The sequence below is a fragment of the Mycobacterium sp. NTMscope_Eco_3 genome (genome assembly GCF_976985685.1).
Map to the genome: position 1 here is coordinate 4283791 of NZ_CDRJYZ010000001.1, position 56687 is coordinate 4340477.

Sequence of the window (56687 nt, forward strand, 5' to 3'; positions counted from 1 at the left end):
GTACATCGATGCCTGCTACCTGCGGTCGGTTACCTCCCAGTTCGACCGCAAGCCGCTAGGACACCCTATACCCCCAGCTACGCGCTCCTCTCCCCATTTATTGACCGGCGAACCTCGCCCCGCCGTTCAAGGGGCCGTTCAAGGGGCCGTTCAAGGGGCCGTTCAAGGGCGGGGCCCCTCTTTCAGACGGTGACCGAGGCGCCGCGGTTCACGGTGACGACGCGGTCGCCCAGCCCGCGACGCCGCATTTCCCGGGTGAAGTCGGCCAGGGGCGACGCAAACACCGCGTAGTCGTCGAAGTGCACCGGGATGACCTTCGGCAGGCTCAGCAGCGCGACGAGTTCGGCCCCCTGGCGGCCGTCCATGGTTACGGTCAGCCCGAACGGAAGCCGCCGGCCGGCCGGCAGCCGCGTGCCGCCGAGGTGCAGCATCCCCACGTCGATCGGATCGAACCGCGCCGGAACCTCTTTCAGCTCCTCGACCAGCAGGGTGTCCCCGGAGATGTAGAGCCGGCGCCGGGGCGAGCCGTCGGCGGCGACCTCGAGCATGGTGCCCATCACCGGCGGCAGCAGGCGCCGGCTCCACCCCGGCGCGTGGCGCCCGGGCAGCGACGTGAGGGTCAGCGTGGTCTCGCCCTTGGTGATCGTGTGCTGTTGCCAGGTCCGCAGGCCGCGTGCGTGCGCGAAGCCGCGGCGGTGCAGGCGCTGGGCGGCGTGCGGGGTGGTGACGATGGGAAGGGCGTGGTCGAGACCCCGCTGCGACACCCGGTCCCAGTGGTCGCCGTGCATGTGGGAGAGCACGATCGCGTCGACGGGCGGGAGTTCGTCGATGCTCAACGCCGGCTCCTTCAGGCGCTTGGACACCAGGCCGTGGCCGAGGTAGGCGCGTTGCCCGCGGTGCAGGAAATTCGGGTCGGTCAGCAGCGTCAGCCCGCCGACGGAAATCAGCGTGGTGGCGTTGCCGACGAACGTGACGGTGATGTCCATACGCGCGGGCTACCCGATCCCGGGCGGCCCATGCCGCGGGCTGTCCGCTCAGTCGATGTGCGTCGGGGGGTCGGCGAACGCGAAATCCGGCGGGCGCTGGTCGGGGCCCATCACGTCGCAGTTCTGCTCGGGCACGAGGTAGGAACTGGCTCCGTGGGGAATCAGGCGGGTGACGGCGACGCAACGTTGCCAGGTGCCGTCGGGCTGGACGGGCCCGTCGCACTTGCTGAGAACGCCTCCCCCGTACTGGCAGCCGGCGACGGCCGGCGGTGCAAAGGCGATCAGCCCGGCGGCCATGAGCAGGGCCGCCACTCCTGAACCGATGCCGCGCTTCATGGTTGCCTCCCGACGACCCAACCAGCAAACATGACGCTACCGCGTGGTGGGTGTTTTGCGCAGGAATCAGGGCAGGGTGGCAATCAGACGCTACGGCTCTACTCGGCGGCTGACGAACTCGCGGCGCTCGCCGGTGCGCGGGTCGGTGAACTCGATGCGCTGTGCCAGCAATCGCAGCGGCGTGCTGAAGTCGTCGGCCGCAACGTCAATCACGTTGGGGTACAACGGGTCCCCCTCGATCGGTATCCCGAGCGAGGCCATGTGCACGCGCAGCTGGTGGGTGCGTCCGGTGCGTGGGGTCAGCCGGTAGAGGCCGTCCGCGGACAGCAACTCCACCAGGGTCTCGGCGTTCGGCGCACCCGGCTCGCTGACCGCCTGCAGCCGGCCCCGGCGCTTGACGATGCGGCTTTCCACCACACGGGGCAGCCGCAACGCCGGGTCGACGGCGGCCCGGGCCAGATACGTCTTGCGCACCAACCCCCGCGAGAACAGCGTCTGGAACGCGCCGCGCACCTCGCGGCGCGCGGTGAACACCAGCACCCCGGCGGTCAGCCGGTCCAACCGGTGCGCGGGGCTCAGCTCGGGTAGCCCCAGCTCGCATCGCAGCCGCACCAGCGCGGTCTGCGCGACGTGCCGTCCCCGCGGCATGGTGGCCAGAAAGGGCGGCTTGTCGACGACCACGATGTCGTCGTCGCGATGCAGCACCGGGATCCCGAACGGCACCGGCACCTCGTCGGGCAGCTCGCGGTAGAGGTAGACGCTCGCCCCGGCGGGCAGCACGGTGGCGGCATCGACCACCGCGCCGTCGGCGCCCACCACCTCCCCGGCCAGCACCTTCGCGCGGGCCCGCGCGCCGAACCGGGCGCTCAGCTCGGCCAGCACCGGTCCGCCCCGCAGCCTCACCCGCGCCGGGCCGAGCCCGTCGCGCACGGGAAGCGGGGCGGGTCTCAAGTGAGGGGGACCGGCTCGAGGATCTCGGCGCGCGCCTCGGGCGCGCTGGCCCGCAACTCGTCCGCCGACACGTCGTCGGGCTGGGCCTGGGACAGCACCTCGGCCTCGACCCGGGCGGCGTAGTTGGCGACCTCACGGTCGATGTCCGCCGCGGACCAACCCAGCACCGGCGCAACCACATCCGCGACCTCTCGCGCGCAGTCGACTCCGCGGTGGGAGTATTCGATGGAGATGCGCATCCGGCGGGCCAGGATGTCCTCCAGGTGCAGGGCCCCCTCGGCGGTCACGGCATACAGCGCCTCGACCCGCAGATAGCCCGGCGCCTCCTTGATCGGGTTGAGCAGGTCGGGGTTTTCGTCCGCCAGCGCCAGCACGTCACCGATCAGCGACCCGTAACGGTCCAGCAGGTGGCGCACCCGGTAGGGGTGCAACCCCTGCAGCTCGGCGACGTGCTCGGCCTGGTTGATCAGCGCGAAGTAACCGTCGGCACCCAGCAGGCTGACCTTCTCGGTGATCGACGGCGCAACCCGGGCCGGAATGAATTGCGCCGCAGCATCAATCGCGTCCGCGGCCATCACCCGGTAGGTGGTGTACTTGCCGCCGGCGATGGCCACCAGCCCCGCGGCGGGCACCGCCACGGCGTGCTCGCGGGACAGCTTCGAGGTTTCCTCGCTCTCCCCCGCCAGCAGCGGCCGCAGCCCCGCGTACACGCCGTCGATGTCGGCGTGGGTCAGCGGGATGGCCAGCACCGTGTTGACGGTCTGCAGGATGTAGTCGATGTCGACCTTGGTGGCCGCGGGGTGGGCCAGGTCGAGATTCCAGTCGGTGTCGGTGGTTCCGATGATCCAGTGGCTGCCCCACGGGATGACGAACATCACCGACTTCTCGGTGCGCAGGATGATCGCGACGTCGCTGACGATGCGGTCGCGCGGCACCACGACGTGCACACCCTTGGAGGCCCGCACCTGAAATCGCCCGCGCTGCTTGGACAATGCCTGGATCTCGTCGGTCCACACCCCGGTCGCGTTGACCACGACGTGGCCGCGGACCTCGGTGATCGAGCCGTCCTCGGAGTCGCGGACCCGCACCCCGGTCACCCGATCGCCCTCGCGCAGCAGGGCGACGACCTGGGTGGACGTGCGGACCACCGCGCCGTAGTGCGCGGCGGTGCGCCCGACGGTCATGGTGTGCCGGGCGTCGTCGACAACCGTGTCGTAGTAACGGATTCCGCCGATCAACGAGCTGCGCTTGAGGCCCGGGCTCAGCCGCAATGCGCCCGCGCGGGTCAAATGCTTTTGCGCCGGAACGGATTTCGCCCCACCCATCCGGTCGTAGAGAAAGATGCCGGCGGCGATATAGGGACGCTCCCACACGCGATTGGTCAGCGGGAACAGGAACGGCATCGGCTTGACCAGGTGCGGTGCCAGCGTGGTCAGCGACAGCTCGCGCTCGTAGAGCGCCTCACGCACCAGACCGAACTCCAGCTGCTCGAGGTAGCGCAGGCCGCCGTGGAACATCTTCGACGAGCGGCTCGAGGTGCCCGACGCGAAATCGCGCGCTTCCACCAGCGCCACCTTGAGCCCCCGGGTCGCGGCGTCCAGCGCGCAACCCGAACCGACCACGCCGCCGCCGATCACCACCACGTCGAACTGCTCGGCGCCCAGCCGTTCCCAGGCCGCGCGCCGATGCTCCGGACCCAGCACGGACACCGGCGAGCTTCGCTGGGTGGACGCGTGGATCGGATCAGCCACGACCTGGACTCCTCACTGAAGAAACTCCCGTCGGTTACTCGCCAGTAGGGACGTGCTGCACCAAGGCTAACGGTTCAACGCCCGACGCGTCGGTCCACCGGTCGCCACTAGTCCAGGTCGTCGTGCGCCATCAGCCGCCGCGCCGCCTCGGTGATCGAGCCGGACAGCGACGGGTACACGGCGAGCGTCTGCGCCAGCTCGTTGACCGTGATGCGGTTCTGCACGGCCACGGCGATCGGCAGGATCAGCTCGGAGGCGATCGGCGCCACCACCACCCCGCCGATGACCACACCGGTGGACTTGCGGCAGAACACCTTGACGAAACCCTGCCGCAGCCCGGACATCTTCGCGCGCGCGTTGGTGCGCAGCGGCAGCATGATCGTGCGCGCCGACACCGAACCGTCGTCGATCATCGTTTGGGGCACACCGACGGCTGCGATCTCGGGCCTGGTGAACACCGTCGCCGCCACCGTGCGCAACCGGATGGGGCTGACGCCCTCGCCCAGCGCGTGATACATCGCGATGCGGCCCTGCATGGCGGCGACCGAGGCCAGCGGCAGCAGGCCGGTGCAGTCCCCGGCGGCGTAGATGCCGGTGACCGAGGTCCGCGAAACCCGGTCCACGGTCAGGTAGCCGCCGCGGCCCAGCTCGATGCCGACCCGCTCGAGGCCCAGCCCGTCGGTGTTGGGCACCGAACCGATGGTCATCAGCGCGTGGCTGCCTTCCACGGTGCGCCCGTCGGCAAGCGTAACCAGCACGCCGTCCTCGGTGCGGGTGACCGACGCGGCGCGGGCGTTCTTCACCAACTTCACGCCACGCTCGGAGAACGCCGCCTCCAGAACCCGCGCGGCGTCGGCGTCCTCGTAGGGCAGCACCCGGTCGCGGCTGGCGACCACCGTCACCGGCACACCCAATTCGGTGTAGGCGTGCACGAACTCCGCGCCGGTGACCCCCGACCCGACCACGATGAGGTGCTCGGGCAGCGCTTTCAGGTCGTAGAGCTGGCGCCAGGTCAGGATGCGCTCGCCGTCGGGCTGGGCCGACGGCAGCACCCGCGGGCTGGCGCCGGTGGCGATCAGCACCACGTCGGCCTCGTACTCGCTGGTGGCGCCGTCAACGGCGGTCGCCTTGATGTTGTGGCGGGCCAGCCCGGGTGTGGGGTCGACGAGCTCGCCGCGGCCGGCCACCACGTGCACCCCGACGCCGAGCAGCTGGTCGGTGATGTCGGCCGACTGGTCGGTGGCGAGTTGCTTGACGCGGGCGTGGATCTGCGGCAGCGAGATCTTGGCGTCGTCGATGTCGATCTCGAAACCCAGCCGCGGCGCCCGGCGCAGCTCGGTGCGCAGCCAGGTCGACGCGATGAACGTCTTGGACGGCACGCAGTCATCCAGGACGGCGGCCCCGCCGATGCCCTCGGAGTCGATCACCGTCACGTGGGTGGTGTCGGGGTGTGAGGTGGCGGCGACCAGCGCGGCTTCGTAACCGGCCGGGCCGCCACCGAGGATCACGATGCGGGTCACCACAGCCCTAACCTAACGAAGCCGGCCGCACCCCGCCCAACGCTCGGGGGCAGACCGGGCCAGCTCGGACGTCTAAGCTTTCCCCGTGCCGCTCTACGCCGCGTACGGGTCGAACATGGACCCCGAGCAGATGCTGAAGCGCGCACCCCATTCGCCGATGGCCGGAACGGGCTGGCTGCACGGGTGGCGATTGACGTTCGGCGGCGAGGACATCGGCTGGGAGGGCGCGCTGGCCACCGTCGTCGAGGACCCGGGCTCCAAGGTGTTCGTCGTCCTCTACGACATGACACCGGCCGACGAGGTCAACCTGGACCGCTGGGAGGGCTCGGAGTTCGGCGTCCACCAGAAGATCCGGTGCCGGGTCGAGCGCATCTCGTCGGACACCACCACCGACCCGGTCCTGGCCTGGCTGTACGTGCTGGACGCGTGGGAGGGCGGATTGCCGTCGGCCCGATATCTCGGAGTCATGGCGGATGCCGCCGAAATCGCCGGGGCGCCAAGCGATTACGTGCACAGCCTGCGCACTCGCCCGGCGCGCAACATCGGCCCGGGGACCAGCGCCTAAGTGTCGATCCTGTCCACACCACCGGTCGCGGACGCGCTGGCGCGTGCGTTCGCCGCCGCGGTCAACCCGGCCCCCAAGGCCGCCGTGCGCTTCCCCGAGATTCCGGGCCGCACCAGCGAAGTCACCATCCCCACCCGGCACGGCCCCACCCGCGCGACCGTCTATCACCCGCCGGCGGAAACGACCGACCCGCCGGTCTATGTCAACGTGCACGGCGGCGGGTTCGTGGTCGGGCACCCCGAACAGGACGATCCCTGGTGCCGGTACCTTGCCGCCAACGCGGGCGTGCTGGTGATCAACCCCGACTACGTCCTGGCGCCGCGGCACCGGTTTCCCGCCGCGGTACACCAGATCTACGACGTGGTGCGCTGGGCCGCCGGCCCGCAGCACGACTGGGACGGCGCGCGGCTGTGCGTCGGCGGCCAAAGCGCGGGCGGCAACCTGTCCGCCGCGGCGGCCCGGCTCGCGAGGGAGGACGGCGGCCCGCACATCGCGTTGCAGGTGCTGCACTACGCGCCCCTCGACCTGGTCACGCCCACCCGCGACAAGCCGTCCACGCTCGGCCGTCGGGCGATCATGAAGCCGTGGATGGGTGAGGTCTTCGACACGGCCTACATACCCGAGCGGGCGCAGCGGCGCGATCGCCTGGCCTCGCCCGCCTGGGGCGACAACGCCGACGACATCGCCGGCATCGCGCCCGCACTGGTCGTGACGGCCGAGCACGATCGGCTCCGCGGCGAAGCCCGCAGGTACGCGGAGAAGCTGGACGCGGCCGGCGCGTTGGCGGAGTACTACGAGGTGGCCGACGTCGACCACGGATACAACATCATGAGCCAGGCCGGCGACGTCACGCGCCGAACGTACGCGCACATCGCCCAACACGTCGCGCGCGCCACGAACCGCGGCGCCGCCCGCTAAGACCGCCCGAGCACCGCCGACTGCTCGACGATGTTGGCCAGCACCCGCACCCCGATCGCCAGGGCCCGCTCGTCGAGATTGAACGTCGGCTGGTGCAGGTCCAGCTGCGGGCCCGCGCCCGGCCACACCCCCAACCGCGCCATCGCGCCGGGAATCTCCTCCAGGTACCAGGAGAAGTCCTCGCCGCCGCCGGACTGGCGGGTGTCGGCGAGCGCGTCGGGGCCGATGGCTTCGATCGCGTGGGTGAGGATGCGCGTCGAGACGTCCTCGTTGACCACCGGCGGGACGCCGCGCCGGTATTGCAACGTGTGCTCGATGGCCAGCGGCGCGAGCAGGCCGGACACGGTCTCGCGGATGATCTCCTCGAGCCCCACCCAGGTCTGCCGGCTCGCGGTGCGCACGGTGCCGGCCAGCACGCCGGTCTGCGGGATCGCGTTGGCCGCCACCCCCGCGTTGACCGCGCCCCACACCAGCACGGTGCCGTTGCGCGGGTCGATGCGCCGCGACAACACCCCCGGCAGCCCGGTGATCAGCGTGCCCAGCCCGTACACCAGGTCGGCGGTCAGATGCGGGCGCGAGGTGTGGCCGCCGGGCGAGTACAGCGTGATCTCGATCTGGTCGGCCGCCGAGGTGATGGGGCCGTGCCGGACCGCGATCTTGCCGACCTCCAGCCGGGGGTCGCAGTGCAGCGCGAAGATCCGCGACACCCCGCTGATGGCGCCGGCCGCGATGGCGTCGATCGCCCCGCCGGGCATCAGTTCCTCGGCGGCCTGGAAGAGCAACCGCACCCCGACCGGCAGTTCGGGCACCGACGCCAGGACCAGGGCGGTGCCCAGCAGGATGGCGGTGTGCGCGTCATGCCCGCAAGCGTGCGCGACGTTGGGCATGGTCGACGCGTAGGGGGCGCCGGTGCGTTCGGCCATCGGCAGCGCGTCCATGTCGGCCCGCAGCGCGATCCGGGGCTCGTGCTCGGGGCCGATGTCGCAGACCAGCCCGGTGCCTCCGGGCAACACCTTCGGGTTGAGCCCCGCTTCGGCTAGCCGCTCGGCGACGAACTGGGTGGTGGCGTACTCCTGCCGGCCCAACTCGGGGTAGCGGTGGATGTGCCGGCGCCATTCGACCAGGTCTGCGTGGTGTGCGGCCAGCCAGGATTCGGCGGCGTCGGCGAGGTTCATGCGCGCTCCCCGCCGCGTCTGCGTTCGTGCGCCGCCATCACCCGGTCGCGTTCGGCGGGCGTCTGGGCCAGGTGGACCACGGTGCGCGCCAGCATGATCGCGCCCTCGATCACGGCGCGGTCGGCGCTGGCGTTGGTGGCGGCCTCGGCGAAGCCGCGCTGGTGAACCATGGCCCCGTTCGAGTCGAGCCCGATCACCGGGTGGATCCCCGGCAGCGCCTGGGTCACGTTGCCCATGTCTGTGCTGCCCATGGGCAGCGCCGCCTCGTACTCGCGGGCAACCGGCTCGCGGCCGAGCCGGCGCATCTCGTCGCGGAAGACGTCGGCGAGCCACGGGTCGGGGGTGAGTTCGTCGTAGGCGGGTGCCGGGTTGTCGATGTCGTATTCGCAGCCGGCGGCCAGCGCGCCCGCGGCGAAGCAGGCGTACATCCTGCCCTCCAGCTCCCTGAGCGAATCGGCTTCGACCGCGCGCATCGCGTACTGCAGCGCCGCGCGCCCGGGGATGACGTTGACCGCCTGCCCGCCGTCGGTGACGATCCCGTGCACCAGCTGCCCGGGCGCCAGCTGCTGGCGCAGCAGCCCGACGGCCACCTGCGCGACGGTCACGGCGTCGGCGGCGTTGATCCCCAGGTGCGGCGCGACGGCCGCGTGGGATTCCTTGCCGCGGTACGTGACGGTCGCCTCGGACAGGGCCAGCGAGCGGGCGGCGGCGATGTCGGTCGGCCCGGGATGGAGCATCACCGCGGCGGCGATGTCGTCGAATACCCCGGCCCGCAACAACAGTGCCTTGCCGCCGCCGGCCTCCTCGGCGGGAGTCCCCAGCAGCGCCACCCGCAAGCCGAGCTCGTCGGCCACCTCGGCCAGGGCCAGCGCGGTGCCCACCGCCGATGCCGCGATGATGTTGTGGCCGCAGGCGTGCCCGATCTCGGGCAGCGCGTCGTATTCGGCGCACACCCCGACGGTCAGCGGCCCGCTGCCGTAGTCGGCGCGAAAGGCGGTGTCCAGACCGCCGGCGGCCGCGGTGATCTCGAAGCCACGCTCGGCGACCAGCGCCTGCGCTTTGGCGCAGCTGCGGTGCTCGGCGAACGCCAGCTCGGGCTCGGCGTGAATGGCGTGCGACAACTCGACGAGCTCGCCACCGCGCCGCCGCACGACAGCTTCGACGCTGTCCAGTGGGCTGTCTAACGGGGCGGTGGGCACTCTCGCAGTATGTCACTCACCGGCCTACGGCCCGGAGGCCCTGAGGGCTACACCAGCCCGGCGATAAATCCCGCCGCCTGGCCCGGGTAGGGCGGGGCGGAGTAGTCGTGGTGCGCATCCCGGTCGCGACCCCCGACGACGCAGACGGGATCACCCTCGCTGCACAAGTCGATGGTGCGGCCGGCGAACGCGCCCGTCGACGACAGGGGTGTGTCGAAGCGGTTGCCGGGATTGCCGAACACCGCCACGGCCCTGATCTTGTTGGCCAGGGCGGGATCCAGCGCGGGCGCCGATCCGAAGTTGCCGATGCGCTGGCCGACGGGCGGCACCCCGGCGAGCATCGAGATCGCGGCGGCGCCCTGCGAGAAGCCGCCGAGCACCAGCCGCGTGGACGGGCACTGGTCGACCATCTCCGCGATGTGGTCGCGTGCGTCGTTGGCGGCGTCGGCGGTAGTCAGGAAGTTGTAGCTGGCCGGGTAATTCACCGCATAGGAATCGACGGTGCGCGAACCCAGGGCGGGCTGCAGGGCGGCAAACAGCGCGTCGCCGACCACGCCCAGGCCGGGCGGCTCGGCGGTGCCCCGGGCGAAGATCAGTTGCACGTTCGGACAGTCCGCCTTGGCCGACGGCGCCGGTCCGAATGTGATCGAAACCACTGACAGCGCAACGGCAACCGCAGTTCCCATGACCGGGCCAACCACCGGCCACTTACGAAGACTCATACGCCAGATCTTGACACATACCGGCGACACGGTCGCCGGGCTAGGTTCGATTGCCCGGCTCCTCACTCGCGCCCCGCGGGCGCTCGCCGTCGCCGGGCTAGGCTGCCGCTGTGACCCAAACCTCGTCCGACCGAGGCGACCTCGCGCGCCGGGCCGCGGCGGTCATCGCCGAGCGCACCGGAATCGCCGAGCATGACGTCGCCATCGTCCTCGGCTCGGGATGGTCGCCCGCGGTCGCGGCGCTCGGCAGTGGGGCGATCGGGAAGACCGCCGTTTTGCCCCAGGCCGACCTACCCGGTTTCCGGCCGCCCACCGCGATCGGGCACACCGGTGAGCTGTTGTCGATGCGCATCGGCGAACACCGGGTGCTCGTGCTCGTCGGCCGGATCCACGCCTACGAGGGCCACGACCTGTGCCACATCGTTCATCCGGTGCGGGCGGCGTGCGCGGCCGGCGTGCGCGCGGTCGTGCTCACCAATGCGGCGGGCGGACTGCGCCCGGACATGACCGTCGGCGAACCGGTGTTGATCAGCGACCACCTGAACCTGACCGCGCGTTCCCCGCTGGTCGGTCCGCAATTCGTGGACCTGACCGACGCCTACTCCCCCCGGCTGCGCGAATTCGCCCGCCAGGCCGACCCAACGCTGACCGAAGGCGTCTACGCCGGCCTGCCCGGCCCGCATTATGAGACCCCCGCGGAAATCCGGATGCTGCGGACGCTGGGCGCCGACCTGGTCGGCATGTCGACGGTGCACGAGACCATCGCGGCGCGGGCGGCCGGCGCCGAGGTGCTCGGGCTGTCGCTGGTGACCAACCTGGCCGCCGGCATCGGCGGCGAGCCGCTGAGCCACGTCGAGGTGCTCTCGGCCGGTGCCGCGTCCGCCAGCCGGATGGGCGCCCTGCTGGCCCTGATCCTCGAGCGGCTGCCCCGGTTTTAGGGCCATGACGCCCGAGGAGTGGATCGCCCATGACCCCGACCCACGGACGGCCGCCGAACTCGCCGCGTGCGACGCGGCAAAACTCGCCACGCGCTTCGCCCACCCCCTGACGTTCGGCACCGCGGGCCTGCGCGGCCCGGTGCGCGGCGGGCCCGACGCCATGAACGTCGCGGTGGTGTCGCGGGCCACCTGGGCGGTGGCACAGGTGCTCAAGCGGCGCGGACCGGCAGGCGCGCAGGTGGTCGTGGGGCGCGACGCCCGGCACGGCTCAGCGGTATTCGCCACGGTGACCGCCGAAGTGCTTGCCGATCAAGGGTTTTCGGTGCTGCTGCTCGGCCCGGTGCCCACTCCGGTGGTGGCGTTCGCGGTGCGGCACACCGGCGCGCTCGCCGGGATCCAGATCACGGCGTCGCACAACCCGCCGGCCGACAACGGCTACAAGGTGTACGTCGACGGCGGCATCCAGCTCGTCTCCCCCACCGACCGCGAGATCGAAGCCGCGATGGCCGGCGCACCGCCGGCCGACCAGATCGGCCGGGCCCCCGTCGAACCCGCGCAGCTCGATCTGGTCGAACGCTACATCGAGCGTGCGTCAGGGCTGCGGCGCGGCGGCGGTTCGGCGCGGGTCGCGCTGACGGCGCTGCACGGGGTGGGCGGTGCGGTGGCCCTGGAGACGCTGCACCGCGCCGGGTTCACCCAAGTGCACACCGTCGCAGCGCAATTCGCGCCGGACCCGAACTTTCCGACCGTCGCGTTCCCCAACCCCGAGGAGCCCGGCGCCGCCGACGCGCTGCTGGCCCTGGCCGCGGACACCGGCGCCGACGTGGCGATCGCGCTGGACCCCGACGCCGACCGGTGCGCCGTCGGCATCCCCGACAGGTCGGGCTGGCGGATGCTGTCCGGTGACGAAACAGGTTGGCTGCTAGGCGATTACATTCTTTCCCAGCCACACCAGGCCGAGACACCGGTGGTGGCCAGCACGGTGGTGTCCTCGCGGATGCTGTCGGCCATCGCCGCGCGCCGCGGCGCCGTCCACGTCGAAACCCTCACCGGCTTCAAATGGCTGGCGCGCGCCGATGCCGAGGTTCCCGGCGGCACCCTGGTGTACGCCTACGAGGAGGCGATCGGGCACTGCGTCGACCCGGCCGCCGTGCGCGACAAGGACGGCATCAGCGCCGCGGTGCTGGTGTGCGATCTGGTGGCCACGCTGCTGCGCCAAGGCCGTTCGGTTGCCGATCTCCTCGACGAGTTGGCCCGGCGGTACGGGGTGCACGACGTCGCCGCGGTGTCGCGCCGGGTCGCCGACCCCGCCGAGGCGGCCGAGCTGATGCGCAGGCTGCGGACCGCCCCGCCGGCGACGCTGGCCGGGTTCCCCGCCGAGCTCACCGACATCACCGATGCGCTGATCTTCGCCGGCGGCGACAACGACACGTCGGTCAGGGTTGTGGTGCGGCCCTCCGGGACCGAGCCGAAACTGAAGTGCTACTTGGAGATTCGCTGTGCGCCTAGCGAGGATCTGGATTCTTCGCGGCGGCGCGCCGGCGCCCTGCGCGCCGAGCTGGTCGCTGCGATGCAGGACTGGTGAACAGGTTCGGCCCGAATTGGCGGTCCCCCGCGTCGCCGAGGCCCGGCACGATATAGGCCGACTTGTTGAGCCCCTTGTCGACCGCGGCGGTGAACACCCGCGCGCTCGGCGCCGCTTTCCCCACGGCCGCAAGGCCTTCCGGCGCCGCCACCACGCACAGCACGGTGATCTCGGTGGCGCCCCGGCGTTGCAGCAGCCCGATGGTGTGCGCCATCGACCCGCCGGTGGCCAGCATGGGGTCGAGGACAAACACCGGTCTGCGCGCAAGTTTGTCGGGCAGCGCCTCGAGATAAGGGACCGGCAGGAGGGTTTCCTCGTCGCGGGCGACACCGACCAAGCCCACCTCCGCCTCGGGTATCGCGGCCTGGGCGGCCTCGACCATGCCCAACCCGGCGCGCAGCACCGGAACCAGCAGCGGCGCGTTGACCAGTCGTGTCCCGGTCGTCGCGGCCACCGGCGTGCGGATCCTGATCGACTTGCGCGGTGCCTCCCGGCTGGCTTCGTAGACCAGCATCAGCGTGAGTTCGCGCAGCGCGGCCCGAAACCCGGAGTTGTCGGTGCGTTCGTCGCGCAGCACGGTCAGCCGGGCCGCGGCCAGCGGGTGGTCGAGCACGCACACGTCCATCCCATGAAGGGTATATAACGATCGGGCAAAGCCCTTCTGACACGCTTGCGCTCGTCCCGGCCAGGGCGTACGCGCGTTCGTATACTCCCTGGGTGTCACGCGAAAATCGAAGTCCGAGAACGCTGCTCGGTAGGGCGCATCGCCTCCTGCTGACGCTCGGCGCGGTGGCATCGGTGGGACTCGCGGCAAGCCCGCTGACCCCGCGCATAGGCCTTGCGGCAGCGGCCATTCCGCAGCCGGCGCACATCGTGATCGTGGTGGAGGAAAACCGTTCCGAGAACGGCATCATCGGCAACCAGTCGGCGCCCTTCATCACCTCCCTGGCCGCCAACGGCGCGAACATGACGCAGTCGTACGCCGAAACACACCCCAGCGAACCGAATTACCTGGCGCTGTTCGCCGGCAACACCTTCGGGGTGACCAAGGACCTGTGCCCGATCAACGCCGGCGCGGCCCCCAACCTCGGATCCGAATTGCTGGCCGCGGGCCACACCTTCGTCGGCTTCGCCGAAGGCCTGCCCGCGGTCGGCTCGCCCGTGTGCACCGCGGGCAAGTACGCGCGCAAGCACGTGCCGTGGGCCAACTTCACCAACGTGCCGGCGGCGAACTCGCTGCCGTTCTCCGCGTTCCCGATGGGCAACTACGCCAGCCTGCCGACCGTGTCGTTCGTCATCCCCAACAACGACAACAACATGCACGACGGCTCGATCGCGCAGGCCGACACCTGGCTCAACCGCCAGCTGTCCGGTTACGCCAACTGGGCGGTGGCCAACAACAGCCTGCTGATCGTGACGTTCGACGAGGACGATAACGGCAGCCGCAACCAGATCCCCACAGTGTTCTACGGCGCCCACGTCCGCCCCGGGAACTACGGCGAGCAGATCAACCACTACAACGTGCTTTCCACGGTGGAGCAGATGTACGGGCTACCCAAGACGGGATATGCCGCCAGCGCGCCGCCCATCACCGACATCTGGGGCTAACCCGCTGTGCTGATGGCGGCGACCCGCTTCACCCGGCTCCGCCGCGCTCGCGATCGCCCGTGCTGATGGCGGCGGCTTCGCCGGCCGTCGCTATTCTGTGCCGCATGGCTGCTGACCTCGTGCCCATTCGCCTGAGCTTGTCCGCCGGTGACCGCTACACCGTGTGGGCGCCCCGCTGGCGTGACTCCGGCGACGAGTGGGAGGCGTTCCTGGGCAAGGACGAAGACCTGTTCGTCTTCTCCTCCGTCGCCGACCTGGTGGCGTTCGTGCGGTCCGACACCGACAACGACCTGACCGACCACCCGGCGTGGAAGGACCTGACGTCGGCGCACGCGCATGACTTCGAGCCCGCCGAGGACAAGCAGTTCGATCTGGTCGCCGTCGAGGAGTTGGTCGCGGAGAAGCCCACCGAGGAATCGGTGGCCGCGCTGGCGGGCACGCTGGCCATCGTGTCGTCCATCGGATCGGTGTGCGAGCTGGCGGCGGTGTCGAAGTTCTTCAACGGCAACCCCAGCCTGGGCACCGTGTCGGGCGGGCTCGAGTACTTCACCGGCAAGGCCGGCGCCAAACGCTGGCATGCGATCGCCGAGGTCATCGGGCGCAGCTGGGACGACGTGCTGGGCGCGATCGACGACATCGCCACCACCCCCGAGGTCGACGACGCGCTGTCGGCCAAGGCCGCCGACGAACTGGCCGAGGAGCGCGAAGAGGACGAAACCGAAGACGCCGTCGAGGAGAACGCCCTCGAGGAATCCGCCGCCGACGAGGCCGACGACGACACCGCGGAAGAAGACGCCGACACCGAGGACGACGACGACACCGACGATCGGGCGGCCGGCGACACCGCGGTGCTGGGCGGCGACAAGGACTTCTGGCTGCAGGTGGGCATCGATCCGATCCGGATCATGACGAGCTCGGGCACCTTCTTCACGCTGCGCTGCTACCTCGACGACGAACCGATCTTCCTGGGCCGCAACGGGCGCATCAGCGTGTTCCCGTCCGAGCGCGCGCTGGCCCGCTACCTGGCCGACGAGCACGACCACGACCTGTCCGACCTGAGCACCTACGACGACATCCGCACCGCCGCCACCGACGGCTCGCTGGCGGTCGAGGTCACCGACGACAACATCTATGTGCTCAGCGGTCTGGCCGACGACCTCGCCGACGGGCCGGACGCCGTGGACCGCGAGCAACTGGAACTGGCCGTCGAGGTGCTCCGCGACATCGGCGACTACTCCGAGGATCCCGCGGTGGACAAGGCGCTCGAAACCACCCGGCCGCTGGGCAAATTGGTGGCCGCCGTGCTCGAGCCCGGCTCGGTCACCAAGCCGTCGCCGCCCTACGCCGCGGCGGTGCGCGAGTGGGAAAAGCTGGAGCAGTTCGTCGAGGGCCGGCTCCGTCGCGAATAGCCGCGAGCTACCGAACGTTTGACGGGTCCCCGAGTCTCCTCTTTACTGGCGGCAGCATCAGGAGACGGGAAGGTTGAGTGACGTGTCGCTTCCCGGAATCGGCCCGCTGCCGCTCTACGGGTTCCAACGCCCGGGCATGTTGCTGTTCGGTTTGGTGCCCCTGGCCCTGCTGGCCATCTACGTCATGGTCCAGGCTCGTCGCAACCGACGGCTGCACCGCTACACCGACGCCCCCGTGGCGCAGTCGCCGTGGCGGCACCTGCCGATCGCCGCGTCGCTGCTCTGCCTGGCGTTGTTGACCATCGCGCTGGCCACCCCCACCCACGACATGCGCATCCCGCGCAACCGCGCCGTCATCATGCTCGTCATCGACATGTCGCAGTCCATGCGGGCGACCGACGTCGAACCCAACCGGCTCAAGGCAGCCGAACAGGCGGCCAGCCAGTTCGCCAGCCAGCTGACGCCGGGCATCAACCTCGGGCTGGTCGGCTTCGCCGGCACACCCTATTTGCTGGTGCCGCCCACCCCGCAACACCAGGCGACCATCGACGCGCTGAAGAAGCTGGACTTCGCCGACAGCACGGCCACCGGCCAAGCCATCTTCACCGCCCTGCACGCGATCGGCGCCACGGCGGTCACCGGCGGCGACAATCCGCCGCCGGCCCGTATCGTGCTGCTCTCCGACGGCCGCGAGAACAAGCCTTCCAACCCCAGCGATCCGCACGACGGCGTCTACACCGCGGCGCGCCTGGCCAAGGACGAGGGCGTGCCCATCTCGACGATCTCATTCGGCACCAAGGGCGGCGAGATCGAGATGGACGGGCAGCGCGTCGCGGTCCCGGTGTCGACCGACCAGATGAAGACGATCGCCCGGCTTTCGGGCGGGCAGCCCTACACCGCCACCAACATCGGCGAGCTCAACAAGAGCTACAACGCGATCGAGAACGAGATCGGCTACCGCACGGTGCCGGGGCCGGGCAGCTCCGGCTGGCTGCGCCTCGGGGTGCTGACGGCCCTCATCGCGACGGCGCTGGCGCTGCTGATCAACCGGCGCCTGCCCACCTAGCGCCCAGGACGTGGTTACTACCCGCGACCGCCGCCGTACCGGCGCTGGCCAAGGCATGGCTCGCCGACCCGCAGGCCCCCAGGTGTCACCGGCCTAGTTGTACTGACCTGAGAGGTTAGGTATGCGGGTGGCGGGCGGTTGGCCGCCGAGTGCTGTGTGGCTGCGGTGGTGATTGTAGGTGTGTAGCCATCGGAGGAATTCCTCGCAACGTTCTGTGTCGCTGATATAGAGCCGGGCGTAGGCCCTTCGTCGGCCAGGGTCCGGTGAAAACGCTCCACCTTGCCGTTGGTCTGGGGCCGGTATGGCCGGGTCCGGCGATGCTCGATGCCAGCGAGTGCCTCACGAAATGTGTGGGAGCGATAGCAGGACCCGTTGTCGGTCAACACTTTTCGAACCGTGATGCCGCACATTTGGAACCAGGCGTTGGCTCGCGACCAGAACTCAGCCGCAGTCTGCTTTCCTTCATCGGCGAGTAGTTCGCTGTAGGCCAGTCGCGAGTGCGCGTCGATGGCGGTGTGCACGAAGTGGTAACCCCGCCGTCCGTCGCGGTCCTTAGCTGATCTCCCGCTGCTTTTGTCGGCGCGCGAATGGCGTCTGCCTGTGCTTCGCCCCAGCAAGCGCCAGCCACCGCCGGCAGGGATCTTGCCCAACTTTTTGACATCGACATGGACCAGGTCGCCGGGTCGGGCCGATTCCATACGGCGCACGACCCGCCCGGTGGGACGGTCCAGCCAACGCAGTTTGGCCAGCCCGTAGCGGGCGAGCACCCGATGCACCGTGGAGGGGTGCAAACCCAGTAGGTAGCCGATGCGGGCCGGGCCCCAGCGGCGGATGACCCGGACTTTGATGATGCGCCGCTCAGTCCGCTTAGGCGTCCGATGTGGACTGCAATGCGGTCGTGAACTGCGGTCGACCATCCCCGCATCACCAAGCTCGCGGTAGCGGCCCGCCCAGTGCGCCGCTGTGGTCACCGAGACCTGGAAGCGTTCGGCAGCTCGCCGCAGCGGCCAACCATCATCGACTACACAACGAGCCAGGCGCAGACGGCCGGTTTCAGACAAAGGGGCATTACGGTGGGACACGAAGACCTCCGACGTGACGAGTGCGTTCCTAGACAGCTCGCACTTCACTCGGAGGTCTTCGTTATGTCACCACGCCACGCCGTCACCAACGTCCGTGGTCAGTACACCTAGTCCCACCGCTTGGGCGGCCATCCTGGCCGGGCCCGCGCGCCACGGCTGGCCACCGCGCGATGTGAAGCAACTCATCAGCGACTGGCTCGGCGTGGGCCACTGGATCCCGACACCCCACACAAGCCGATCAGGCTACTGAGCGCGATCTTGGCCTGGCACGGCACCGACCGCCTCGAAAGCGTCCCGCCGCCGACGACATCGCCCGCGAAGCCGAACACCTCGCCGCCGTTCGCGCCTACCGCGTGGAGCGTGCCGTCGACCGTAGTGAGCATGCCCGCGCACGTGCCGAGGCGAGAGCCGCCCTGGAGGGTTCCGGGCATGCCTGGCCCGCCTGGGAATTCGCGCGCCTGGCCCAACACAGCGCGCGGCGGCGCACTGCACCCGCGGCCGCCGAAACCGCCGCCCTCGACACCGCCATCGACGGCGCCCGGACCCCGCGCCGCTAGCCATCCAACGCACGCACCCATGGATGTCCGCCACCACACGCCAGCCGTGCGCCACGACCACCCCGGCGCTACCCATCGGAGGCCGGTCAAGCCGGAACACTCGACCGCATCTGTGGTGGTTGCGACCCGGCGTGCCGCGCAGCGCCACCTGCTCGCCACACGCCATCCGTTTCCTCAGCGCTTTTCAAAGCTCGCCATTCCATACCGATGCGCTCGGCGATACCCTCGATCAGATACCGCGGAGGGATCGCGTTTCCGTCGATCTTGGACGCGGCGCCTTCAATCGACGGCGGCATCCGGGCGCCGATCGCTTCCACCAGATCGGCGCGCGTAAACGCAGCTTTGTCGATGCCGGTGGCGGCGTCGCGGACCAAGGCGTGCACGTCGAACCCGCGTCGATGTGCGGACTCGCCGCGCCGCCAGCTGGGCTGCGTCCTCGACGACAAAACCCCGTTGGTCGTTGGCCCACAACTGTTTTAACTCGCCCGCGACAGGTGCTCGGGCTTGGGCGGCCGTATCGCTTGCTGCGGGGCCGCCAACTGCGCCGCCGTCGCGCCAGCCTCGTCGTCGACGACCAGATTCTGCTCTTGCCCACTCCCGTAGTTGGGTGGCGCGTTGCGACCAGGCCGTGATTGTGTTGCGGTGCACGCCGGCGACTTCCGCCATCCCGGTATGGGGGTCGATCGGACCCCACTCCAACCCCACCGACTGCAGCAGATGGTGGCGCAGGCATGAAATACCGTCCACCGCTGGCGGGCGCGTACCGGACTCGCGCGGTCCGAAACGTTCTTATGCGGCGATCTTCTCGGTTTGGCTGCCGGGCGCCCGGTGGGGGTGTGTCTGGTGGGGGGTCCACGGGGCGACGGGGTTTCCCTGCCAGCGGGTCGATGATGGCAGGTAGTCGCCGCGCATGACCAGCGATGCCGGTCCAACGGTGACGGCGGCACCCAGCCGGGCCGCTGGCAGCGCCACACTGTATCGGCCCAGCGTGGCTCCCGGTTCCAGGACGACGGTGCCGGTGCGCATGATCCTGTCGTGGAACAGATGGGTCTGTACTACAGAGCCGCGGTTGACGGTGGCGCCTGCGCCCAGTGTCACCAGGTCGGCCTCGGGCAGCCAGTGCGTTTCGCACCAGACGCCCCGGCCGATGGAGGCGCCCAGCGCACGTAACCAAAGGTTGAGCATCGGCGTGCCGCGGGCGGTTCGCGTGAACCAGGGTGCGGCCACGGTTTCGATGAAGACCTCGGCCACCTCGTTGCGCCACACGAACGACGACCACAGCGGGCGCTCGATCACCCGGATGCGGCCGACCAACAGCCATTTGGCTGCCACCGCGGCGATACCGGCAATTGCGCCGGCCGCCAGCAGTACGACACCGCTGCCCAGTGCCGCCCACCCGTAGCCGAATTCGCTTGCCAGCCACTGCAATGCGTCCACGACGGCGACTCCGATGGCGAAGGTCACCATCAAGGGAATCAGCCGACAGGTTTCGACGACGGCCCGCATCGATATCAGCTGCCGCGACGGGTGGTAGGTGCGGCCCGCATCCGCCTCGGTGGCCCGACGGCGCAGCGCCACCGGCGGGCTACCCAGCCACGACGACCCGGTCGTGGCCTTATCCGGGGCCAGCGACAGCACCGCGACCAGCGCGTCGTCGGGCACCCGGCGGCCCGGCTGAGTGATGCTGGAGTTGCCGAGGAACGCGCGGTTGCCGATGGTGGCGGTGGCCGCCTGGATCCATCCGCCGCCCAGTTCATAGGACGCCACCATGACGTCGTCGGCCAGGAAGGCGCCGTCGGCGACGACGGTGAACTTTGGTATGAGCAGGGCCGTGGAGATTTCGGTGCCGCGCCCCACCTGGGTACCGAGCAGCCGTAACCACCAGGGCGTGAGCAGGCTGGCATACAGCGGGAACAGGTGAGTGCGCGCGGCGGCCATTAATCGCCCGGTGGTCCATAGCTGCCACCCGTCCCGGCTGTGCACGGGGTGGTAGCTCTCACGCAACCCCAGCGACAGCATCCGCACGCTTAACACTGTCAGCGCCGCATACACCGTCAGCGTCGCGGACACGGCCACCGGCGTCCAGGCCACGGTCGGGGCGACCGCGTCGAGCAGCGTGCGGCTGCTACGCACCCCCCAGGTCAGCACCGCCAGCCCCGTGAAGTCAGCCAGCAGCGGCAATGCGCCGAGCAGCGCCGGCGTCAGCGCGAACACCGCCACCCACAGCGGCGCGCGTGGCGGGCGGTGCGGCGGCCACTGGCGGGCCGCACCGGACATCACCGCCGGTGAGCCCTTCCAATACTGGCCGTTGTTCACTGTGCCGACGACGCTGGAACCGGGGGCAATCTGGGCGTTGTCGCCCACTGAGGCGCCGGGCAGCAAGGAGGTCCGCGCGCCGACGATCGCGTCGTTGCCGATCGAGATCGGGCCGATGTGGAACAGGTCGCCGTCGACCCAATGCCCGCACAGATCGACCTCGGGCTCGATGGCACTGTGGTGGCCCAGGGTCAGCATCCCGCTCACCGGCGGCATGGCGTGCAGGTCCACGCCCTTGCCGACCTTGTTGCCCAGCGCGCGGGCGTAGTACGTCAACCATGGCGTGCCGACCAAGTTTTCCACCATGTTGGCCTCCACGAGGCGTTCGACGAACCACACCCGCAGGTGTTCAGATCCCCCGCGCCGGTAGGTGCCCGGCTGCACACGGGATAGCAGCAGCCGGGCGGCAAGGACCGCGATGGCTATGCGCCCCGGTGGGGTAATGAACACCAGAAATCCGGCGATGATCCACCACCAGTCGACTGTCACCAGCCATGGCAGCAGACGCAGCTGCGCGGCAACATTGCTGGCCAGCGCCAGCCACGTCACCCATTGCATGCCGGTCAGTGTCGCCAGCGGTAGCGACAGCAAGACCTGCGTGGCCTGTGTTAATCGCGGTGTCGGGCGCACCACCCGCGGCGCGACGCGCACCGGCGGATCGAGCTCGTCGAGAAAACCGGCCAAAGACGACAGCCGGGGATGGTCGTAGAGCTGGGCTATTGTGACTTGCGGATATCGCTGACGCAGCGCATCCACCAGTTGAGCCGCCGACAGTGATTCACCACCAAGGGCGAAGAAGTCGGTGTCCGGGCCGTCGACGGCAGCGCCCAAGACGTGATGCCACAGGCCGGCCAGCCAGCCCATCGTGCCGCCCAGGTTCGGCGATGGGCCCGCTGTTTCGGCAACCGGCCACGGCAACGCGTCCCGGTCGAGCTTGCCCGAGGCGCGGGTGGGTAACTGGTCGACCAGCACCAGTCGCGGCACCAATGCGGCGGGCAGCTTTTGGCGCAGCGCTGTGCGTGCGGCCGCTAGATCAAACGATGCGTCGGTGCTCACGAGGTAGCCGACCAGCAGTGGTGCGCCGCTGGCTGTGCGGCGCACCGCGGCCGCTGCAACGCTGACGCCCGGCAGATTTACCAGCGCGGAATCCACCTCGCCCAGCTCGATGCGCCGACCCCCGACCTTGACCTGGTTATCGGCACGGCCGACGAAGATCAGCCCCTCGGGCTCTCGCCGCACCAGGTCGCCGCTGCGGTAGGCGCGGCGCCAGCCCAGACTGGGCAGCGGTGCGTATCTGTTGGCGTCCATCTGCGGATCGAGGTAGCGCCCTAACCCGACGCCTGCGATCACCAGTTCACCGACCTGACCGTCCGGCACCGGTTGGCCCTGGCGGTCGATGACCGCCAGGTCCCAGCCGGGCAGCGGCAGCCCGATGCGCACCGGACCGCTGCCGGTCAGCCTGGCCGCACACGACACCACCGTGGCTTCGGTAGGGCCGTAGGTGTTCCAAACTTCTCTGCCCTCTACCGCCAGCCGTTCGGCCAGCTCGGGCGGACAGGCCTCGCCGCCCACAATCAGCAGCCGGACCGCCGCCAAAGTTTCGGTCGACCACAGCGCGGCCAGTGTCGGCACCGTAGACACCACGGTGATGCCGCGGGCTATCAGCCAGGGCCCCAAATCCCTGCCGCTGCGCACCAGCGATCGTGGCGCCGGCACCAGGCACGCGCCGTTTCGCCACGCCAGCCACATCTCTTCACAAGAGGCGTCGAACGCCACCGACAATCCCGCCAGCACCCGGTCGCCGGGGCCAATTGGGTTGTGCTGCACATATATTTGCGCTTCTGCGTCAACGAATGCCGCTGCGCTGCGATGAGTGACGGCAACACCTTTTGGGGTCCCGGTCGAGCCGGAGGTGAAGATGATCCAGGCATCGTCGCCGGCCCGTGGCGCGGACGGCTGTCGTCCTAGCGAAGAGCCGGGACCACCCAGCAGCCCCTGCTCAGTGATCACCGCCGTTACCTGCGCCTCATGAAAAACCAGGTCGGCTCGCTGGTCGGGATCCTCGGCATCCACCGGCACATATGTCGCGCCGGCGGCCATCGTCGCCAAAATCGCGACATATACAGCGTTGCTGCCCGAGGGCATGCGTATTCCGATGCGGTCGCCGCGACCGATCCCGGCGGCTGCTAGCTCGGCCATCTTGTCGTCTATATCGGCGATCAGCTCGCGGTAGGTCAGCGTGACCGTGCCGTCGTCGAGGGCGTGTGCGTCGGGATAGCGGGCCGCGGTTTCTTCGAGGATCTCCACGAGGGTGCGCGGCTCGGGAGCAAACGATGACAGGTTTAGCCGGGGGTTCGCCCGGCTTACAGCATCCGTCGTCGTTACCGCGACCCGATCATCGCCACAGCACGGTTCACCGCGGCGGCAAGGTTCCACTGCGCATGCCCGAGCGGGCCAGCCAGGTACCCGGCCAGGTACGTGATCATCATTGAGGAGACGGGGTTGACACTGGTTGAACAAGGACATTTTTGAGCTCGGGTGATCGAGGCTGTGGAATTGCGCAAGCAATCCCATTACTGCCCATGGACAAGGGTCAACGGCCGCGAATACCGCGGCCCACTGCTCGTCAAAGACGTCAAAGGCCAGATGGGGTTGTTCATGGAATCGTCGCTTTCTAGCGTGTGGCCGCACGGCGCGGCCATCGACAGGAACAGCGGCCACCGGCCGTTCCGTGACACCGCACAAACGGCCTGGCGCTGACCAATCAGCGACGAGAAAGACAGAACCGCGTCAAGAGATCTTGACCGGTCAACGCAGCAGGAAGCCCACGTGGCGGGCCGCGCCCCGCCACCATGGCTTGCTGCCACAACAAACTCACAACGGCCACCGCCGCCGCCACAACACCTAAAGCAGCCACCGCAGCGCCGGGCCCGTCCGCCAACACCCCAGCGACGAACGCCTCATAGTGGTGTACCGCCGGTGGTGACGCGTTGAACAGGTGCAAATGATCGGCGGTGACCGTGAATTCACTGCCCAGCGAGCTAACCATGGTGTGCGCTGGGAGAGAGGCAGGAAGCTGCGACCGCAAATGGGAGTGCCCACCGAAAACGAGCACCCACACCGCAACCGCCGCCGCAATGGCCCCCATCGCGGCGACAAAACGCCACCGCGGCCGCCCGACGGCGGCGACGCGTGCGGCTTTCACTCGCCTCCGCATAGGCCCCATACCCCTATAGGGTACCGTATCCTTCGGTCTGCTGCGATGAGCGGGCATTTGCGCCTACATCGCCTACATAGGTTGAATGTCTGCAACCAGGGCGCGCAGCCGCGGCTCTTCGGGGCTACCGGCGTATTGGTGCAGCCAGTTAGTGAGCATATCCAGTAGCGCTGCCGGCAGCGGTAAGCGGTTTTGTACTACAACGGCGAGGATGCGTTCAATTGCACGATGATTCTCGCCGCAACCCAATTCGATGAAAACCATGCTGCGTTCATCTTCGGTGAGACAGGGGTTTGCCACATCGGCAAGCAGCCACGCCACACTCGAGTCTGAGTCCATTAATCAGTTCTGAAGCCGTCGCGATAGAGGAGTCGTGTGCCTGAAGTTCCCACGTTCCTGCGGGCCGCCCCAGCCACAGCCTCGCTGGGCGCGGATACGCGAAATAGCCGAGGCGCTGACTGCCGACTCTGTCCAACTCGTAACTCCAACTCGTGGCCCCCAGCCAGCGCATGATGGCCAGTCACCAAGCGCCCCGCGGAAAGCGACGCAGAACCTGGAAAACAGACACAGAGGTAACATACCCTGGGCCGGTATACGCTAACCCTCGGTGTCGCCCCGGCTTAATGCTCTAGTCGCGGCTTCAATGCACGCCCAGGGCTCGATGAGATCAGCCCTGAATTTTGGCTCCTAGTAGTACCCGCATTGCTGGCCAGTAGGGTGGGAAGAATGAGGCCCCGGAGGTGGTCAATGGTGGGGCGGATGTTGGCTGCAGCGCGCGGCGATGTCCCCGTCGAAGAGGTGCGTACCCTGTTACAGGGCGGTGGCGGAGCCTACGAGGACATCCTTGCCGCCGACCGGTTGCGGACCGAACTCATCAGCGCCGGTTTGACCCCCACGACAATGTCACCCGCGGAGAGCGGCCAGCTGTTGTGCGCCTGGGTGGCTTACGCTCTGCAGTCGTTGGCCGAGGCGTTCGTCGAGGCCGAGGAACAGCCCGGGTCGCTTCATAGGGCCGGGTTTATCACGCAGGTGACAAGTGAGCAGATCCGGTTGCTGGCTAACGAAGTGCCGACGTGGATTGGCCGGGCACGCCGGGCGAGCACCGACCCGGGCTACGACGTCGCCGCCGAGACACCGCTACCAGCCGACTTCCCTGGGTGGGTGCGGGTGGAACCCTGCCCGACCTCGCATCTGGTCGCAATGCACAGTGCCGCCTCGACCATGTTCGACCGCTTGCAGCTGGCCGCCGCCGACTTCGAGCGGTCCGTGGCCGGCGCCGACACGCTGCTAAATCAGCTACGCGGCCTGGTCGCACAACTGCAGGTGCAGCTGGACGCGACGCCCGTGACCGCCATGGGATCGTTGGGCGCTCGCGACCACGAAGCTACCGAGGCGGTGCTTCGGGACACCGTCACCCGATGCTTCACTCTGGGCCAACTGATGAGCCGGCCGCGGCTGTTGCGCGGCGGGACCCGCCCGCCCGGCTGGCAACACGCACCGCGGCCCGCCGGCTGGGGTGCTGGCAACCCATACTCGCCGCGCTTCGAACACCACGGAAGTCGGGGGTACGGGCATTACAGACAGCACTAGTGGTCGGCAGCTATATCGGGAACAACGCGAACGCGAAGGAAGTCTTATGAGCGACACGATATTGGTTTGCCCGCGCTGTGGGTCGGAGATGACCACCTACAGCCGGTCGGGGATTGAAATCGACCGCTGTACCGGGTGTCGGGGGGTCTTCCTCGATCGTGGTGAGTTGGAGCAACTCATCGACGCTGAGACCGCCTACTACCAGCAACAACAGTCGGCGACGCCACCGGCTGCCGCATACCCGTCACCCAACTACGCCCCACAGGCGCCCTACCCTGCCCCCGACCCCTACTACGGCCGATACGGAGAAGGCCACCACGGTGAAGGCCACCACGGTGAAGGCCACCACGGCAGCTACCACGGCGACGATCATTATGGTCGGCACGGCTTCCTTGGCCGCATCTTCGACTGAATTCATACAGGCCAGCCCAGCCGGCCCGAACCGGTCGCCTAGTGATAACTAGGCGCCGTCCGCGGTGTACGGCCTCATGTGCTGCCTGGTTGCGGTGACTTGGCGGCATGTGACGCGACGCTTGTTGGTCTAGAACGAAAAGGGCAGCCGCTAAATTTGCGCTGCTTATTACCCGAGGGTCGCCGAGGGCGGTACCACTTTGAGGCGGGGCATGAAGCGAAGGTCAATTTGGCCGACGTTGCCAGCGGCGCGCCGAGCATGCTTACGGGAGCTCCCGCTGTGGCTCCTGGAGCGGCGGCCAGGGTGGTGCTGGGCAGCGCCGCGGCGGCCGCGCTCATTGCCGGGGCCGCGGAGGCCCAGGTTTGGGGCACCGACAGCGTCCCGACCGTGGCCGCCCGGCCCATACCCGCCGACAGGGCCGCTCCGCCGAGTCCTGCTGAGCCGGGTGTTCGCAGCGCGCCGGAAGCGAGCGCGCCCGCTAGCCCCCATTTCAAGGTTGTGGTGCTGGCGGCGTTGATGGCCGGCATCAGAGATTTCAGCTGGTTGGCGTTGGAGAGCAGCGCACTGGAGATCCAGCCGACCGAACTTGTCATGGATAACGCCGGATTGACCGAACTTAGGGTCGAACTCAGCGACGACAGCGACCCCGTGGACGACTCGGACGTGGACGACAGCGGCGATGCGAGCTGCTGCAGAGCCGTGGGCACCGTGGAGGTCACCTGTGACAGGACCGCCTGCGCGTCGGTGCTGGCCGAGGTGGCGGTGGCTTGGGAGACAGCAGCCCCTTGCCCGGCTAGGCCGGCCGGGTTGGTGGTGGGTTGCGGCGGGGTGAACGGGGTCAAGAGCGACGCGGTCGCTGAGGCGGCGGCGTAGCCGTACATGGCGGCGGCGTCCTGGGCCCACATCATGGCGTACTGTGCTTCGGTGGCCGCGATCGCGGGCGTGTTTTGCCCGAGGATGTTGGTCGCGATCAGCGACAGCAACAGGCTGCGGTTGGCCGCAATGACCGGTGGCGGCACCGTCATCGCAAACGCCGCCTCATAGGCGGCCGCGGCCGCCATGGCCTGCGAAGCCGTCTGCTGTGCCGTGGCGGCAGTGGTGTCCATCCACGCCACGAAGGGGCGCTCGCGGCGGCCATCGCCGCCGACGCCGGACCCAGCCACGGTCCGCTCGTCAGCCCTGAAACCACCGAGGAATACGAAGCAGCCTCCGAATATAGCTGCTCGGCGAGTCCCGCCCAGGCCGCCGCTGCGGCCAGCATCGGCCCCGGGCCCGGACCGGCATAGATCCTTGCCGAGTTGATTTCGGGTGGCAAAGCTGCGAAATCCATCACTTCGCCTCGGAGTGTTTAGCCGGCTGCGACCGCGTTGGCGGCTTCGGTGACCGAATACGAATCAGCGCTGACGCCAAGGGTTTTCGCGACCAATTCGTGGATCACCGCAGCTTGGGCGCTGACAGCTTGGTACATCTGCGCGTGCGCGGCAAACTGCAGCGCCGTCAACGCCGACACCTCATCGGCGGCGGCAGGCACCACCCCGGTCGTCGGGGCGGCCCCGGCGGCGTTTTCGGCGCGCATCGCCGAGCCGATGCCCTGCAGGTTGCCAGCCGCCGCCGTCAAAGCCGTCGGCTGGGTAGTCACAAACGTCATGGTCTGCTCCCCACTGTTTCCGCCTGGACTTCTTCTGATGGACAAGACCCAACCCACGCATCGGAGAACGCGGGTCCGGCGCGGCGGGCGGGATCGAGGTGGTGCAAGGTGAGTGCGGCGATGCCGCCGATGAGCGCCAGGCCGGCCCACACCAGCCCGCCGGCGCCGAGCCGGTGTGCGGCACCGAAAGCGGCCCCGGTGGCAAGGTTGCCGATGAGGATGCCGGCTCCGACGATGGTGTTGTAAAACCCGTAGTGGGTGCCGATGAGCCAGTTTCCGGCCAGGGTGACCACGGTGTCCATTTCGAAGGGGAACACCGCGGCGGAGCCGATCGCGAGCAGGCCCGCTGATAGCAGCAGCGCAGCTACTGCAACCGGTGTCCCGAACCGCTGGCCATCGGGGACAACAGTCAAGGGCAGGAAGGAGGCCGCGATGATGATCAGTCCGACGACCACGCTGCGCCGGGGGCCCCACCTGCTGGCGAACCAACCGGTGATGCGTAGCTGGCCCGCGACGGCGATCAGGCCAGAAACTGCGAATATCGCTGCGACTAGCCATGTTTGGTACCGCGGGGTAAGCATCGATGCTTGTAACGGCAGCGCCAGGTAGACCTGGAAGGTCAGCACGTAGCAGCCGATCATCGCCGCCGCGAACAACACGAACGGCCGGTTACCCACGACGATCCGCCAGTCGTGCAGGACCGAGGTTTTCTGCGGAGCCAGTTGGTGATGGTCTTGGGGCAGCGCCATCAGCTGTGCCGCTGTGAGCACGGCGAACACCGCCGCCGCAGCCGCCGCGGTGACCCGAAAGTCGAGGGCCATCAATGTCAGTCCGACCAGCGGGCCCAGCAAGATTCCGGCTTGGTAGAAGATGTTGAACATGGCGAAGGCGTCCACCCGGCGATCTCCGGCGTCAGCGGCCAGATAGGCGCGTACCGCCGGGTTGAACAAGGCGCCGGCGAAACCGGTTGCCGCGGCGGCGATCAGCACGGCCGGCAACGAGTGAGCCACCACCAGCAGCGCGAATCCGCCGGTGCGTAGCACGCATCCGGCCACGATCAATGGCTTGTAGCCCAGCCGGTCGGCCAGGGTGCCGCCCACGATGAACATGCCTTGCTGGGAGAAGTTACGCACTCCTAGCACCAGCCCGACGGCCCAGGCGGCCAGCCCGAGCGGGCCAGCCAGGTACCCGGCCAGGTACGGCATCAGCATGTAGAAACCCATGTTGATGCCGAACTGGTTGAGCATCAGGACCTGGCTGGGCCATGTTGATGCCGAACTGGTTGAGCATCAGGAGCCTCGAAACCGGGTGAGGATATTCCTCATGCGGCTGCGATTAGTGCGGGGTTGACGACGGTGCTGGTTCGAGTCCAGGAGGTCACCACCTGCTGGGTGGGGTCGGTGATGACGGTGGGCTCGGCGACGGGTTGCCAGTCCAGCAGCTGGTGTTGGTGGCAGTAGTCGTCGTTGTAGATGGTGTCGAAGTAGCGTTGGGGTCCGTCGGGAAACACCGCGGCGATGCGGGTGTCCTGCGGGAAGGTGCCGAACTGATTGCGCCACCGGTGATAGGTAGCCTCGGAGACCCCCGAGCTCGCGGCAGACCGCCGCGGTGTCCTTACCCTCGGCCAACAGCCGGTCAGCGGCCATCAGCTTGCGCACAACCTGTTCTGGACTGTGCCGTTTCCTCGTCGCCATGATCTTGTCGAGCCTTCCTGCCCACAACCTGGGCCGCAAGACTCTCATAAGCTACGGATCAACCGATCGGGGTCAGGCCAGGTGGCCTGGTACAACCAGGAACGCCTGCACGAAGCCCTCGGCTACGTTCCACCCGCCGAGTACGAGGCCGCCCTCACCGGCACCGGCACCTCACACCTCTGCGAGCCAGCCGACCCCGGCCCTCGCAACCGAGTAGGAACTAAACCTGGGGTAGTTCAACGCCCACACCACCGGCGAGCGGCACCACTGCCGAACGGTTCACCGAACAACACGATGTCCGCTCCGTCAAGGGCCGCCTAAGCAAAGCCGCTGCTCACCTGCGTTGTCCACAAGATCCAGACGGTGCTGTCACCCCATCCACGAAGTGGTCCCGCAAGGATCAACACGTCCGTCCGCCCGGGGTGTCAGGCGGGCAGCCTGCGGTTCAGCAGCAGGCCGGCCAACACGGCGCCGGCCATCACGACGGCGCCGAGCAGCATCCACGCCAGGCTCGCGTCGCCCTTGACGGTTTCGTAGCCGATTTGGCGCTGCAGCGTCGTGTACACGTTCCTCAGCGAGTCCAGGCTGTCGGCGTGGAACGCCTGACCGTCGGTGATCTCGCAGATCTTCTGCAGGGTCTGATCGTCCACCGGAACGGGAATGGTGGCGCCCTCGTAATCGACGGTGCCGTACGGGGTGCCGAACGAGATCGTCGATATCTGCACGCCTTGGCCCTTGGCGGCCCGGGCCGCGGTGAACGCCCCCTGCGGGGCGTTGGGGTCCAGCGGCACGTTCTCGGCGCCGTCGGACTCCAGCACGATCCGCGCCGGCGGCGGGCCTTCGCCACCGCCCATCACCGAACCGACCGTCGCGATCGCCTGCAACGCGGTGAAAATGCCTTCTCCCGTAGCGGTTTTCGGGGCCGGCTGCAGGCTGTCGATGCCCGACTTCACCGCGCCGCGGTTAGTCGTCGGGGGGACCAGCAGCGTGGCGTTCGCCGCGAATTCCACCAGCCCCAGGTTGATCGCGGGCGTCAGCTGATCGGCGAACTGCTTGCCGGCCTCCTTCGCCGCGGCCAGGCGGTTGGGCGGAACGTCGTTGGAGGCCATCGATTCCGAGACGTCGATGACGAGCATCACGACCGCGCGGTTGAGCGGGATCCGGACGTCAGACGTCGGCCCGGCCATCGCCGTGGTCAGCAGGACCAGCGACGCGGCCAGCAGGATGGTCGGCAGGTGCCGCCACCGGCTCGGGCGCGACGGGGCGACGCGCTCGAGGACCTCCATGTTGGCGAACCGCAGCACCCGGCGACGGCGCGCGAATTGCTGCACGACGTAGAGGCCGATCACCAGCAGCACCGCCAGCAGCGCCAGGAAGAACCAGGGGTTCTGGAATCCAGTCAGCGACACCGGGCCCAGCAGCGGCACCTTCATGTCGAGCCACACTATGCGTCAAATCTGGGCGCCGCATCGCGCCCCGGCTCACCCTGCGGCGAGATCGCGGCGCTGGGTGAACTTGATGTCGAGGCTGCGCAGGTGGGTCTGCAGCCCGGCGTCCTGGACGGGGATCAGGTGGGCGGGCTCGTCGGTCTCGTTGTAGTGGGCGTGCCACATGCCGGGCGGGGTGGTGAAGGCGCAGCCGGCCTGCCAGTCCACCCGGATGGGATCGACGATGTCGCCGCGCTCGTCGAGACGCGTGCCCAGCATCGTGTAGCAGCCGGCCGGGGGCGCATCCAGGATGAGGTCCAGCGCGACCGACTGGTGCCGGTGCGGGCGCTGCACCTGGTGGGGCGGAAGCACGCCGAACATGGCCCACAACACGTGCGTGATGGTCAGGGTCTGCTCCTGCTCGGCGTTGGCCAGTAGGACGCTGACGCGGCTCTTCTCGTTGGCGCCGGAGCGCGACGCGATCTCGGTCAGCTTGGCCACGGCGTCGGCGCGGCGGAACTTGGTCGCGCGGAACCGGGGCCGGATCGCGTCGGCGCCGAGGTAGCGCATCAGGGGCTCGTCGTGCACCCAGTAGATGGCCGTGTCGGTGCCGGCGTAGAACACCGAGCGCGCGCCGGCGGGCAGCGTCACGAAGTCGCCCTTCTCCCACTCGATCAGGCGGCCGTTGACCGCCGCGAAGCCCCGCCCGTAGAGCACGTAATACAGCTGCGAGGTGGCGTTGGGGTGGGTGTCGATCTGTTCGTTCGCGCGGATGCGCACGAAGTTGGCCAGCAGCGCGGGGCTGGTCGCCGCGCCGGCCGGGCCGCCCAGCTCGGCGGACAGGTCCAGCGGGATCACGCCGGTCGGCGCGTCGAGGTAGAGCTCGGGACCGAAGCGCCTGATCGGCACCCGCGGGGTCAACCCCGAGCCGATCGGGTTGGCGGCCCGGGAGTACTCGAAGTATTCGGCCTGCTCGGCCCACTTTTCGAACCGGCCTTCGAACCCGTACTCGGCGACGTTGACCATCGGCGCGGGCACCGTCGGGTCCAGGTTGGGCGTCGCCAGCTGTTGCATGTCCGTCTCCCTTGGTGCTCAACTACGTCTGGTATCGGAATAGTATTTATCTTGTATCTAAGCGTCAAACACAGCAGGTAGACGCCTTGGGTGTACGGTCATGCGGACGGTTGAGACACGACTTAGCTACCAAAGGGGCGACGGCGTGGCAGCAAGGAACAAGCGGACGGGGACGGCCAAGGACCGCGCGCTGGACTACGTCAAGACGCGGGTGCTCACCGGCGAGTACCCCGGCGGCGAGCTGATCAGCGAGGGCGACGTGGCCACCGCGCTGGGAATGTCGCGCACCCCCGTGCGCGAGGCCTTTTTGCGGCTGGAGGCCGAGGGGTTGCTGCGCCTGTATCCCCAGCGGGGGGCCCTGGTGGTTCCGGTGTCGCCCGACGAGGTGCGCGCCGTGATGGAGGCGCGGCTGGTGCTGGAGCGGTTCGCCGCCGCCAAGGTGATCGGGCGCGGCGCCGCCGCGTGCGCCTCCATGTTCGGGCGCCTGTCCGGCGAGCTCGCCCGGCAACGCGACGCGGCCGCCGCCGCGGACTGGCGGGAGTTTGTGGAGGCCGACCGCGCCTTCCACGCCATCACGCTGCAGGAGTCGGGCAACGCCATCGTCTCCGGCTTCTACGCGTCCCTGCGCGACCGCCAGATGCGGATGATCGGCGAATCGACGCTGCGCGACCCCGATCGGGTGGCCACGATCCTGCAAGAACACCGGGGTATCGCCGAAGCCCTGCGCGACGGCGATCTGGCCCGAGCGGCGCGGGCGGTCCAGACCCACCTGGCCGGCACCGTGCGTGCCATCGGCCTGTCCGTCGAGCCGGATCCCTTATGGGCTACCGGATTTGGCCGCGGTGGAGCAGACTGATCGAACAACTCGGGGACCGTCCCGGGTCCGCAAATATCGGGGGGAACGATGACCTGGTTGACGGCTTCGAGGTTTCGCGGCGCAATGACGAAAACGCTTGTGGCCGTAGCGGTTATGGGGACAGCCGCGACGGGCGCGACCATCCCGGCGAACGCGGCGCCCGGCTTCGCGCGCACGCCCGCCGCGCCGCTCGACGATCCCGATCCCGGCTTTCCCACCAATCCGTCGGACCCCCGGTGTGCGGGGATGCCGGGGCTGGCGCAGTGCCAGGGCGGCCCCTACGCCATGGGCGGCGCTCCCACCGGCCCCGCGGACTTGAGCTGCATCAGCATGCCCAGCGACCCGGTGTGCGCGGGCGGCCCGTACGCCCCGCCGCCCCCGGCGCCGCCCATCGCCCCGCCGCCCCCGGCGCCGCCCATCGCCCCGCCGCCCCCGGAGCCCATGGCCGCGGCGCCGATAGAACCGCCGCCCATGGCCCCGCCGCCGATGGTGGAGCCACCGCCGATGGCGCCGGCGGCCGAGCCGTCGATGGGATGCCCGGGCACATCTGAGAACGCCGCGCCGGCGGCTCAGCCGATCAGCACCGCGTACCGCGGCTTGATCACCTCGTCGATGATGGCCAGCCGCTCGTCGAACGGGATGAAGGCGGACTTCATCGCGTTGATGGTGAACCGCTCGAGGTCGCTCCAGCCGTAGCCGAACGCCTCCACCAGGCGGAGCATCTCGCGGCTCATGAAGGTATCGCTCATCAACCGGTTGTCGGTGTTGACGGTCACCCGGAATCGGGCGCGGGCCAGCAGGTCGAACGGATGCTCGGCGATGCTCTTGACGGCGCCGGTCTGCACGTTCGAGCTCGGACACAGTTCCAGCGGAATTCGCTTGTCCCGCAGGATCGCCGCCTGCTGACCCAGGCGCACCCGTCCGTCGGGCAGCACGTCGATGTCGTCGACGATCCGCACCCCGTGGCCCAGCCGGTCGGCGCCGCAGAACGCGATCGCCTCGTGGATGGACGGCAGGCCGAAGGCCTCGCCGGCGTGAATGGTGAAGCGCGCGTTGTGGTCTCGCATGTACTCGAAGGCGTCGAGGTGCCGCGTCGGCGGGTTGCCGGCCTCGGCGCCGGCGATGTCGAAGCCGACAACGCCCTTGTCCCGGAACCGGATTGCCAGCTCGGCGATCTCGCGGGACACCGCCGCGTGCCGCATGGCGGTGACCAGCAGGCGCACCACGATCGGACGGCCGGCGCCGGCACAGGCCTTCTCGCCGTCGGCGAATCCGGCCAGCACGGCGTCGACGATCGCGTCGAAGGACATGCCGCGGTCGATGTGCAGCTCGGGCGCGAACCGGACCTCGGCGTAGACCACCGAGTCGGCGGCCAGGTCTTCGACGCATTCGTAGGCGACGCGGTGCAGTGCCTCGGGTGTCTGCATCACCGCGACGGTGTGTGAGAACGGCTCCAGGTAGCGCTCCAGCGAGCCGCTGTGCGAACGCGTGCGAAACCACGTCGCCAGCTCGTCGACGTCGGTGGCGGGCAGCTCGTCGTAGCCGGTCTGCCCGGCGATCTCGAGCACGGTCGACGGGCGCAGCCCGCCGTCGAGGTGGTCGTGCAGCAGGGCCTTGGGTGCCTTGCGGATCTGCTCGAGGCCCAGCGGCGCGGTCATGCGACGACCCGATCGATGATCAGCGGCCGGGAAGCCGGGGCCGTGTCGCCGACGCTGAAGCCGCCGTCCAGCTCGGCGAGCGCCGCGCCGAAGCGCTCCGGGGTGTCGGTGTACAGGGTGAACAGCGGCTCGCCGGCCGTGACCGGTTCGCCGGGGCGGCGGTGCACCCGGATCCCGGCGCCCAACTGCACGCGCTCGCCCGGACGGGATCTGCCCGCGCCGAGCCGCCAAGCCGCCAGCCCCACTGCCATCGCGTCGATATCGCCCATTGTGCCGCCCCGGGCGGCGGTCACGGTCTCGGCATGCCGACCGATCGGCAGCGGCACCGACAAATCACCGCCCTGGGCGGCGATGAGCCGGCGAAACCGGTCCATCGCGGTGCCGTCGCGCAGCGTCTCGGCGGGATCGCGGCCGTCGATCCCGGCCAGCTCGAGCATCTCGCAGGCCAACCGCACCGTCAGCTCGACCACGTCGGGCGGGCCGCCCCCGGCCAGCACCTCGAGTGCCTCGGCGACCTCGAGGGCGTTGCCGACGGTCGCGCCGAGCGGGCGGTTCATGTCCGTCAGCAGCGCGCGGGTGGGCACCCCGTGCGCGGCGCCCAGCTCGACCATGGTGCGCGCCAGCTCGCGGGACTGCGCCTCCGAGTCGGTGAACGCCCCCGAACCGACCTTCACGTCGAGCACCAGCGCGCCGGCGCCCTCGGCCAGCTTCTTGCTCATCACCGAGCTGGCGATCAGCGGCAGTGACTCGACGGTGGCGGTGATGTCGCGCAGCGCGTACAGCTTGGCGTCGGCCGGGGCGAGGTCACCGGCGGCGAAGATGGCCGCGCCGACGACGGGCAGTTGGTCGCGCACCTGCCGGTTGGACAGCGCGGCGGTGAACCCGGCGATGGATTCCAGCTTGTCCAGGGTGCCGCCGGTGTGGCCGAGCCCGCGGCCCGACGCCTGCGGCACCGCCGCGCGGCACGCGGCGACGACGGGCACCAGGGGCAGGGTGATCTTGTCCCCCACCCCGCCGGTCGAGTGCTTGTCGACCGTGGGCACGCCGAGGTCGCTGAAGTCGAGCCGCTCGCCCGAGGCCAGCATCGCCGACGTCCACCGGGCCGTCTCGCCGCGATCCATGCCCCGCAACAGGATCGCCATCAGCAGGGCCGCCATCTGTTCCTCGGCCACCCGGCCGGCGGTGTAGGCGTCGACGATCCAGTCGATGGCGGCGTCGGACAACCGGCCGCCGTCGCGCTTGGTCCTGATCACCGTGGGCGCGTCGAAGGCGGGCGGCATCAGCCGCGCCCCGCGGCCAGGTCGTCGGGGCCGAAGGCGTCGGGCAGCAGGTCGCCGAGCCGGCGCGGTCCGCCCGGATGGTCGATCAGCAACTCGGGACCCCCGTGTTCCAGCAGCACCTGGCGGCATCTCCCACACGGCATGAGCGCCGATCCCCGCTGATCCACGCACGCCAGCGCGACTAGCCGGCCGCCGCCGGTCGAATGCAGGGCGCACACCACGGCGCACTCGGCACAGAGACCAAGGCCATATGAGATGTTCTCCACATTGCACCCGGTGACCACCCGGTGATCGTCGACCAGCGCGGCCGCACCGACCCGGAATCGCGAGTACGGCGCGTAGGCCCCTTCCGATGCCTGGATTGCCTTGTCCCGCAACGTTTTCCAGTCGATCTCCGGCATCGCGCCACTCCGCTCATCCATGGCCGTTTCCGACAGTCACCCTAGCCGCAAAACGGCATTTCGCTTGACGGACATTGGCGCAACCCACACCGTGTGCGAGCTAAGCTCAAGTGCCCGGCGTGACTGTCGCGCTATGCCGCAAGAGGGTCGCATGAAGGTCGCAAGAAGGCTGGTGAGGACTGGGGTGACTACACAACCGACAACCGCGGATCCGGCGGCACCCGTACCGGCTACCTCGCGCAAACGCAGGCCGCCGCGGACCCTGTACCGGGGCGATCCCGGCATGTGGTCGTGGGTTTTGCATCGCATCAGCGGCGCGACGATCTTCTTTTTCCTGTTCGTGCACGTCCTGGACGCCGCGATGCTGCGGGTGAGCCCGCAGACCTACAACGCGGTGATCCACGACTATCAGATGCCGATCGTCGGCCTGATGGAATACGGCCTGATCGCCGCCGTGCTCTTCCACGGCCTGAACGGCATCCGGGTGATCCTGATCGACTTCTGGTCCGAGGGGCCGCGTTACCAGCGGCTGATGTTCTGGATCGTCGGCGTCGTGTTCCTGCTGCTGATGGTCCCGGCCGGCGTCGTGACCGTCATCCACATGATGGAGCACTTCCGATGAGCAGCCCCGACCTTCAGCTGACGCGCGGCCAGACCGCGCCCGTCAAACAGCGCTTCTACGACCGGCCCGCCAGCTTGGACAATCCCCGCTCGCCGCGGCGCCGGGCCGGCATCCCCAACTTCGAGAAGTTCGCCTGGCTGTTCATGCGGTTCTCGGGCATCGCGCTGTTCGTGCTGGCGATCGGCCACCTGTTCATCATGCTGATGTGGGACAACGGCGTGTACCGCATCGACTTCAACTACGTGGCGCAGCGCTGGGCGTCGCCGTTCTGGCAGTTCTGGGACCTGGCGCTGCTGTGGCTGGCGCAGCTGCACGGCGGCAACGGCCTGCGCACCATCATCGACGACTACAGCCGCAAGGACAGCACCCGGTTCTGGCTCAACAGCCTGCTGTTGCTGTCGATGGGGTTCACGCTGGTGCTGGGCACCTACGTGCTGCTGACATTCGACCCGAATATCGGAGGCTGACCGATGATCCAGCAACACCGATACGACGTGGTGATCGTCGGTGCGGGGGGTGCGGGCATGCGCGCCGCGGTCGAGGCGGGTCCGCGGGTGCGCACCGCGGTGCTGACCAAGCTCTACCCGACCCGCAGCCACACCGGCGCCGCCCAGGGCGGCATGTGCGCGGCGCTGGCCAACGTCGAAGAGGACAACTGGGAATGGCACACCTTCGACACCGTCAAGGGCGGCGACTACCTGGCCGACCAGGACGCGGTGGAGATCATGTGCAAGGAAGCCATCGACGCGGTGCTCGACCTGGAAAAGATGGGGATGCCGTTCAACCGCACCCCCGAGGGCCGCATCGACCAGCGGCGCTTCGGCGGGCACACCCGCGACCACGGCAAGGCCCCGGTGCGCCGGTCCTGTTACGCCGCCGACCGCACCGGCCACATGATCCTGCAGACGCTGTATCAGAACTGCGTCCGCCACGACGTGCAGTTCTTCAACGAGTTCTACGCGCTGGACCTGGTGCTCACCCAAACGCCGAGCGGGCCGGTGGCCACCGGTGTGGTCGCCTACGAGCTTGCCACCGGCGAGATCCACGTCTTCCACGCCAAGGCGATCGTCCTCGCGACCGGCGGGTCGGGCCGGATGTACAAGACCACCTCCAACGCGCACACCCTGACCGGTGACGGCATCGGCATCGTCTTCCGCAAGGGGCTTCCGTTGGAGGACATGGAGTTTCACCAGTTCCATCCGACCGGATTGGCCGGTTTGGGCATCCTGATCTCCGAGGCCGTGCGCGGCGAGGGTGGCCGGCTGCTCAACGGCGAGGGTGAGCGGTTCATGGAACGCTACGCCCCGACGATCGTCGACCTGGCACCGCGCGACATCGTCGCCCGCTCAATGGTTTTGGAGGTCCTGGAGGGCCGCGGCGCCGGCCCGCACAAGGACTACGTCTACATCGACGTCCGCCACCTCGGTGAGGATGTGCTCGCGGCGAAGCTGCCCGACATCACCGAGTTCGCCCGCACCTATCTGGGTGTGGACCCGGTGCACGAGCTGGTCCCGGTGTACCCGACGTGTCACTACGTGATGGGCGGCATCCCCACCACCGTCACCGGACAGGTGTTGCGGGACAACACCTCCACAGTCCCGGGGCTGTACGCGGCGGGCGAGTGCGCGTGCGTGTCGGTACACGGCGCCAACCGGCTGGGCACCAACTCGCTGCTGGACATCAACGTGTTCGGCCGCCGGGCCGGCATCGCCGCCGCCAATTACGCACGGGGGCACGACTTCGTCGACATGCCGCCGGAGCCGGCGGCGATGGTCGTCAGCTGGGTGGGCGACATCCTGAGCGAGCACGGCAACGAGCGCGTCGCCGACATCCGCAACGCGTTGCAGCAGTCGATGGACAACAACGCCGCGGTGTTCCGCACCGAGGAAACGCTCAAGCAGGCGCTGACCGACATCCACGCGTTGAAGGAGCGGTATTCCCGAATCACGGTGCACGACAAGGGGAAACGATTCAACAGCGATCTGCTGGAGGCCATCGAGCTGGGCTTCTTGCTGGAGCTGGCCGAGGTCACGGTGGTCGGGGCGTTGAACCGCAAGGAGTCTCGCGGCGGGCACGCCCGCGAAGACTACCCCAACCGTGACGACGTCAACTACATGCGCCACACCATGGCCTACAAGCAGGGCAGCGATCTGCTGAGCGACATCGCGCTGGACTTCAAACCCGTGGTGCAGACGCGCTACGAACCCAAGGAGCGGAAGTACTGATGACGGACGTTGCAGAGCCGCAGGTGGAGAGCCTGGAACCGCCCCTGCCGCCGGTTCCCGACGAGGCGGTGATGGTGACCGTCAAGATCGCCCGGTTCAACCCCGATCAGCCCGATGCCTACGCGGAAACCGGTGGCTGGCAAAGCTTTCGGGTGCCCTGCCTGCCCAGCGACCGGATGCTGAACCTGCTGATCTACATCAAGAGCTACCTGGACGGGACGCTGACCTTCCGCCGGTCCTGCGCGCACGGTGTGTGCGGCTCGGACGCCATGCGGATCAACGGCGTCAACCGGCTGGCGTGCAAGGTGCTGATGCGCGACCTGCTTCCGAAGAAGGCGGGCAAGTCGCTGACCATCACGGTCGAGCCGATCCGCGGGCTGCCGGTCGAAAAGGACCTGGTGGTCGACATGGAGCCGTTCTTCGACGCCTACCGCGCGGTCAAGCCGTACCTGATCACCACCGGCAACCCGCCGACGCGCGAACGCATTCAGAGCCCGGCCGACCGCGCCCGCTACGACGACACCACCAAGTGCATCCTGTGCGCGGCGTGCACCACCAGCTGCCCGATCTTCTGGCACGAGGGCAGCTACTACGGCCCGGCGGCGATCGTCAACGCGCACCGTTTCATCTTCGACAGCCGCGACGAGGCCGCCGCCGAGCGCCTGGACATTCTCAACGAGGTCGACGGCGTGTGGCGGTGCCGCACCACGTTCAACTGCACCGAGGCCTGCCCGCGCGGCATCCAGATCACCAAGGCGATCCAAGAGGTCAAGCGCGCGATCATGTTCTCGCGCTGATCGGCCACCAGACGCAGAATCGCACGGTTCGGCCCCCGAACATGCGATTGCGCGTCTGCTCGTCACACATCGCCGGGCTGTCTCGTCTGACGGGTATGACACAGAAAACCCGCATCGAGCCCCTGCCCCCCAAGCGCGCCGGATTGCTGATCCGGGCGATGTACCGCGTCGCCAGGCGGCGCTACGGCCAAGTTCCCGAACCGTTCGCCGTGGCCGCCCACCACCGCAAGCTGATGATCGCCAGCGCCATGCACGAGACGATGGTCGAGCGGGCGTCGAAAACGCTGCCGGCCAGCGTGCGTGAGCTGGCGGTGCTGTGGACCGCGCGGCAGATCGGCTGCTCGTGGTGCGTCGACTTCGGATCGATGCTGCAGCGCCTGGACGGCCTGGACGTGGAGCGGCTCAAGGAGATCGACGACTACGCCACCTCGCCGGCCTTCAACGACGACGAGCGCGCCGCCATCGCGTATGCCGACGCGATGACCAGCGACCCGCACACCGTCACCGACGAGCAGGTCGACGATCTGCGGGCCCGCTTCGGCGACGCCGGGGTGTTCGAACTGACCTACCAGATCGGGTTGGAGAACATGCGGGCGCGGGTGAATTCCGCGCTGGGCATCACCGAGCAGGGCTTCAATTCCGGTGACGCGTGCCGGATCCCGTGGGCTAGCGACGATCGCAAGCGCGGCGTAGCCGGGCGCAGCGGGTCGTCGCCCGTGGGCTAGCGACGATCGCGAGCGCGGCGTAGCCGGGCGCAGCGGGTCGTCGCCCGTGGGCTAGCAAGCCAGGGCGTGGGCTGATTAACCCTCTTGGGCAGGTTCGATCTCGATGTAGGTGGTCGGAATACCGAACGCCGCGCTGCCCTTGTCCAGACTGCGCTCGAACAATTTCATCGGCAGACTCCAGTTTGCCGCAATGACCTTGTACGCGTGGGCATGTTCGGACTCGGGCAAAATCCTGGCTATCCCGGCCACCGCTTGCCCCTTGGGCTTGCCGCGGAGACCGCTCGGCACCACAACGACACGCGGATTGTTGTTGATCCGCTTCACCTTTCCGGTGGAGGCATCCGTTCGCACGTAGATCTTTCCGTCGGCGACACCGTGATTGATCGGGCTCGGCATCGCCTCGCCGGAACGCTTGAACGTCACCAGCAAGATTTGCCGCGTTTGGTCGAAACCGGTGAAGTCCTTACCTCGTGGAGTCGCAGCGCCGACGTCGAAGGCGCTGCGGTGGCGGATCTTGTCCATACCGCGGAACATCAATTTGCCCATCGTCTCGGCGACACTGCCGGCCATGTGCTCTCTCCAATCTGCGCCTGACTCGACTGACTTAAGGCCGCTCTCGCCGCAGCGGAGACCCGGTGAACTTGTCCGGGTTGGCGACATCCCAGAGGGCGCAGACCTTTCCGTCGCGCACCGTCATCGCCATGATCCGCGGGCACATCTCGCGATAGCCCTCGGCGGCGGGGAAGCCGGCGGTGTAGATGCCCAGCTCGCCGTTGACCAGTCCCGGTTGGTAGGACGTGTAGAAGGCGGGCCCATAGCGGTTTGCCAGGCCGAGCATGAACCGGACCACCTTGTCCGGGCCGTGGATGACCTGAACCGCCGTGGGCGCCTTGCCATTCGAATCGCCGGTAAAAACGACGTCCGGGTGCAGCAAGGAGACCACGGCCTCCAGATCACCGGCGGCCATGGCGGCCAACAACTTTCCCACCACCTCGTTGTGCGACGGGTCGGGTTCGGGCGGCGGCTCGGCCGCGACGGCTTTGCGCGCCCGGGAGGCCAGCTGCCGGGCTGCGGCCTCGCTGGTGCCCAGGGCCACGGCCACGTCCGCGAACGGCACGTCGAACCCGTCGTGCAAGACGAACGCGACCCGTTGATCCGGCGAGAGCCGCTCCAGCACCACCATCGCCACGAACCGGGCGTCCTCGCCGGCCACCACCGCGGACAGCGGATCGGCTTCGGAAGCAGGGGGGCCGAACCCGGTGACCACCGGCTCGGGCAGCCAGTTCCCGGTGTAGGTCTCGCGACGGTGCGCGGCCGAGCGCAGCCTGTCCAGGCCCAGCCTGCTCACCACCGTCGTCAACCACGCCCGCAGGTCGGTGATCTCTGTTCCCTTTTCGGGGTTCTGCCGGTTCCAGCGCAGCCAGGCATCCTGGACGATGTCCTCGGCGTCGGCCACGGTGCCCGTCAGCCGGTAGGCGACCGACATGAGATGCGGCCGCAACGACTCAAATTCGTTGACCTGCGTTGAGGTCATGGCACCAGCGTAGGAGATTCGCAGGTCGGCAAGAGCACGTGGGGTCATTCCACTTGCTGGGGGCAGTACGACCGCGCTGCGATGGCCGCGAACAGTGTTGCGCTGTCCATAGTGAACCCTGGATTGTTGGCCTTGAGGTCCTCCAGGACCTCAAGGCCGGGTTCGCCGCCGCCGAGCAATCCGCAGACGGCTTTACCGGCCGCGACCACCCGGTCCGCGTTGTTGTAGCCAACGCCCGCTGTGCGCAGGGCGGCGAGGAAGGTTTCGTCGGCACCAGTTGCAGAGTTGGTGGTTGTGGTATCGCCATGAGCGGGAACGGCGATGAACATCGCGGCACCGAGGGCGGTCACTGACGACAGCAGTTTCATGGTCCTCCGATCGAGAATTCGTTCAGGCTCGCCGGTTTTCGCCGAAGGCCGTGCGGGTGGGGCGAACGTGTTTCACCGGCCGTGAATGTGGATCGCGTGGATGCCGGGCTTCTCGGACAAGTTGGCGAGCAGGTCATCAAGCCCGGCCGAGCTAACTTGCCAGTGCTGGATAGCGTCGGGGTGCTCCTGCACGTGGGAGAAAACATCGCCGAGCTCGCCCGGCGTGTTGGACATCGCGACGGCAGCAGCTCGGCTGCGTTTACCGGCCCCGCCGTTGACGCGGTGACGTGACCCAATGGCGCTTCCTGTTGCGCTGCCTACCGCGCCTGGGACAACTGGGGGCGCACCGAAATTCATCGCGGGCACCACGGGCTGGGCGATTTGAGGCATTGGGGCCGAGGTCAGCCGGATCGCCGGGCCATTCGCCGTCCAGCTCGGTGGCACGGACAGCCTTCCCAGCGTGGTGGCTTGTCCTAGCCCAGCCGACATGGGCCCGGCCCTCACTTCCCCGGCCGCAGGCGAGAGGGGATGTAGTCCGGCTCCGAGTGTGGATTTTGCTATCTCGGATACCGCGACAACGGGGTGGAAGAACGCCCTGGTTTCGGCAAAACTCATGCTGGGGATGCTGGTGATGTCATTGGCTAACAGATTGACTCTGCCGAAAGAACCGAGGATGCCCATCATCGACTGATAGATCGACGTTGTCGATGACGATCCCGTCAGGCTGTTCAGCAGCTTTCCGACGGTGGTGTTGTACGACGTGCTGGCATTAGCGAGCTCTTGCAGAAGCTGCGACAGCCAATCCAGTGGCCCACCGGAAAGACCCGACTGAGCGCCGGTGCCGGTGGACGACGCTGCGTCTTCGGCGGCTGCCCTGGCTTCGGCCTCAGACCCTGCCGGGTTGGTGGTTTGCGGTGGCGCCGAAAACGCGGTCAGTCGGGTGGCAGCCGCCGAGGCCGCAGCGTAGGTGTACATCGCGGCGGCATCTTGGGCCCACATGTGGGCGTAGTCGGCTTCGGTGGCGGCGATAGCCGCGGCGTTTTGCCCGAGGATGTTGGTGGCCAACAGCGCGGCCAGCAGGCTGCGATTGGCCGCGACCACTGATGGTGCAACGGTGGCCGCGAACGCGGTTGCATAAGCCTCGGCCGCCGCCGTGGCTTGAATCGCCGCCTCGTGGGCTTGGGCAGCGGTCTGCGACAGCCAAACCGCATACGGCGCAGCCGCCCCCGCCATCGATGCCGCTGACGGCCCTGTCCAGGGCCCGCTGACGAGCGCGGAGATCACCGATCTGTACGATTCCGCCGCCGATTCCACCTCATCGGCGAGCTCATCCCAGGTCGCTGCAGCGACCAGCATTGATTCTGGCCCAGCACCGGCATACATTCGCGCGGAGTTAATCTCTGGTGGTAAGGCACCGAAATCCATTGCAATTCCTGCTTTCAGCTACTATCTTCATGGCGTCCCCGCCTTTGCTATCGTTGAATAGCACTGCTACATAATGTTTTTCGAACTCAGACCTCGACCAGAGCGAACCACTGTCACTCCTTCGCGGGTGGGACGACAACGATCATCGTGGTGCCGGCCGCATCGGCTGAAGCTGCGCCGCCGGCGGTACGAGCCGCGCCGACGCTGACCGCGCGGCCGCCAACAGCGCCGATTCCGCGTCCGAGCAGACTTGACATGGCCATCTCTTCGAATTGGAGCGTCTCGCCACTGAGGGCGGCCTCCGGAACGGCGAAATCGGTTGTCAACGCGCTGACAACCGGCCTGATCTGGGGACTGGCGATGGCCCACCGCGGCGGTACCGACAGCGCACCGATCGCGTCCGCGCGTCCCACGGCCGCTGCAAGCGAGGTGGCAGCGGACCCTGTCGGATTCACGGCAACCGAACTGAGTTCAGTGGCCAGTGGTGCCAGCGCTCCGGTGATGGGCTTGGCTCCGGACAGCAGACTCACTACGCCCGGCCCGTTTTGAGCCAAACCGAGAATCGGCTGGGTGGTCAGCCACCAACCGCCGGGAATGCTGAGCACGCCGATCGGGCTGTAGTTGCCGGTAAGGGTGGACACGATCGTGGACAGGTTTGACAGGTCGGTTTCGAGTCCCGACAACCACGACGGTGTCGAGGTCGTGCTGGTACTGGTGCCGGTGGCGAGGGTTTGGAGTGCACCGGTCAGCTGCGAGCTCAGCTGGGACAGTTGCGACTGCGCGCTCGAACTGGCCGAGTCGGCGCTGGTGCGAGCGAGCGTGGCCGACTGGCCTGCAATTCCGGAGTCGGTGGTGGTCAGCGGCGGCGTGGTGAACGGCACGAGTTGGGCGGCGGCAGCCGATGATTCGGCGTAGGCGTACATTGCGGTGGCATCCTGGGCCCACATCTCCGCATATTCAGCTTCGGTCGCCGCGATCGCCGGGGTATTTTGTCCCAGCAGGTTGGTAGCGACCAGCGCCGCCAACCTGCTGCGGTTGGCTGAGACAACCGGCGGGGGGACGGTGGCCGCAAACCCCGTCTCATACGCCACGGCAGCGGTGCGGGCCTGATTGGCCGTCAATTCCGATTTGGCCGCGGCGCTGGCCATCCACGCTATGAACGGTGCCGCCGCCCGGGTCATCGACACCGACGACGGCCCTTGCCACGACCGGCTTGCGAGCTCGTCGATGACCGAGCTATATAACGTTGCCGCCGAGCGCAATTCGGCAGCCAGCTCATCCCACGATGCGGCCGCATCCAGCAGCGGCGCCGGTCCGGGCCCGGCATACATCCGGCCTGAATTAATTTCCGGGGGTAACGCCCCAAAATCCATGTGCTTTAACCCTTTGATACGTGCTATCGCCGGCCATATACTTGTCAGAGCGGGAAGGTATACGCCGTTGATTGATTGTCAGACAACGGATTTGCGGAAACAGATCCGGCTAGTCTCGTGTCACCGAGCATAAGTTGCAATGGATCATGGCGGTAATGGTTTTATTCCCCTTGATGCGATCCGACAAGTTTCGGGTCGGCTGGAATAGTTGTGAAACATGTTTGTATCTAACGTTTGTCGACGAACCCATTGTGAGCAGAAGCGCTGGATCAACAACAGCAGAGTACTGTGGCGCTGGCGTGAATATCACTGCACCCCAATGACTTTAGCCGTTATCCCGCTACAAGTAGTAGGCTAAAGGCGTTATGCTGCTGGATAATTCACGGCCCAAGTCCGAGCGGCGGTGAAACACCTAAGAATGATTGCCACGACATGTCGGCGGGCAAAAAGCATTTTTGGGACTGCGAATTCAGTGCGGGCCAGTTATCACTTCCGGCCGGTTGGCTGCCGGACCGACGATGGCGTCATGGCCCGGCTGTTGCTATAACCTAAATCTTTTCCGTTGCCGTTCCCCTCTCGGGTATTCGTGAAAAGTGTTGACCTGTAACCAAGTAGCCCATTAACGGGAGTTTTCAGGGCATCGCCAGCACCGCCGCTGGGGCGGGCGGCACATCTGGACGGCCAGCCGACAGCCAGTTATCCAGACGAGTGATCGCTTCCTCACCCGGATCGGTCACGGCACCGGCCACGGTGTCGTGCGTGAAGCGTTTCAGCAGCCGCAGCGCACCAGCCGGCCGTCGACGGAGGTGGTCGACCAAGGCATCAGCTTCGCTCGCCAGCGACCGCGTGGGCACGATGCGGTTCACCATGCCGACCCGCTGTGCTTCTATCGCGGTCAACAGTCGGCCGGTAACTACGAGCTCGGTGGCAAGCTTGGGCCCGACGTAGCTGCGTAGGTAGTCGACGACCACGAGCGGCGCCAGACCATGCAGGATTTCGTCGAACCCGAGCACGGCGTCCTCGGTCGCGAGCGTGATGTCCGACTGCAGTGCCAGTCCCGCTCCGAAGCCAAGGGCATGTCCTTGGACCACAGCAATGCTGACGCCCGTGAAGTTCCGCAAGAGCGCGTTGACACTGGTGATCAGTCGCAACGCCTCGACGTTCGACAGGCCGGGAATGCGCTCGCTTGAGTCTCGCCCGAAAGAGAAGTCGGGGCCGGTGGCACGCAGTACCAGAACGACGGCTTGCCCGGATGCGCGCTCCAGCGCGGTGATCAAGGCGAGCATGGTCGCGACGGTGAACCGGTTGCCGCGGTGCGGCGCATCGAAGGTGATCGTCGCTACCGTGTCAGCCAGTTCGAGGCGGACCGCGCGGTCGTCAGGTCTGGGCTCGGTCATCGGCAACTCCTAAATTGGCTCGCAGCGTGGTGTGTGCGTAGTCGGTGTGAAACAACCCTCGATCCTGCAAGACAGGGACCAGTCGCTCGACCGCGTCAACAAGGCCGGTGGGGATGGAGTCGATCATCAGGTTGAAGCCGTCGGCCGCGCCGCATCGGTGCCACAACGCAATGGTGTCTGCCACCTGCTCGGCGGTACCGACCACTTGTAGATGACCACCGCCGTTGCGGCGCAGCAGCTCTCGGACGGTCAGCCGCTCCCGCACCGCGAGCGTCACAGCAGCGGCACGAAATCCAACTGAGCCGGCGAATTTTTCGTCGTTCTCGAGCAGATGCAAGGGTAGCGGGGCGTCGAGGTCCAGCGCGCTGACTGGCACGCCGATTCGCCGTGCCAGCTTTTTCAGTTCCGGCCCCACACCACCGAGTTCGTCGAGTTCGCACTTGCGGCGATGCGCGTCCTCGTCGGTCTCACCGAGAATTGCCAGCAGTCCGGGAACGACTTTGACGCGGTCGGGTTCGCGGCCGTGGGCGCGTGCCCGTTCGCGAATCTTGTCCCTGAAGTTGATGGCCGCTTCGAGCACGTTTTGCGCGGTGAAGACAACGTCGGAGTAGCGGCCGGCGAGGTCCTGGCCCGCCGCGGACGAGCCGGCCTGGATCACCGCGGGCCTCCCCTGCGGGGTGCGCGGCAGCGGCAAGGGTCCTTTGACTCGGAAATGCTTCCCGATGTGGTTGATTGGGCGAACGCCGTGGGCGGCGGCGAACGTTGCGCTGGCCGCGTCGCCGATCAAAGCTCCCGGATCCCAACTGGACCACAAGCCGAGAACCACGTCGATGAATTCGCGGGCACGGTCGTAGCGCTGCGCGCGATCGGGCAGTCGCGCGCCGCCGAAGTTCTCGGCGACATCGGGCACGAAGGTGGTGACCGCGTTCCAGCCCGCGCGCCCGCCGCTGAGGTGGTCCAGCGTCGCAAAGCGCCGAGCCAATTCGAATGGTTCGGTGAATGTTGTTGATGCCGTGCCGATCAGCCCCACCCGATCGGTCACCGTGGCCATAGCCGCGAGGACGACCGCCGGGTCCATCGCGCCGAGCGCCGGGCGGTCGGTGCCTTCCTCGGCGTTGGTGAGGGTATCGGCAAGAAACACCGCGTGCAGCTTGCCGCGTTCGGCGGTCCGCGCCGCGTCTTGATACATCGCGGCCGTCAGGTAATCGGTGGCCGGCGCTTGACGTGCACGCCAGGCGCCGTGGTGGAAACCCAGGCCCATGATTGTCGCCATCAACACCAGTGATCCATCTGCCGAGCCCTGGGGACTCATGAGTTCGACCTCGGTAGCCGCAATCCGCGCGCCTCGAGCAGCGGGATGACCGCCTCGGCGAAGAACGCGAGTTCTGGCTCGTAGTCGTAGAAGCCGATCTGGACTCCGTCGATCCCGGCACAGTGCAGTTTCTCCAGCTGGTCGGCGACGGTGACTGGTCCACCGACGATCTGCAGGTGGCCGCCAAGGATCCGGTCGGCGCTGACGTGCTCGGGCCACGCTAGCGCGTCACCGTCGCGGTGCCTGGCGTCGTAGGCCGCGATCGAACCGAGATCGGGGCGGGCGACGATCTCGTCGCGGTAAGCGACGGCTTCGGCGTCGGTTTCGCGGCAGATCACCAGCGGGAAGATGATCGTCTTGCCGGGCGAGCGGCCGTGGCGGTGGTACGCGGCTCGGATCTGGGCGGTCTGATCGGGCAGGTGCTCGATTGCGCGGTCGAATACGGGGCCGGCCGGACTGGAGGTGAACACGATGTCGGAATGCTTGGCCGCGAATGTGAAACCGGCGGGTGAAGCGCTGGCCGAGACCATGATCGGCCGGCCGTGGGTTGGTCGCGGCGACACGTATGCGCCGTCCAGGCTGTACCAGTTGCCGTCGTAGGTGAGGTTGTCCACACCGGCCCACAGGTCTTCCATGATCGCGGTGAACTCATCGGCTCGGGCGTAGCGCTCGTCGTGGTCGACGCGGTGCATACCGAACATCAACGGCTCGCGCGCGTCATACCCGGTCACGATGTTCAAGCCGAAGCGACCGCCGGCGATGTGGTCTGCGGTCGCCGCGAATCGCGCGAGATGCAGCGGATGCCAATTGCCGTACAGGACATGGACGGTCGAGATGGTCAAGATCCGCTCGGTCAGCGGTGCAAGCGCAACCGTCGAAATGAACGGGTCGAGGAAGTTTTCCCGGTAGCTCATCTCGCCCCCGAAACCACCCTTACCGGTCCACTGCTGCAGTCCGAACACGAAGTCGAACTCGAACCTCTCGGCCTGCAGCGTCAGGTCGCGGTTGTACTCGAACTCCCAGCGCGTCGCGCGTGGCAACGTCGACTGCGAAAAGCCGCCGGTCTGAGTAGGCAAGAACAGCCCCAACATCAGCGGCTGTCGGCAGACGCGCGCCAACGGGCTCGACGGATCCTCGGCGGGTGAGAAAGGATGGCGGAGTTCGGGATTCGCGCGCCGTGGCGAGGGTGGCTGCGACGGGTACGCATTGCTCATCGTCATGCCTCCGCCACCGCGACGCCGTGCGGCAAGTCTGGTTTCTCGGCCTGCTCGCGATCCGAATCGGTCGGGGTGTGCACACCCGGCAACGCTCGACCGCGGGTTTCCGGACCGAGGAACGGCGCGACGAACATCCCGAGCGCGTACGACGTGCAGCCGATCACGATCGCCGCCGTGCTGATCGACCCGAACGCGGTGATCAGCACGGGGGTGAGAAGAGCACCGGCCGCGGCTGCCAACCGAGCGGTGTTGAACACCACCGTCATTGCGGTCGCCCGGATCTGTGTGGGGAAGACTTCGCTGGGATACAACGCCATCCAGGTCCACTGCCCGAGCGTGAAAAACCCGTTGAGCGCCGCGAATCCGATCAGCGCTGCGCAGCTCTCCGGGAGATGGAATAACAGCGGCGTCGTGACCACCGACGCGGCGAAGTACGCGGTGATCACCGGCTTGCGCCCGACAGAATCCGCGAGCCACCCCATCGCCAGGTAGCCGATGACCCCGGCAAGGTTGTAGGCGACATTGACCAGAGTGATCCAGGTCGGCAGGTCGCTCACGCGCCCGCCCAGCTTCTGCCCCGTAAACGCCGGAATCCACGTCGATACCGCCCACCAACCCAGCGTGCTGGCGAGCGCCCCCACCAGCAGTACCGCTACCTGGTTACGGAACTTGGCTCGTCCGAGGAGCTGCACCAACAGCGGCCGGGCCAGCTCGCGGTCGATGCCGCTGATCGCCTCGCCCCGCGCGAGGCGATCGATCGAGTCACGACGGCGGCGGTCCGAGTCGTTCCACAGCTGCGGATCGGAAACACCGCGCCGGATGAACCCTGCCAGCAGCGCCGGCGCCACCCCGAGCAGATACATCCATCGCCAGTCGGCGCTGCCACCGACGTTGATGACCTGCCATGCTCCGGTGGCGACCAGGAAGCCAAGCCCAAAACCACTCTGCAACAATGCAATACGTACACCGCGGCGGCGTGGATCGGAGATCTCCGACACCAGCGAGCTGCCGGCACCCCACTCCGCGCCCATGCCGAAGCCGGTCAGGAAGCGGAAGACAATCAAGGCCACGTAGGTCGGCGACACTGCTGTCAACCCGGCGAAAACCGCGTACCAGAGGATCGACCACAGCAAGACACGGCGGCGGCCGAAGCGGTCGGCGAGCACACCCGACGCCAGCCCGCCCGCGGCCCAGGAGACCAGCGTCGTCGACAGAATTGCGCCCACATACAGCGGGTGGTCGACAGCGGTATGCGGGCCGACCAGGTCGTCGACGGCTGTCCTGGCGACCAGCACGGTCGCGAAGGTCTCATATCCGTCGAACAGCCAGCCGAGGTAGGCCCCGATGAACCCGCGGCGGCGCGCCCGTGGGGCATCGCGCGGCAGCCACTCGGTCACGAGCGTCCCACCGTGGTCAGGTTCGCGTCGGTCGATTCGAGTTCGGCCACGCCGGCCAGCGCTACGTCCTCGTCCTGCGATGCGGTGCCGCCGCTGACGCCGACACCACCGACGACGACACCGTTTTCGACTATCGGCGCGCCGCCGCCGATCACCGAGAAGCGCCCGCCATTGGTCTTGTCGATGCCCCATGCCGGTGCCCCCGGCTGGGACACCTGGCCGTAGAAGCTCGTCAAGTTACGGGCACCCGCGCCGGTGAAGGCCTTGTCGATGGCAATCGACACGCTGGTGAGCTTCGCGCCGTCCTCCCGGATGAACTGCACGAGTGTTCCGCTTTCGTCGACCACGGCAATGCACATCGGCACGCCGATCTGCCCGGCCCGCCGGCGCGCGCCGGCGATCACCCTCTCCGCTTCGCGGGTTCCGATGCGGCGAATTGTCTGCATGTGCGACCTCCTCGTTGGTGTGAACGCGCTGGACTATGCGCGGCCGGTCGCGGTGCCGGCCGCGGTCACGCGCGGCCAGGCGGCGACGGACGCCACGATTGCGCGGCGGTCATCCTCTGCCACCGCGAAAAACGGCGGCGCCGGATCGCCGAGGTCGTAACCGAGTTCATTCCCGGCCGCCTTCATCACCGGCACTAGCCCGTACCTGGCCGACCAGCGCACGGGGAAGGTCGCGGCGTTCCGCTGTAGGTCCGTAGCCCGGCGCAGATCGCCGTCGGCAACCGCATCGCGAATGCTCGCCGCCAGCAGGGTGGCCGGCGGTGGCGTCATCGCGCCCGCGCCGCCGGACAACAGCACGCTCAACAACGGCTGGATCGTGGCGAAGTATGCGGCGTGCCCGGCGTGGTGGATCTCCTCGACCGCGCGCAGCACCCGAGCGATGTTGCGGGAACTGTCTTTCAGCGCGACAACGCCAGGAACGGCGCACATCTCGATCAGAGTCTCCAGCGATGGGTCGGCGCCATGTCCGGGGTTGTGGTACAGCACGACCGGCAGCGGCGACGCCTCGACCAAGGCGTTGGTCCAGCCGACCAACTCATCGGGCGAGGGATCTCCACCCCACGTCCGGCGCGGTATCAACACCTGAATGAAGTCCGCGCCATGTGCGGCGGCGAGTTCGGCGAGCTCCGCGGTCTCGGAAAGGGAGCCCGCGGTCGCCCCGGCCAACACCAAGGACCGGCGTCCGATGCGCTCGATCGCTGCGACCAGGGTCCTGCGCCTGCTCGCCGGTGACAAAGCCCGATACTCGGATGCCTCGGCGGCCAACACGCTGAGCGCATCACAGTGCTCAACCAGTAGATCGAGCTCACCGCCCAGCCTGACCTCATCGACGGACCCCGAGCTGGTGAAGGGTGTCAGCACGGCACCGATCACGCCGCGCAGCGCGCCTGCCTGCCTAGTCACTACGCGCCGCCTCACCAATCACGGCAACGGACATCGCTTGGACGATGTGTTCACGCCCCTGCCGCAATGCGTGCTCCGCGACGACCGGATCGAGGCGCTGTGTCGGGCCCGAAATCGTCAGTGCGACGGTCTTGAAGCGAAGCGAGTCGTAGAGCGGAATCGAGACCGCCGAGATTCCCGACGCGACCTTATCGACGGTGTATGCGACCCCCGCCCGTTCGACAGCGGTGACGACTTCCTCTGGGGCAACGGCGATTCCGCGACTGCGCAGCTCGTCACGCTCGGCCTCGTTGAGTGCGAACGTCGATAACACGAGGCCCGACGCGCCACCGTCGAGCGCTACCCGGGTACCCACCCGAATGTCGGCATGCAGCACCTGCGAGGACTCGGCGCGCTGGATGATCAGCGCCGCATCGCCACCCAGTGCGGCAATCGAAACCGTCTCGTTGACCCGGGCCGCGACCTGCTGGAGGAGCGAATGAATGCGCTGTCCGAGCCCCGCCTGTTCCAACGCGGCATTGCCCAGCCGAGCCACCTTCAGGGTCAGGCCGTAGCGCCCGTCGAGGTCCTGCTCGACCCAGCCCGATGCGATCAATCCGGCCAGCTGTTTGTGCACCGTCCCACGCGCAGAACCGACCCGTCGAGCGATGTCACTGACCCCGAGCGGACGTCCCGCCTCAGCCAGCGCCTCGATCAATTGCAGACTCTTCTGCGCCGCACTCAGCGGCCCACCCAGCAGGAGCGTTTCCTTGTAAGAAACAGTGTCATCTATAGGCATACACGGCAAGATATCGCCGTCGACGCGGGTGGGGAACCGGAGCCAAAGTCGGCAATGGGAGGGGCTGCCCTATCCCGGCGCCACCTCCACCTCACGCAAGCGGCCCGAACCGATCGCGCATCGCGCCAGCTCAGCGGGCGATGCCCGACCACGTGTGCGCCAGGGCGCCGCCGCCATGCGGCCATGTCGAATATCGGTGGAGCAATACAATCTGTCCGATCGAAAGATGAGCCGCGCGGCGCACCACGCCGGCAGCCCAGCGCGGCGACGGCGAGCGCCGAACGGCGCGAGTTGGGAGCCGGGCAATCGAACCGAGCGTTAGAGTCGCACGCACCATGACCGACAACCTGTGGCTGCACTTCTCCCGGCACGGCCCGGGAGTCACGCCGCCGATCATCACCCGCGGCGAGGGCGTCACCATCTTCGACGACCGCGGCAAGAGCTACCTCGACGGCCTGTCCGGGCTGTTCACCGTGCAGGTCGGCCACGGCCGCACCGAGCTCGCCGAGGTCGCGGCGCGGCAGGCCGAGACTCTGGCGTTCTTCCCGCTGTGGGGGTATGCCACCCCCACGGCGATCGAGCTCGCCGAGCGTCTCGCGGGCTACACGCCGGGCGATCTGAACCGGGTGTTCTTCACCACCGGCGGCACCGAGGCCGTCGAGACCGCGTGGAAACTGGCCAAGCAGTACTTCAAGCTCACCGGCAAACCCGGTAAGCACAAGGTGATTTCGCGATCGGTCGCCTACCACGGCAGCACCCAGGGCGCCCTGGCGATCACCGGACTGCCCCGCTACAAGGCGCCGTTCGAGCCGGTAACGCCGGGCGGCTTCCGGGTACCCAACACCAACTTCTATCGGGCGCCGGAACCTTTCGACACCGACCCGAAGACCTTCGGGCGGTGGGCCGCGGACCGCATCGCCGAGGCGATCGACTTCGAGGGCCCCGACACCGTGGCGGCGGTTTTTCTGGAGCCGGTGCAGAACGCCGGCGGCAGCATCCCGCCTCCCCCAGGCTATTTCGGGCGGGTGCGCGAGATCTGCGACGAATACGACGTGCTGCTGGTTTCCGACGAGGTGATCTGCGCGTTCGGCCGCATCGGGTCGATGTTCGCCTGTGACGACTTCGGCTACGTGCCGGACATGATCACCTGCGCCAAGGGAATGACGTCGGGCTACTCACCGATCGGCGCCATGATCGCCAGCGAGCGCTTGTTCGAGCCGTTCAACGACGGCGCGACGATGTTCCCGCACGGCTATACCTTTGGCGGCCACCCGGTTTCGGCGGCCGTCGGGCTGGCCAACCTCGATATCTTCGAGCGCGAGGGGCTCAACGATCACGTCAGGGCCGACGCGCCGGCCTTCCGCGCCACCCTGGAAAAGCTCCTCGACCTGCCGATCGTCGGCGACGTGCGCGGCGAGGGTTTCTTCTACGGCGTGGAGCTGGTCAAGGACAAGGCGACCAAGCAGACGTTCAGCGACGCCGAGCGCCGGCCGCTGCTGGCCCGGGTCGGCTCGTCCCTGTTCGAGGCCGGGTTGTATTGCCGCACCGACGACCGCGGCGATTCCGTCATTCAGCTGGCGCCGCCGCTGATCAGCGGCCAGGCCGAATTCGACACCATCGAATCGATCCTTCGCGGGGTGCTCACGGAGATCCAACCGCGACTCTGACGTCCTGGGCATGGCGCGCGAACCGCGTATCAACCCGGTCCGGTGGCAGCCACCACGCTGTGATCGAGCTAGCCGGTGGCTGTAGCGAGGACCCGCTTGACCTCGTACGCGGCCAGCAATACGTCTCGGGAATGCGCCGGCGTCGGGTTGCTCGCGATCCGCGTTTGCGCGTTGCACAGCCACGCGAGCGCGGACCGCAGGTCGGGATCGGTCGTGGTGTCGCGATGCGCTTGCAGTTCCGCCAACACCTGATCAAGCCCCGACCGCCGAACCTGCGTTGCCTTCTCGACCTGCGCGAGCAGATCCTTCAGCGGCCGGGGACCCGACGCGCCAGCGCCATCGCGGGCCCCCCGGAACTGGGACCGCAACTGAGACCACAACCCATCGTTTGGAATAGCCGTCAGTCTAGGGGTTCGACGCGAGCCCCGCGCGCCGGGGAATTCGTAACTTCCGTCTCATCAGTCACAGCGCGGCTCCCCGGATTCGGGCGTCCGATCGCTTAATGTGCACAGACGATGACCCTGTTACGTTCCGCATCATGCCTGGCAGCGGCGCTTTTCCTGATGGCCGCCCCGGCCACGATTGCCTTGCCGCTCGCCAGGGCCGAACCAGGCGCCGAACCCAACGCCGCACCCACGAACTGCCCGTACAAGGTGAACACCCCGGCGGCGGTGGATTCGTCGGAGGTCCCCACCGCCGGCGACCCCCCGATCCCGCTGGCGGTGCCCGCCAAGCCCGTCGGCGGTGACGCGCTGGGCGGTTGCGGCATCGTCGCCGCGCCGAATACGCCGCCGCTCCCGGGCGACGTGTCCGCCGAGGCCTGGCTGGTGGCGGACCTGGACAGCGGCGCGGTCATCGCCGCCAAAGACCCGCACGGGCGCCACCGCCCGGCCAGCATCATCAAGGTGCTGGTGGCGATGGCCGCCATCAACACGCTCAACCTGAACAAGTCGGTTTCCGGAACCGCCGACGACGCGGCCGCCGAGGGCACCAAGGTCGGCGTCCAGGAAGGCGGCGTGTTCACCGTCAACCAGCTGCTGCACGGCCTGCTGATGCACTCCGGCAACGACGCCGCCCACGCGCTGGCCATGCAGCTCGGCGGCATGCAGCAAGCGCTGGAGAAGATCAACGTGCTCGCCGCCAAGCTGGGCGGCCAGGACACCCGGGTGGCGACGCCGTCGGGGCTGGACGCGCCCGGCATGAGCACCTCGGCCTACGACATCGGGCTGTTCTATCGCTACGCGTGGCAGAACCCCACGTTCGCCAACATCGTCGCGACCCGGACCTTCGACTTCCCCGGCCACGGCGACCACCCCGGCTACGAGCTGGAGAACGACAACCAGCTGCTCTACAAGTATCCCGGCGCCCTGGGCGGCAAGACCGGCTACACCGACGACGCGGGCCAGACGTTCGTGGGCGCGGCCAACCACGACGGGCGGCGGTTGGTGGCGGTGCTGCTGCACGGGACGCGGCAGCCGATCGCGCCGTGGGAGCAGGCCGCGCATCTGCTGGACTACGGATTCGCCACCCCGCAGGGCACTCAGGTCGGCTCACTGGTCGCGCCCGACCCCTCGCTGGCGCCGGCCAAGAGCGACACCGCCGCCGACCGGCTCGCCACCAACGCTGCCGCGGGGGCGATCATCGGTTCGGCGGATGCCATGCCGGTCCGGGTGGGCGTCGCTGTCATCGGCGCCATCATCGTGTTTAGCTTGATCATGGCCGCGCGCTCGATGAACCGTCGACCCCAGCACCGCTGACCGCCGGTGGCCACCGGATCGCGGAGCGGCCTGCTGGTCGGGCTGACCGCCGCCAGCGTGGGCCTCATCTACGGCTACGACCTGTCCATCATCGCGGGCGCGCAGTTGTTCGTCACCGAGGACTTCGGGCTGTCCACCCGGCAGCAGGAACTGCTGACGACGATGGTGGTGTTCGGCCAGATCATCGGGGCGCTCGGCGCCGGCGTGCTGGCCAACGTGATCGGCAGGAAAAGGTCGGTGGTACTGATCCTGTTCGCCTACGCGGCTTTCGCGCTGCTGGCCGCGTTCTCGGTGTCGCTGCCGATGCTGCTGGCGGCGCGGCTGCTCGTCGGCCTGACCATCGGTGTGACGGTGGTGGTCGTCCCGGTGTACGTGGCCGAATCGGCGCCGACCGCGGTGCGGGGCTCGCTGCTCACGGCCTACCAGCTGGCGATCGTCAGCGGGCTCATCGTCGGTTATTTGACCGGCTACCTGCTGGCCGGCACGCACAGCTGGCGGTGGATGCTGGGGCTGGCCTGCGTGCCCGCACTCCTGTTGGCGCCGTTGGTGATTCGGATGCCGGACACGGCCCGGTGGTACCTGCTCAAAGGCCGGGTTGACGACGCCCGGCGGGCGCTGCTGCGGGTGGAGCCCGACGCGCGGGTCGACGAGGAGCTGGCCGATATCGGCCGCGCGGTCAGTGAGGGCAGCGGCCGCCTCTCCGAGATGCTGCCGGAAATGGTTCGCAGGCCCTATCTTCGGGC

At 68.2% G+C, this 56687-nt stretch carries 54 protein-coding genes and 5 pseudogenes (1 of these 59 running past the window's edge); 20 read left to right on the top strand and 39 right to left on the bottom strand.

Annotation, left to right across the window (positions count from 1 at the left end):
* Positions 1-182 precede the first annotated feature (182 nt).
* The 5 genes from AC0KTM_RS19710 to AC0KTM_RS19730 form a co-directional block, all read right to left on the bottom strand.
* Positions 183-986 (bottom strand): MBL fold metallo-hydrolase, encoded by an 804-nt coding sequence (locus tag AC0KTM_RS19710; protein ID WP_238956720.1) that lies wholly within the window; start codon positions 984-986, stop codon positions 183-185.
* Positions 987-1034: 48 nt separating this feature from the next.
* The gene (locus AC0KTM_RS19715; protein WP_225329585.1) at positions 1035-1322 is read right to left on the bottom strand and encodes a CDGP domain-containing protein; all 288 of its coding nucleotides are present in this window, start codon (positions 1320-1322) and stop codon (positions 1035-1037) included.
* A gap of 90 nt (positions 1323-1412) precedes the next feature.
* Positions 1413-2273 carry a pseudouridine synthase gene (locus tag AC0KTM_RS19720; RefSeq protein ID WP_472416477.1) on the bottom strand — a complete coding sequence of 287 codons (861 nt, stop codon included), beginning with the start codon at positions 2271-2273 and terminating at the stop codon, positions 1413-1415.
* Positions 2270-4024 carry a glycerol-3-phosphate dehydrogenase/oxidase gene (locus AC0KTM_RS19725; protein ID WP_472416478.1) on the bottom strand — a complete coding sequence of 585 codons (1755 nt, stop codon included), beginning with the start codon at positions 4022-4024 and terminating at the stop codon, positions 2270-2272. Before AC0KTM_RS19725 ends, AC0KTM_RS19720 begins: the two co-directional genes overlap by 4 nt.
* Positions 4025-4131: 107 nt before the next feature.
* The gene (locus AC0KTM_RS19730; RefSeq protein WP_225329338.1) at positions 4132-5547 is read right to left on the bottom strand and encodes an NAD(P)H-quinone dehydrogenase; all 1416 of its coding nucleotides are present in this window, start codon (positions 5545-5547) and stop codon (positions 4132-4134) included.
* A gap of 82 nt (positions 5548-5629) precedes the next feature.
* Between AC0KTM_RS19730 and AC0KTM_RS19735 the strand changes: the two genes are divergently transcribed.
* Both AC0KTM_RS19735 and AC0KTM_RS19740 read left to right on the top strand, forming a co-directional pair.
* On the top strand, positions 5630-6109 hold the full coding sequence (locus AC0KTM_RS19735) for a gamma-glutamylcyclotransferase family protein (RefSeq protein WP_020823439.1): 480 nt from the start codon (positions 5630-5632) through the stop codon (positions 6107-6109).
* An 84-nt stretch (positions 6110-6193) separates the two neighbouring features.
* Entirely contained in the window at positions 6194-7027 is an 834-nt protein-coding gene (locus tag AC0KTM_RS19740; protein WP_225329344.1) for an alpha/beta hydrolase, read from the top strand.
* Here the strand turns inward: AC0KTM_RS19740 and AC0KTM_RS19745 are convergent.
* Genes AC0KTM_RS19745 through AC0KTM_RS19755 form a run of 3 tightly spaced genes read right to left on the bottom strand, consistent with a single transcriptional unit; the run spans position 7024 to position 10087 of the window.
* The gene (locus AC0KTM_RS19745) at positions 7024-8202 is read right to left on the bottom strand and encodes a M20 family metallopeptidase (RefSeq protein WP_238956721.1); all 1179 of its coding nucleotides are present in this window, start codon (positions 8200-8202) and stop codon (positions 7024-7026) included. The two genes, AC0KTM_RS19740 and AC0KTM_RS19745, sit on opposite strands and share 4 nt — an antisense overlap.
* A complete protein-coding gene (locus AC0KTM_RS19750; protein WP_238956722.1) occupies positions 8199-9401 on the bottom strand; it encodes a M20 family metallopeptidase in 1203 nt (400 codons plus the stop codon). Before AC0KTM_RS19750 ends, AC0KTM_RS19745 begins: the two co-directional genes overlap by 4 nt.
* 47 nt (positions 9402-9448) lie before the next feature.
* Positions 9449-10087, bottom strand: coding sequence for a cutinase family protein (locus tag AC0KTM_RS19755; RefSeq protein WP_425326329.1), 639 nt, complete (start codon positions 10085-10087; stop codon positions 9449-9451).
* A 146-nt stretch (positions 10088-10233) separates the two neighbouring features.
* Between AC0KTM_RS19755 and AC0KTM_RS19760 the strand changes: the two genes are divergently transcribed.
* On the top strand, positions 10234-11061 hold the full coding sequence (locus AC0KTM_RS19760; RefSeq protein ID WP_472416481.1) for a purine-nucleoside phosphorylase: 828 nt from the start codon (positions 10234-10236) through the stop codon (positions 11059-11061).
* Between the two features lie 4 nt (positions 11062-11065).
* Positions 11066-12646 carry a phospho-sugar mutase gene (locus AC0KTM_RS19765; protein WP_238956724.1) on the top strand — a complete coding sequence of 527 codons (1581 nt, stop codon included), beginning with the start codon at positions 11066-11068 and terminating at the stop codon, positions 12644-12646.
* Here AC0KTM_RS19765 and upp read toward each other — a convergent pair.
* Complete coding sequence (upp, locus tag AC0KTM_RS19770; RefSeq protein WP_238956725.1) at positions 12567-13271, bottom strand: uracil phosphoribosyltransferase; 705 nt, start codon at positions 13269-13271, stop codon at positions 12567-12569. The genes AC0KTM_RS19765 and upp overlap by 80 nt on opposite strands.
* Positions 13272-13363: 92 nt before the next feature.
* Between upp and AC0KTM_RS19775 the strand changes: the two genes are divergently transcribed.
* The 3 genes from AC0KTM_RS19775 (at position 13364) to AC0KTM_RS19785 (ending at position 16729) form a co-directional block, all read left to right on the top strand.
* Positions 13364-14254 (top strand): alkaline phosphatase family protein, encoded by an 891-nt coding sequence (locus AC0KTM_RS19775; RefSeq protein ID WP_472408525.1) that lies wholly within the window; start codon positions 13364-13366, stop codon positions 14252-14254.
* 104 nt (positions 14255-14358) lie between these two features.
* Positions 14359-15663, top strand: coding sequence for a protein export chaperone SatS (gene satS / locus AC0KTM_RS19780; RefSeq protein ID WP_238956726.1), 1305 nt, complete (start codon positions 14359-14361; stop codon positions 15661-15663).
* An 82-nt stretch (positions 15664-15745) separates the two neighbouring features.
* Positions 15746-16729, top strand: coding sequence for a VWA domain-containing protein (locus AC0KTM_RS19785; RefSeq protein ID WP_238956727.1), 984 nt, complete (start codon positions 15746-15748; stop codon positions 16727-16729).
* Positions 16730-16822: 93 nt separating this feature from the next.
* Here the strand turns inward: AC0KTM_RS19785 and AC0KTM_RS19790 are convergent.
* Positions 16823-17811, bottom strand: a pseudogene (locus AC0KTM_RS19790) (IS481 family transposase).
* A 353-nt stretch (positions 17812-18164) separates the two neighbouring features.
* On the opposite strand from AC0KTM_RS19790, the gene AC0KTM_RS19795 reads away from it, so the two are divergent.
* A complete protein-coding gene (locus AC0KTM_RS19795) occupies positions 18165-18368 on the top strand; it encodes a hypothetical protein (protein WP_238956728.1) in 204 nt (67 codons plus the stop codon).
* Between the two features lie 86 nt (positions 18369-18454).
* Here AC0KTM_RS19795 and AC0KTM_RS19800 read toward each other — a convergent pair whose 3' ends face one another.
* The 3 genes from AC0KTM_RS19800 to AC0KTM_RS19810 are packed head-to-tail and all read right to left on the bottom strand — an operon-like array spanning position 18455 to position 22991.
* Positions 18455-18742 carry a hypothetical protein gene (locus tag AC0KTM_RS19800; RefSeq protein WP_238956729.1) on the bottom strand — a complete coding sequence of 96 codons (288 nt, stop codon included), beginning with the start codon at positions 18740-18742 and terminating at the stop codon, positions 18455-18457.
* Entirely contained in the window at positions 18648-19115 is a 468-nt protein-coding gene (locus AC0KTM_RS19805; RefSeq protein ID WP_425326330.1) for a relaxase domain-containing protein, read from the bottom strand. Before AC0KTM_RS19805 ends, AC0KTM_RS19800 begins: the two co-directional genes overlap by 95 nt.
* Positions 19116-19157: 42 nt before the next feature.
* Complete coding sequence (locus tag AC0KTM_RS19810; RefSeq protein ID WP_238956730.1) at positions 19158-22991, bottom strand: Pls/PosA family non-ribosomal peptide synthetase; 3834 nt, start codon at positions 22989-22991, stop codon at positions 19158-19160.
* A 231-nt stretch (positions 22992-23222) separates the two neighbouring features.
* Here AC0KTM_RS19810 and AC0KTM_RS19815 point away from each other — a divergent pair, with 231 nt between their 5' ends.
* On the top strand, positions 23223-23444 hold the full coding sequence (locus tag AC0KTM_RS19815; protein WP_238956731.1) for a hypothetical protein: 222 nt from the start codon (positions 23223-23225) through the stop codon (positions 23442-23444).
* 4 nt (positions 23445-23448) lie between these two features.
* On the opposite strand, the gene lpqS is transcribed toward AC0KTM_RS19815, so the two are convergent.
* On the bottom strand, positions 23449-23958 hold the full coding sequence (lpqS, locus tag AC0KTM_RS19820; protein ID WP_472408526.1) for a putative copper homeostasis (lipo)protein LpqS: 510 nt from the start codon (positions 23956-23958) through the stop codon (positions 23449-23451).
* Between the two features lie 15 nt (positions 23959-23973).
* Complete coding sequence (locus tag AC0KTM_RS19825; protein ID WP_238956732.1) at positions 23974-24222, bottom strand: tryptophanase; 249 nt, start codon at positions 24220-24222, stop codon at positions 23974-23976.
* A gap of 438 nt (positions 24223-24660) precedes the next feature.
* Here AC0KTM_RS19825 and AC0KTM_RS19830 point away from each other — a divergent pair, with 438 nt between their 5' ends.
* Together AC0KTM_RS19830 and AC0KTM_RS19835 are read left to right on the top strand one after the other, a co-directional pair.
* The gene (locus AC0KTM_RS19830) at positions 24661-25491 is read left to right on the top strand and encodes a hypothetical protein (RefSeq protein ID WP_238956733.1); all 831 of its coding nucleotides are present in this window, start codon (positions 24661-24663) and stop codon (positions 25489-25491) included.
* Positions 25492-25537: 46 nt separating this feature from the next.
* Positions 25538-25903 carry a TFIIB-type zinc ribbon-containing protein gene (locus AC0KTM_RS19835; RefSeq protein ID WP_186273491.1) on the top strand — a complete coding sequence of 122 codons (366 nt, stop codon included), beginning with the start codon at positions 25538-25540 and terminating at the stop codon, positions 25901-25903.
* Between the two features lie 168 nt (positions 25904-26071).
* Here AC0KTM_RS19835 and AC0KTM_RS19840 read toward each other — a convergent pair.
* From AC0KTM_RS19840 to AC0KTM_RS19870, 7 genes and pseudogenes are all read right to left on the bottom strand, one after another.
* Positions 26072-27233 (bottom strand): annotated as a pseudogene (locus AC0KTM_RS19840) (PPE family protein).
* 18 nt (positions 27234-27251) lie between these two features.
* Positions 27252-27551: a PE family protein gene (locus tag AC0KTM_RS19845; RefSeq protein ID WP_238956734.1), complete on the bottom strand. Its 300-nt coding sequence runs from the start codon at positions 27549-27551 to the stop codon at positions 27252-27254.
* Entirely contained in the window at positions 27548-28798 is a 1251-nt protein-coding gene (locus AC0KTM_RS19850; protein ID WP_472416483.1) for an MFS transporter, read from the bottom strand. The genes AC0KTM_RS19845 and AC0KTM_RS19850 overlap by 4 nt, the downstream gene beginning before the upstream one ends.
* Positions 28799-28872: 74 nt before the next feature.
* A pseudogene (locus tag AC0KTM_RS19855) lies at positions 28873-29091 on the bottom strand (pyridoxal-5'-phosphate-dependent protein subunit beta); the annotation flags it as partial.
* Positions 29092-29245 (bottom strand): annotated as a pseudogene (locus AC0KTM_RS19860) (transposase); the annotation flags it as partial. It abuts the pseudogene before it with no gap.
* Positions 29246-29670: 425 nt separating this feature from the next.
* A complete protein-coding gene (locus AC0KTM_RS19865; protein ID WP_238956736.1) occupies positions 29671-30678 on the bottom strand; it encodes a VWA domain-containing protein in 1008 nt (335 codons plus the stop codon).
* Between the two features lie 48 nt (positions 30679-30726).
* Positions 30727-31746, bottom strand: coding sequence for a cupin domain-containing protein (locus AC0KTM_RS19870; RefSeq protein WP_238956737.1), 1020 nt, complete (start codon positions 31744-31746; stop codon positions 30727-30729).
* Between the two features lie 145 nt (positions 31747-31891).
* Between AC0KTM_RS19870 and AC0KTM_RS19875 the strand changes: the two genes are divergently transcribed.
* Positions 31892-32602 (top strand): GntR family transcriptional regulator, encoded by a 711-nt coding sequence (locus tag AC0KTM_RS19875; protein WP_225329327.1) that lies wholly within the window; start codon positions 31892-31894, stop codon positions 32600-32602.
* 278 nt (positions 32603-32880) lie between these two features.
* Here the strand turns inward: AC0KTM_RS19875 and AC0KTM_RS19880 are convergent, their stop codons facing one another.
* From AC0KTM_RS19880 to AC0KTM_RS19895, 4 genes are read right to left on the bottom strand one after another with little or no spacing between them, the layout of a single operon-like run.
* Complete coding sequence (locus tag AC0KTM_RS19880; RefSeq protein WP_238956738.1) at positions 32881-33147, bottom strand: hypothetical protein; 267 nt, start codon at positions 33145-33147, stop codon at positions 32881-32883.
* 24 nt (positions 33148-33171) lie between these two features.
* A complete protein-coding gene (locus tag AC0KTM_RS19885) occupies positions 33172-34260 on the bottom strand; it encodes an adenosine deaminase (protein ID WP_238956739.1) in 1089 nt (362 codons plus the stop codon).
* Positions 34257-35540, bottom strand: a complete 1284-nt coding sequence (locus AC0KTM_RS19890; RefSeq protein WP_425326331.1) for a thymidine phosphorylase — start codon at positions 35538-35540, stop codon at positions 34257-34259. Before AC0KTM_RS19890 ends, AC0KTM_RS19885 begins: the two co-directional genes overlap by 4 nt.
* Positions 35540-35941 (bottom strand): cytidine deaminase, encoded by a 402-nt coding sequence (locus AC0KTM_RS19895; RefSeq protein ID WP_238957375.1) that lies wholly within the window; start codon positions 35939-35941, stop codon positions 35540-35542. Before AC0KTM_RS19895 ends, AC0KTM_RS19890 begins: the two co-directional genes overlap by 1 nt.
* A 283-nt stretch (positions 35942-36224) precedes the next feature.
* Between AC0KTM_RS19895 and sdhC the strand changes: the two genes are divergently transcribed.
* The 5 genes and pseudogenes from sdhC to AC0KTM_RS19920 form a co-directional block, all read left to right on the top strand.
* Positions 36225-36563 (top strand): succinate dehydrogenase, cytochrome b556 subunit, encoded by a 339-nt coding sequence (gene sdhC, locus AC0KTM_RS19900; protein ID WP_008260009.1) that lies wholly within the window; start codon positions 36225-36227, stop codon positions 36561-36563.
* Positions 36560-37030, top strand: a complete 471-nt coding sequence (locus AC0KTM_RS19905) for a succinate dehydrogenase hydrophobic membrane anchor subunit (RefSeq protein ID WP_225329324.1) — start codon at positions 36560-36562, stop codon at positions 37028-37030. The genes sdhC and AC0KTM_RS19905 overlap by 4 nt, the downstream gene beginning before the upstream one ends.
* 3 nt (positions 37031-37033) lie before the next feature.
* Positions 37034-38788 (top strand): succinate dehydrogenase flavoprotein subunit, encoded by a 1755-nt coding sequence (gene sdhA, locus AC0KTM_RS19910; RefSeq protein WP_225329323.1) that lies wholly within the window; start codon positions 37034-37036, stop codon positions 38786-38788.
* Entirely contained in the window at positions 38788-39585 is a 798-nt protein-coding gene (locus AC0KTM_RS19915; RefSeq protein ID WP_225329322.1) for a succinate dehydrogenase iron-sulfur subunit, read from the top strand. The genes sdhA and AC0KTM_RS19915 overlap by 1 nt, the downstream gene beginning before the upstream one ends.
* A gap of 50 nt (positions 39586-39635) precedes the next feature.
* A pseudogene (locus AC0KTM_RS19920) lies at positions 39636-40310 on the top strand (carboxymuconolactone decarboxylase family protein); the annotation flags it as partial.
* Positions 40311-40385: 75 nt separating this feature from the next.
* Here AC0KTM_RS19920 and AC0KTM_RS19925 read toward each other — a convergent pair.
* The 12 genes from AC0KTM_RS19925 to AC0KTM_RS19980 form a co-directional block, all read right to left on the bottom strand.
* Complete coding sequence (locus tag AC0KTM_RS19925; protein ID WP_225329321.1) at positions 40386-40880, bottom strand: PPOX class F420-dependent oxidoreductase; 495 nt, start codon at positions 40878-40880, stop codon at positions 40386-40388.
* A 34-nt stretch (positions 40881-40914) separates the two neighbouring features.
* Entirely contained in the window at positions 40915-41844 is a 930-nt protein-coding gene (locus AC0KTM_RS19930; RefSeq protein ID WP_238956740.1) for a sigma-70 family RNA polymerase sigma factor, read from the bottom strand.
* A 44-nt stretch (positions 41845-41888) separates the two neighbouring features.
* Positions 41889-42212, bottom strand: a complete 324-nt coding sequence (locus AC0KTM_RS19935) for a DUF732 domain-containing protein (protein WP_238956741.1) — start codon at positions 42210-42212, stop codon at positions 41889-41891.
* 72 nt (positions 42213-42284) lie between these two features.
* Positions 42285-43637, bottom strand: a complete 1353-nt coding sequence (locus AC0KTM_RS19940; RefSeq protein ID WP_275254195.1) for a PPE family protein — start codon at positions 43635-43637, stop codon at positions 42285-42287.
* 113 nt (positions 43638-43750) lie between these two features.
* Positions 43751-45010, bottom strand: a complete 1260-nt coding sequence (locus AC0KTM_RS19945; RefSeq protein ID WP_238956742.1) for a PPE family protein — start codon at positions 45008-45010, stop codon at positions 43751-43753.
* Between the two features lie 632 nt (positions 45011-45642).
* Entirely contained in the window at positions 45643-46407 is a 765-nt protein-coding gene (locus AC0KTM_RS19950) for an enoyl-CoA hydratase/isomerase family protein (protein WP_238956743.1), read from the bottom strand.
* A complete protein-coding gene (locus tag AC0KTM_RS19955; protein ID WP_238956744.1) occupies positions 46388-47719 on the bottom strand; it encodes an NtaA/DmoA family FMN-dependent monooxygenase in 1332 nt (443 codons plus the stop codon). Before AC0KTM_RS19955 ends, AC0KTM_RS19950 begins: the two co-directional genes overlap by 20 nt.
* Positions 47716-48933 carry an LLM class flavin-dependent oxidoreductase gene (locus tag AC0KTM_RS19960; protein WP_238956745.1) on the bottom strand — a complete coding sequence of 406 codons (1218 nt, stop codon included), beginning with the start codon at positions 48931-48933 and terminating at the stop codon, positions 47716-47718. The genes AC0KTM_RS19955 and AC0KTM_RS19960 overlap by 4 nt, the downstream gene beginning before the upstream one ends.
* Before the next feature lie 2 nt (positions 48934-48935).
* On the bottom strand, positions 48936-50333 hold the full coding sequence (locus AC0KTM_RS19965) for an MFS transporter (RefSeq protein WP_238956746.1): 1398 nt from the start codon (positions 50331-50333) through the stop codon (positions 48936-48938).
* On the bottom strand, positions 50330-50779 hold the full coding sequence (locus AC0KTM_RS19970; RefSeq protein ID WP_238956747.1) for a GlcG/HbpS family heme-binding protein: 450 nt from the start codon (positions 50777-50779) through the stop codon (positions 50330-50332). Before AC0KTM_RS19970 ends, AC0KTM_RS19965 begins: the two co-directional genes overlap by 4 nt.
* Positions 50780-50812: 33 nt before the next feature.
* A complete protein-coding gene (locus AC0KTM_RS19975; protein ID WP_238956748.1) occupies positions 50813-51742 on the bottom strand; it encodes a dihydrodipicolinate synthase family protein in 930 nt (309 codons plus the stop codon).
* Complete coding sequence (locus tag AC0KTM_RS19980) at positions 51735-52520, bottom strand: IclR family transcriptional regulator (protein ID WP_275254197.1); 786 nt, start codon at positions 52518-52520, stop codon at positions 51735-51737. Before AC0KTM_RS19980 ends, AC0KTM_RS19975 begins: the two co-directional genes overlap by 8 nt.
* A gap of 305 nt (positions 52521-52825) precedes the next feature.
* Between AC0KTM_RS19980 and AC0KTM_RS19985 the strand changes: the two genes are divergently transcribed.
* Entirely contained in the window at positions 52826-54187 is a 1362-nt protein-coding gene (locus tag AC0KTM_RS19985) for an aspartate aminotransferase family protein (RefSeq protein WP_308193088.1), read from the top strand.
* A 68-nt stretch (positions 54188-54255) separates the two neighbouring features.
* Here the strand turns inward: AC0KTM_RS19985 and AC0KTM_RS19990 are convergent, their stop codons facing one another.
* Entirely contained in the window at positions 54256-54555 is a 300-nt protein-coding gene (locus AC0KTM_RS19990; protein WP_225329318.1) for a hypothetical protein, read from the bottom strand.
* 147 nt (positions 54556-54702) lie between these two features.
* Between AC0KTM_RS19990 and dacB1 the strand changes: the two genes are divergently transcribed.
* Together dacB1 and AC0KTM_RS20000 are read left to right on the top strand one after the other, a co-directional pair.
* Positions 54703-55944 (top strand): D-alanyl-D-alanine carboxypeptidase DacB1, encoded by a 1242-nt coding sequence (gene dacB1, locus AC0KTM_RS19995; protein WP_225329317.1) that lies wholly within the window; start codon positions 54703-54705, stop codon positions 55942-55944.
* A gap of 6 nt (positions 55945-55950) precedes the next feature.
* On the top strand, positions 55951-56687 hold the 5' portion of the coding sequence (locus AC0KTM_RS20000; RefSeq protein ID WP_238956751.1) for a sugar porter family MFS transporter. 616 nt of this gene lie beyond the right edge of the window; the window shows 737 of its 1353 coding nt (coding positions 1-737); it begins with the start codon at positions 55951-55953; the stop codon falls past the right edge of the window.

Bases quoted from the DNA above. Each gene is read 5' to 3' on its own strand.
- AC0KTM_RS19710 (WP_238956720.1), bottom strand. From the start codon at position 986: ATGGACATCACCGTCACGTTCGTCGGCAACGCCACCACGCTGATTTCC.
- AC0KTM_RS19715 (WP_225329585.1), bottom strand. From the start codon at position 1,322: ATGAAGCGCGGCATCGGTTCAGGAGTGGCGGCCCTGCTCATGGCCGCC.
- AC0KTM_RS19745 (WP_238956721.1), bottom strand. From the start codon at position 8,202: ATGAACCTCGCCGACGCCGCCGAATCCTGGCTGGCCGCACACCACGCA.
- AC0KTM_RS19755 (WP_425326329.1), bottom strand. From the start codon at position 10,087: ATGGGAACTGCGGTTGCCGTTGCGCTGTCAGTGGTTTCGATCACATTC.
- AC0KTM_RS19765 (WP_238956724.1), top strand. From the start codon at position 11,066: ATGACGCCCGAGGAGTGGATCGCCCATGACCCCGACCCACGGACGGCC.
- upp (WP_238956725.1), bottom strand. From the start codon at position 13,271: ATGGACGTGTGCGTGCTCGACCACCCGCTGGCCGCGGCCCGGCTGACC.
- satS (WP_238956726.1), top strand. From the start codon at position 14,359: ATGGCTGCTGACCTCGTGCCCATTCGCCTGAGCTTGTCCGCCGGTGAC.
- lpqS (WP_472408526.1), bottom strand. From the start codon at position 23,958: ATGCCCGCTCATCGCAGCAGACCGAAGGATACGGTACCCTATAGGGGT.
- AC0KTM_RS19830 (WP_238956733.1), top strand. From the start codon at position 24,661: ATGTTGGCTGCAGCGCGCGGCGATGTCCCCGTCGAAGAGGTGCGTACC.
- AC0KTM_RS19835 (WP_186273491.1), top strand. From the start codon at position 25,538: ATGAGCGACACGATATTGGTTTGCCCGCGCTGTGGGTCGGAGATGACC.
- AC0KTM_RS19845 (WP_238956734.1), bottom strand. From the start codon at position 27,551: ATGACGTTTGTGACTACCCAGCCGACGGCTTTGACGGCGGCGGCTGGC.
- AC0KTM_RS19850 (WP_472416483.1), bottom strand. From the start codon at position 28,798: ATGCTCAACCAGTTCGGCATCAACATGGGTTTCTACATGCTGATGCCG.
- AC0KTM_RS19865 (WP_238956736.1), bottom strand. From the start codon at position 30,678: ATGAAGGTGCCGCTGCTGGGCCCGGTGTCGCTGACTGGATTCCAGAAC.
- AC0KTM_RS19870 (WP_238956737.1), bottom strand. From the start codon at position 31,746: ATGCAACAGCTGGCGACGCCCAACCTGGACCCGACGGTGCCCGCGCCG.
- AC0KTM_RS19885 (WP_238956739.1), bottom strand. From the start codon at position 34,260: ATGACCGCGCCGCTGGGCCTCGAGCAGATCCGCAAGGCACCCAAGGCC.
- AC0KTM_RS19890 (WP_425326331.1), bottom strand. From the start codon at position 35,540: ATGCCGCCCGCCTTCGACGCGCCCACGGTGATCAGGACCAAGCGCGAC.
- AC0KTM_RS19895 (WP_238957375.1), bottom strand. From the start codon at position 35,941: ATGCCGGAGATCGACTGGAAAACGTTGCGGGACAAGGCAATCCAGGCA.
- sdhC (WP_008260009.1), top strand. From the start codon at position 36,225: ATGTGGTCGTGGGTTTTGCATCGCATCAGCGGCGCGACGATCTTCTTT.
- AC0KTM_RS19905 (WP_225329324.1), top strand. From the start codon at position 36,560: ATGAGCAGCCCCGACCTTCAGCTGACGCGCGGCCAGACCGCGCCCGTC.
- sdhA (WP_225329323.1), top strand. From the start codon at position 37,034: ATGATCCAGCAACACCGATACGACGTGGTGATCGTCGGTGCGGGGGGT.
- AC0KTM_RS19915 (WP_225329322.1), top strand. From the start codon at position 38,788: ATGACGGACGTTGCAGAGCCGCAGGTGGAGAGCCTGGAACCGCCCCTG.
- AC0KTM_RS19925 (WP_225329321.1), bottom strand. From the start codon at position 40,880: ATGGCCGGCAGTGTCGCCGAGACGATGGGCAAATTGATGTTCCGCGGT.
- AC0KTM_RS19930 (WP_238956740.1), bottom strand. From the start codon at position 41,844: ATGACCTCAACGCAGGTCAACGAATTTGAGTCGTTGCGGCCGCATCTC.
- AC0KTM_RS19935 (WP_238956741.1), bottom strand. From the start codon at position 42,212: ATGAAACTGCTGTCGTCAGTGACCGCCCTCGGTGCCGCGATGTTCATC.
- AC0KTM_RS19940 (WP_275254195.1), bottom strand. From the start codon at position 43,637: ATGGATTTCGGTGCCTTACCACCAGAGATTAACTCCGCGCGAATGTAT.
- AC0KTM_RS19945 (WP_238956742.1), bottom strand. From the start codon at position 45,010: ATGGATTTTGGGGCGTTACCCCCGGAAATTAATTCAGGCCGGATGTAT.
- AC0KTM_RS19950 (WP_238956743.1), bottom strand. From the start codon at position 46,407: ATGACCGAGCCCAGACCTGACGACCGCGCGGTCCGCCTCGAACTGGCT.
- AC0KTM_RS19955 (WP_238956744.1), bottom strand. From the start codon at position 47,719: ATGAGTCCCCAGGGCTCGGCAGATGGATCACTGGTGTTGATGGCGACA.
- AC0KTM_RS19960 (WP_238956745.1), bottom strand. From the start codon at position 48,933: ATGAGCAATGCGTACCCGTCGCAGCCACCCTCGCCACGGCGCGCGAAT.
- AC0KTM_RS19970 (WP_238956747.1), bottom strand. From the start codon at position 50,779: ATGCAGACAATTCGCCGCATCGGAACCCGCGAAGCGGAGAGGGTGATC.
- AC0KTM_RS19980 (WP_275254197.1), bottom strand. From the start codon at position 52,520: ATGCCTATAGATGACACTGTTTCTTACAAGGAAACGCTCCTGCTGGGT.
- dacB1 (WP_225329317.1), top strand. From the start codon at position 54,703: ATGACCCTGTTACGTTCCGCATCATGCCTGGCAGCGGCGCTTTTCCTG.